General features: G+C 68.0%; 55 protein-coding genes and 1 tRNA gene (1 of these 56 running past the window's edge). 26 read left to right on the top strand and 30 right to left on the bottom strand.

Going from position 1 to position 55,952, the window contains the following annotated elements; genetic code table 11:
• Positions 1-850 carry the 3' portion of a 2-isopropylmalate synthase gene (locus VB777_RS03845; protein WP_323247215.1) on the top strand. Its footprint begins 776 nt before the window's first position, so only the last 850 of its 1,626 coding nucleotides appear in the window; the start codon falls outside the window, past its left edge; it ends in the stop codon at positions 848-850.
• Between the two features lie 185 nt (positions 851-1,035).
• A complete protein-coding gene (locus VB777_RS03840; protein WP_323247213.1) occupies positions 1,036-1,884 on the top strand; it encodes a carbohydrate ABC transporter permease in 849 nt (282 codons plus the stop codon).
• A 5-nt stretch (positions 1,885-1,889) separates the two neighbouring features.
• Here VB777_RS03840 and VB777_RS03835 read toward each other — a convergent pair whose 3' ends face one another.
• On the bottom strand, positions 1,890-2,342 hold the full coding sequence (locus VB777_RS03835) for a hypothetical protein (protein WP_197153949.1): 453 nt from the start codon (positions 2,340-2,342) through the stop codon (positions 1,890-1,892).
• Between the two features lie 95 nt (positions 2,343-2,437).
• On the bottom strand, positions 2,438-3,943 hold the full coding sequence (locus VB777_RS03830; protein WP_322757451.1) for a peptide ligase PGM1-related protein: 1,506 nt from the start codon (positions 3,941-3,943) through the stop codon (positions 2,438-2,440).
• 105 nt (positions 3,944-4,048) lie between these two features.
• Here VB777_RS03830 and VB777_RS03825 point away from each other — a divergent pair, with 105 nt between their 5' ends.
• Complete coding sequence (locus VB777_RS03825; RefSeq protein WP_323247211.1) at positions 4,049-4,615, top strand: hypothetical protein; 567 nt, start codon at positions 4,049-4,051, stop codon at positions 4,613-4,615.
• 17 nt (positions 4,616-4,632) lie between these two features.
• Here VB777_RS03825 and VB777_RS03820 read toward each other — a convergent pair whose 3' ends face one another.
• Positions 4,633-6,720: an HDIG domain-containing metalloprotein gene (locus tag VB777_RS03820; protein ID WP_323247233.1), complete on the bottom strand. Its 2,088-nt coding sequence runs from the start codon at positions 6,718-6,720 to the stop codon at positions 4,633-4,635.
• Positions 6,721-6,796: 76 nt separating this feature from the next.
• On the opposite strand from VB777_RS03820, the gene folD reads away from it, so the two are divergent.
• From folD to VB777_RS03800, 4 genes are all read left to right on the top strand, one after another.
• The gene (gene folD, locus VB777_RS03815; protein WP_197153953.1) at positions 6,797-7,705 is read left to right on the top strand and encodes a bifunctional methylenetetrahydrofolate dehydrogenase/methenyltetrahydrofolate cyclohydrolase FolD; all 909 of its coding nucleotides are present in this window, start codon (positions 6,797-6,799) and stop codon (positions 7,703-7,705) included.
• A 100-nt stretch (positions 7,706-7,805) separates the two neighbouring features.
• On the top strand, positions 7,806-8,708 hold the full coding sequence (crtE, locus tag VB777_RS03810; RefSeq protein WP_197159146.1) for a geranylgeranyl diphosphate synthase CrtE: 903 nt from the start codon (positions 7,806-7,808) through the stop codon (positions 8,706-8,708).
• Complete coding sequence (locus VB777_RS03805; protein WP_323247209.1) at positions 8,705-9,259, top strand: divergent PAP2 family protein; 555 nt, start codon at positions 8,705-8,707, stop codon at positions 9,257-9,259. Before crtE ends, VB777_RS03805 begins: the two co-directional genes overlap by 4 nt.
• Positions 9,256-10,725, top strand: coding sequence for an ATP-dependent helicase (locus tag VB777_RS03800; RefSeq protein WP_322757449.1), 1,470 nt, complete (start codon positions 9,256-9,258; stop codon positions 10,723-10,725). Before VB777_RS03805 ends, VB777_RS03800 begins: the two co-directional genes overlap by 4 nt.
• Before the next feature lie 51 nt (positions 10,726-10,776).
• Here the strand turns inward: VB777_RS03800 and VB777_RS03795 are convergent, their stop codons facing one another.
• The 7 genes from VB777_RS03795 to VB777_RS03765 all read right to left on the bottom strand — a co-directional run bounded on the left by VB777_RS03795 (position 10,777) and on the right by VB777_RS03765 (position 18,347).
• A complete protein-coding gene (locus tag VB777_RS03795; protein ID WP_197153956.1) occupies positions 10,777-11,505 on the bottom strand; it encodes a GAP family protein in 729 nt (242 codons plus the stop codon).
• A gap of 16 nt (positions 11,506-11,521) precedes the next feature.
• Positions 11,522-12,160: a histidine phosphatase family protein gene (locus VB777_RS03790; RefSeq protein ID WP_231597764.1), complete on the bottom strand. Its 639-nt coding sequence runs from the start codon at positions 12,158-12,160 to the stop codon at positions 11,522-11,524.
• Positions 12,161-12,195: 35 nt separating this feature from the next.
• Positions 12,196-12,498 carry an acylphosphatase gene (locus VB777_RS03785; protein WP_231597765.1) on the bottom strand — a complete coding sequence of 101 codons (303 nt, stop codon included), beginning with the start codon at positions 12,496-12,498 and terminating at the stop codon, positions 12,196-12,198.
• Positions 12,495-13,928, bottom strand: coding sequence for a cobyrinate a,c-diamide synthase (locus VB777_RS03780; protein WP_323247206.1), 1,434 nt, complete (start codon positions 13,926-13,928; stop codon positions 12,495-12,497). The genes VB777_RS03785 and VB777_RS03780 overlap by 4 nt, the downstream gene beginning before the upstream one ends.
• A gap of 32 nt (positions 13,929-13,960) precedes the next feature.
• Entirely contained in the window at positions 13,961-15,259 is a 1,299-nt protein-coding gene (locus tag VB777_RS03775; RefSeq protein WP_197153958.1) for a glucose-6-phosphate dehydrogenase assembly protein OpcA, read from the bottom strand.
• Positions 15,260-15,313: 54 nt separating this feature from the next.
• The gene (gene zwf, locus VB777_RS03770; protein WP_197169707.1) at positions 15,314-16,837 is read right to left on the bottom strand and encodes a glucose-6-phosphate dehydrogenase; all 1,524 of its coding nucleotides are present in this window, start codon (positions 16,835-16,837) and stop codon (positions 15,314-15,316) included.
• A gap of 337 nt (positions 16,838-17,174) precedes the next feature.
• Positions 17,175-18,347: a phycobilisome linker polypeptide gene (locus VB777_RS03765; RefSeq protein ID WP_323247202.1), complete on the bottom strand. Its 1,173-nt coding sequence runs from the start codon at positions 18,345-18,347 to the stop codon at positions 17,175-17,177.
• A gap of 244 nt (positions 18,348-18,591) precedes the next feature.
• Between VB777_RS03765 and VB777_RS03760 the strand changes: the two genes are divergently transcribed.
• The gene (locus VB777_RS03760; RefSeq protein ID WP_197159149.1) at positions 18,592-19,065 is read left to right on the top strand and encodes an SRPBCC family protein; all 474 of its coding nucleotides are present in this window, start codon (positions 18,592-18,594) and stop codon (positions 19,063-19,065) included.
• 143 nt (positions 19,066-19,208) lie between these two features.
• Here the strand turns inward: VB777_RS03760 and VB777_RS03755 are convergent.
• A tRNA-Glu gene (locus VB777_RS03755) sits at positions 19,209-19,281 on the bottom strand.
• Between the two features lie 113 nt (positions 19,282-19,394).
• Complete coding sequence (locus VB777_RS03750; RefSeq protein ID WP_231598277.1) at positions 19,395-20,489, bottom strand: histidine kinase; 1,095 nt, start codon at positions 20,487-20,489, stop codon at positions 19,395-19,397.
• A 258-nt stretch (positions 20,490-20,747) separates the two neighbouring features.
• Between VB777_RS03750 and VB777_RS03745 the strand changes: the two genes are divergently transcribed.
• From VB777_RS03745 to pepN, 3 genes are all read left to right on the top strand, one after another.
• A complete protein-coding gene (locus VB777_RS03745; protein WP_323247200.1) occupies positions 20,748-21,329 on the top strand; it encodes a hypothetical protein in 582 nt (193 codons plus the stop codon).
• A gap of 48 nt (positions 21,330-21,377) precedes the next feature.
• Positions 21,378-21,836 (top strand): cAMP phosphodiesterase, encoded by a 459-nt coding sequence (locus tag VB777_RS03740; RefSeq protein WP_323247198.1) that lies wholly within the window; start codon positions 21,378-21,380, stop codon positions 21,834-21,836.
• A 94-nt stretch (positions 21,837-21,930) separates the two neighbouring features.
• A complete protein-coding gene (gene pepN / locus VB777_RS03735; RefSeq protein ID WP_322757446.1) occupies positions 21,931-24,627 on the top strand; it encodes an aminopeptidase N in 2,697 nt (898 codons plus the stop codon).
• Between the two features lie 60 nt (positions 24,628-24,687).
• Here the strand turns inward: pepN and VB777_RS03730 are convergent, their stop codons facing one another.
• A complete protein-coding gene (locus VB777_RS03730) occupies positions 24,688-25,995 on the bottom strand; it encodes a glycoside hydrolase family 10 protein (protein ID WP_322757445.1) in 1,308 nt (435 codons plus the stop codon).
• The gene (locus tag VB777_RS03725; protein ID WP_197153964.1) at positions 25,961-26,968 is read right to left on the bottom strand and encodes a ribose-phosphate pyrophosphokinase; all 1,008 of its coding nucleotides are present in this window, start codon (positions 26,966-26,968) and stop codon (positions 25,961-25,963) included. Before VB777_RS03725 ends, VB777_RS03730 begins: the two co-directional genes overlap by 35 nt.
• A 68-nt stretch (positions 26,969-27,036) precedes the next feature.
• On the opposite strand from VB777_RS03725, the gene VB777_RS03720 reads away from it, so the two are divergent.
• On the top strand, positions 27,037-27,624 hold the full coding sequence (locus VB777_RS03720) for a hypothetical protein (RefSeq protein ID WP_323247194.1): 588 nt from the start codon (positions 27,037-27,039) through the stop codon (positions 27,622-27,624).
• Positions 27,625-27,635: 11 nt separating this feature from the next.
• On the opposite strand, the gene VB777_RS03715 is transcribed toward VB777_RS03720, so the two are convergent.
• Positions 27,636-28,691 (bottom strand): LCP family protein, encoded by a 1,056-nt coding sequence (locus VB777_RS03715; protein WP_197153966.1) that lies wholly within the window; start codon positions 28,689-28,691, stop codon positions 27,636-27,638.
• Between the two features lie 117 nt (positions 28,692-28,808).
• Here VB777_RS03715 and VB777_RS03710 point away from each other — a divergent pair, with 117 nt between their 5' ends.
• Positions 28,809-30,044 carry a Coenzyme F420 hydrogenase/dehydrogenase, beta subunit C-terminal domain gene (locus VB777_RS03710; RefSeq protein ID WP_322757442.1) on the top strand — a complete coding sequence of 412 codons (1,236 nt, stop codon included), beginning with the start codon at positions 28,809-28,811 and terminating at the stop codon, positions 30,042-30,044.
• Positions 30,041-31,624 (top strand): 4-alpha-glucanotransferase, encoded by a 1,584-nt coding sequence (gene malQ / locus VB777_RS03705; protein ID WP_323247192.1) that lies wholly within the window; start codon positions 30,041-30,043, stop codon positions 31,622-31,624. Before VB777_RS03710 ends, malQ begins: the two co-directional genes overlap by 4 nt.
• Here malQ and VB777_RS03700 read toward each other — a convergent pair.
• Complete coding sequence (locus tag VB777_RS03700) at positions 31,582-32,583, bottom strand: helix-turn-helix domain-containing protein (RefSeq protein WP_323247191.1); 1,002 nt, start codon at positions 32,581-32,583, stop codon at positions 31,582-31,584. The two genes, malQ and VB777_RS03700, sit on opposite strands and share 43 nt — an antisense overlap.
• Entirely contained in the window at positions 32,580-33,305 is a 726-nt protein-coding gene (locus VB777_RS03695) for a pseudouridine synthase (protein ID WP_323247189.1), read from the bottom strand. Before VB777_RS03695 ends, VB777_RS03700 begins: the two co-directional genes overlap by 4 nt.
• 109 nt (positions 33,306-33,414) lie before the next feature.
• On the opposite strand from VB777_RS03695, the gene VB777_RS03690 reads away from it, so the two are divergent.
• Positions 33,415-34,404: an RpoD/SigA family RNA polymerase sigma factor gene (locus tag VB777_RS03690; protein WP_197153971.1), complete on the top strand. Its 990-nt coding sequence runs from the start codon at positions 33,415-33,417 to the stop codon at positions 34,402-34,404.
• A gap of 99 nt (positions 34,405-34,503) precedes the next feature.
• Here VB777_RS03690 and VB777_RS03685 read toward each other — a convergent pair whose 3' ends face one another.
• Both VB777_RS03685 and VB777_RS03680 read right to left on the bottom strand, forming a co-directional pair.
• Positions 34,504-35,004 carry a hypothetical protein gene (locus VB777_RS03685; RefSeq protein WP_197159152.1) on the bottom strand — a complete coding sequence of 167 codons (501 nt, stop codon included), beginning with the start codon at positions 35,002-35,004 and terminating at the stop codon, positions 34,504-34,506.
• Between the two features lie 93 nt (positions 35,005-35,097).
• Entirely contained in the window at positions 35,098-36,747 is a 1,650-nt protein-coding gene (locus VB777_RS03680) for an AarF/ABC1/UbiB kinase family protein (RefSeq protein ID WP_322757441.1), read from the bottom strand.
• Between the two features lie 118 nt (positions 36,748-36,865).
• Between VB777_RS03680 and VB777_RS03675 the strand changes: the two genes are divergently transcribed.
• The 7 genes from VB777_RS03675 to VB777_RS03645 all read left to right on the top strand — a co-directional run bounded on the left by VB777_RS03675 (position 36,866) and on the right by VB777_RS03645 (position 43,499).
• The gene (locus VB777_RS03675; protein ID WP_322757440.1) at positions 36,866-38,311 is read left to right on the top strand and encodes a lysine decarboxylase; all 1,446 of its coding nucleotides are present in this window, start codon (positions 36,866-36,868) and stop codon (positions 38,309-38,311) included.
• 8 nt (positions 38,312-38,319) lie between these two features.
• Positions 38,320-38,964: a precorrin-6Y C5,15-methyltransferase subunit CbiT gene (gene cbiT / locus VB777_RS03670; RefSeq protein WP_322757439.1), complete on the top strand. Its 645-nt coding sequence runs from the start codon at positions 38,320-38,322 to the stop codon at positions 38,962-38,964.
• Between the two features lie 57 nt (positions 38,965-39,021).
• Positions 39,022-39,915 (top strand): phosphatidate cytidylyltransferase, encoded by an 894-nt coding sequence (locus VB777_RS03665; RefSeq protein ID WP_197153975.1) that lies wholly within the window; start codon positions 39,022-39,024, stop codon positions 39,913-39,915.
• A gap of 14 nt (positions 39,916-39,929) precedes the next feature.
• Positions 39,930-40,490: a PAP/fibrillin family protein gene (locus tag VB777_RS03660; protein ID WP_197153976.1), complete on the top strand. Its 561-nt coding sequence runs from the start codon at positions 39,930-39,932 to the stop codon at positions 40,488-40,490.
• Between the two features lie 112 nt (positions 40,491-40,602).
• The gene (locus VB777_RS03655) at positions 40,603-41,613 is read left to right on the top strand and encodes an isopenicillin N synthase family dioxygenase (RefSeq protein ID WP_323247184.1); all 1,011 of its coding nucleotides are present in this window, start codon (positions 40,603-40,605) and stop codon (positions 41,611-41,613) included.
• A 127-nt stretch (positions 41,614-41,740) separates the two neighbouring features.
• Positions 41,741-42,886 carry a phosphotransferase enzyme family protein gene (locus VB777_RS03650; RefSeq protein ID WP_323247182.1) on the top strand — a complete coding sequence of 382 codons (1,146 nt, stop codon included), beginning with the start codon at positions 41,741-41,743 and terminating at the stop codon, positions 42,884-42,886.
• A gap of 25 nt (positions 42,887-42,911) precedes the next feature.
• Complete coding sequence (locus tag VB777_RS03645; protein ID WP_197169713.1) at positions 42,912-43,499, top strand: DOMON-like domain-containing protein; 588 nt, start codon at positions 42,912-42,914, stop codon at positions 43,497-43,499.
• Positions 43,500-43,520: 21 nt separating this feature from the next.
• Here the strand turns inward: VB777_RS03645 and VB777_RS03640 are convergent, their stop codons facing one another.
• Positions 43,521-43,763: a hypothetical protein gene (locus VB777_RS03640; protein ID WP_197153980.1), complete on the bottom strand. Its 243-nt coding sequence runs from the start codon at positions 43,761-43,763 to the stop codon at positions 43,521-43,523.
• Between the two features lie 124 nt (positions 43,764-43,887).
• Between VB777_RS03640 and VB777_RS03635 the strand changes: the two genes are divergently transcribed.
• From VB777_RS03635 to VB777_RS03625, 3 genes are all read left to right on the top strand, one after another.
• Positions 43,888-44,802: a S1C family serine protease gene (locus VB777_RS03635; RefSeq protein ID WP_323247178.1), complete on the top strand. Its 915-nt coding sequence runs from the start codon at positions 43,888-43,890 to the stop codon at positions 44,800-44,802.
• Between the two features lie 43 nt (positions 44,803-44,845).
• Positions 44,846-45,361 (top strand): YbjN domain-containing protein, encoded by a 516-nt coding sequence (locus VB777_RS03630; protein WP_197153982.1) that lies wholly within the window; start codon positions 44,846-44,848, stop codon positions 45,359-45,361.
• Between the two features lie 64 nt (positions 45,362-45,425).
• Positions 45,426-45,950, top strand: coding sequence for a TerB family tellurite resistance protein (locus VB777_RS03625; RefSeq protein ID WP_197153983.1), 525 nt, complete (start codon positions 45,426-45,428; stop codon positions 45,948-45,950).
• A gap of 19 nt (positions 45,951-45,969) precedes the next feature.
• Here the strand turns inward: VB777_RS03625 and VB777_RS03620 are convergent, their stop codons facing one another.
• The 7 genes from VB777_RS03620 to VB777_RS03590 form a co-directional block, all read right to left on the bottom strand.
• On the bottom strand, positions 45,970-46,377 hold the full coding sequence (locus VB777_RS03620; RefSeq protein ID WP_197153984.1) for a hydrogenase maturation nickel metallochaperone HypA: 408 nt from the start codon (positions 46,375-46,377) through the stop codon (positions 45,970-45,972).
• A complete protein-coding gene (locus VB777_RS03615; RefSeq protein ID WP_323247175.1) occupies positions 46,365-47,000 on the bottom strand; it encodes a hypothetical protein in 636 nt (211 codons plus the stop codon). Before VB777_RS03615 ends, VB777_RS03620 begins: the two co-directional genes overlap by 13 nt.
• Complete coding sequence (locus tag VB777_RS03610) at positions 46,966-48,426, bottom strand: Ni/Fe hydrogenase subunit alpha (RefSeq protein ID WP_197153986.1); 1,461 nt, start codon at positions 48,424-48,426, stop codon at positions 46,966-46,968. Before VB777_RS03610 ends, VB777_RS03615 begins: the two co-directional genes overlap by 35 nt.
• 67 nt (positions 48,427-48,493) lie before the next feature.
• A complete protein-coding gene (locus tag VB777_RS03605; protein WP_197153987.1) occupies positions 48,494-49,090 on the bottom strand; it encodes a potassium channel family protein in 597 nt (198 codons plus the stop codon).
• 5 nt (positions 49,091-49,095) lie between these two features.
• Positions 49,096-50,202 (bottom strand): FUSC family protein, encoded by a 1,107-nt coding sequence (locus VB777_RS03600; protein WP_197153988.1) that lies wholly within the window; start codon positions 50,200-50,202, stop codon positions 49,096-49,098.
• Positions 50,203-50,379, bottom strand: a complete 177-nt coding sequence (locus VB777_RS03595; RefSeq protein ID WP_197153989.1) for a hypothetical protein — start codon at positions 50,377-50,379, stop codon at positions 50,203-50,205.
• A gap of 30 nt (positions 50,380-50,409) precedes the next feature.
• Positions 50,410-51,570 (bottom strand): HlyD family efflux transporter periplasmic adaptor subunit, encoded by a 1,161-nt coding sequence (locus tag VB777_RS03590; RefSeq protein ID WP_323247171.1) that lies wholly within the window; start codon positions 51,568-51,570, stop codon positions 50,410-50,412.
• 92 nt (positions 51,571-51,662) lie between these two features.
• On the opposite strand from VB777_RS03590, the gene VB777_RS03585 reads away from it, so the two are divergent.
• Positions 51,663-53,123, top strand: a complete 1,461-nt coding sequence (locus tag VB777_RS03585; RefSeq protein ID WP_323247169.1) for a TolC family protein — start codon at positions 51,663-51,665, stop codon at positions 53,121-53,123.
• Positions 53,124-53,146: 23 nt separating this feature from the next.
• Here the strand turns inward: VB777_RS03585 and VB777_RS03580 are convergent, their stop codons facing one another.
• Genes VB777_RS03580 through VB777_RS03570 form a run of 3 tightly spaced genes read right to left on the bottom strand, consistent with a single transcriptional unit; the run spans position 53,147 to position 55,949 of the window.
• Positions 53,147-53,716, bottom strand: coding sequence for an oxidoreductase (locus VB777_RS03580; RefSeq protein ID WP_323247167.1), 570 nt, complete (start codon positions 53,714-53,716; stop codon positions 53,147-53,149).
• Positions 53,713-54,432 carry a bidirectional hydrogenase complex protein HoxU gene (hoxU, locus tag VB777_RS03575; protein ID WP_323247165.1) on the bottom strand — a complete coding sequence of 240 codons (720 nt, stop codon included), beginning with the start codon at positions 54,430-54,432 and terminating at the stop codon, positions 53,713-53,715. The genes VB777_RS03580 and hoxU overlap by 4 nt, the downstream gene beginning before the upstream one ends.
• A complete protein-coding gene (locus VB777_RS03570) occupies positions 54,429-55,949 on the bottom strand; it encodes a complex I 51 kDa subunit family protein (RefSeq protein ID WP_416238303.1) in 1,521 nt (506 codons plus the stop codon). The genes hoxU and VB777_RS03570 overlap by 4 nt, the downstream gene beginning before the upstream one ends.
• Positions 55,950-55,952 lie beyond the last annotated feature (3 nt).

Here is a 55,952-nt window from a genome sequence, read left to right as displayed (position 1 = left end):
CTACTTCAACCCCTTCCTGGGCCGTCCGGCAGACAGCACTGAACCGCTCACGGGCGTCCGCACGGAGGAGATCACCAAGACCTCGCGCTTGGTGAGCAATCTCACCGGTATGGCGGTACAACCCAACAAGGCGATTGTGGGGGCCAATGCCTTCGCCCACGAATCGGGCATCCATCAGGACGGCGTGCTCAAAAATCGCCTCACCTACGAGATCATCGACGCCCGCACCGTGGGGCTCAGCGACAACCGCATCTCGCTGGGCAAGCTCTCCGGCCGCAGTGCTTTTCGCGCGAGACTGGAGGAACTCGGCTACACCCTTGAGCGCGAGGATCTCGACGACGCCTTCGCCCGCTTCAAGGAGCTGGCCGACCGCAAGCGCGAGATCAGCGACCGCGACCTTGAGGCGATCGTCAGCGAGCAGGTGCAGCTGCAGGATGAGGCGCGTTTCACCCTCAAGCGGGTCCAGGTGAGTTGCGGCACGGGGCTGCAGCCCACGGCCACCGTCACCCTGCAGACGGCCGATGGCGCCGAATGCACCGAGGCGACCATCGGCACCGGTCCTGTGGATGCGGTCTGTCAGGCCCTGAACCGGCTGGCCGGGGTGCCCAATGAGCTGGTGGAATTCAGCGTCAAATCGGTCACCGAGGGCATCGATGCCATGGGCGAGGTGACGATTCGCCTGCGGGCCGCCGGGGTGCTCTACTCGGGCCATTCCGCCGACACCGACATCGTGGTGGCAGCGGCCCAGGCCTTCGTGAACGCGCTCAACCGCCTCGTGGCAGGAGCCCAGCGAGCCCCTCTGCATCCCCAGAAAGCGCCCCTGCCGGTGGCCGAGATTCCGAGGCTCTAGATCGATGGGCCGCTCCCTGCCGCTGCTGCAACGCTGGAGCTAATGCGGGCTGCGCCTGCTGCTCTGAGCTGTGGCGCTGGGCGACCTGCTGCTTGAGGCCAGGGAGGTGGCAGGCAGCGCAGCGTTGAGGCGGTGTGGACCCAGCTAGCCTTCAGCCGCTTCAGGGACCCCCGATCCGCCGCGCCATGTCCCGTTCCGCCAGCGGTCGGTCCCGTCCCTCCCTCACCCATGGCGTGCAGCTGGCGGTGCTGTTGCTGGTGGCCCTGTTGATGCTGCTGCCCCTGCTGTGGCTGGTGAGCACGTCGCTCAAGGGACCCGCCGAGGACATCTTCACCAGCCCTCCGGCCCTGCTGCCGGCCCAGCCGAGCCTGCAGGCCTATGGGCGGCTGTTCACCAAGAATCCGCTCGGTCTCTACCTGCGCAACAGCGCCATCGTCAGTGCCCTGGCGGTGCTGGCCAATCTGCTGTTCTGCTCCCTGGCGGCCTATCCCCTGGCCCGGCTGCGTTTCGCCGGTCGCGGCCTCGTGCTGGCCCTGGTGGTGGCCACGATCCTGATTCCCTTCCAGGTGGTGATGATTCCGCTGTATCTGCTGATGGTGCAGATCGGCCTGCGCAACACCCTCTGGGCCCTGATCCTGCCGCAGGCGGCCACCGCCTTCGGCATCTTCCTGTTGCGTCAGAGTTTCCTGGGGGTGCCCGTGGAGCTTGAAGAGGCAGCCCGGATCGACGGCTGCACCCCCCTGGGCGAATGGTGGAACGTGATGATCCCGGCGGCCCGCGCCGATCTGATCACCCTGGCGATGTTCGTGTTCATCGGCACCTGGAGCGATTTTCTCTGGCCCCTGGTGATTCTCGACGACCCTCAGCTCTACACCTTGCCGCTGGGGCTGCAACAACTGGCCAGCAGCTTCTCCCTCGACTGGCGCCTGGTGGCTGCAGGCTCGGTGGTGTCGATTCTGCCGGTCCTGGTGCTGTTCATCGGCCTGCAGCGCTACATCCTTCCCAACGCCAGCGGCGACGCGGTCAAGGGCTGACCGCTTCAGGGATTGGCACCCGGATTGGCTGGCCGGCTCGTCGATGAGGCCGACGGAGCTGGGGCTGGGCTTGACGGGGCCGGTGCCTCCACAGCCGGAGGGATCTCCAGTTCGGGAGCCACCTGGCGCCGGCTGATCTGGCGGACTTCGACGCGCAGGCGATCCTGTTGTCCCTGCAGATTGGCGATCGAACCCTCCAGGGACTCGAGCTTGCGCAGCCGCTCGGAGGTGCTGCGCAGCTGCTGTTCCAGAATCGTGGTGCGCTCCAGGGCACGGGAGTGCTCCAGCCCTTCGACCCGATCGCGCAGCTGGCGCAGGCTGCGGCTCTGCTCGCGGTACTTGCCGAGGATCACCACGAACAGCACCACGAGCATCGTGGAGATGCCCACCAGAAGCCAGGGAACCCACAGGGGTGCCTCGGGCAGGGAGGGGCTTCGACTGCTGGAGGCGGGTGCCATCGCGGCGAAACGGCGTGTCTGGTTCGATCCTGGCCGGTCGCCTCTCCCCTGGCCACCCATGGCTGAGCTCTGCAATGGCTCGGCCCAGCCCAGACTCAGCCCTGCAATCGCCCCGCCCCCCGCAGCAGGGCCTCCTGGGTGCCCTGATACACCGCAGCGGCTTCCTCGGGGCTACGGCCGATGCAGGTCATGCCGAGCTTGCCGTATTGCGACAGGCAACCGAGCAGATGGAAGAGGCTGCCGCGCAGATGGGCTGGATCGAAATGCAGCCCCGCCTCGGCCACCAGATCGATCAGATCCTCCGGCAGCAGCCCCCGCAGGCGGGGATCGCAGAGATTGTCGGTGGCTTCGTAGTAAAGGGCCTGGCCTGAGGGGGAGAGGAAGGCGCCAGTGGCGGGATCGAGCCGGCCGCTGGTGGTGTGGCGCAGGGCCATGAAGGGATGGGTGGTCCCCCCCTGGCGCAGATTCACCTCGATGGCCTGAAGATCCCAATGGCCTGAAAACCTCCGGGCCACCACGTCGACGGCGTAGCGCTCCAGCGCCCCTTCGGCGGCGAGGGCCTCCCCGACAAGCCGGCCCATCTCCATCAACGGCTGGCGGTAGGCGGCATGGGCAGGGAAGGAACAGCCTTCGAAGGTCTGGCCGGAGCTGCCGCCCAGCCGCTGCTCATGGGTGGAGAGCACCTCCACGAAGCCATCGGGATGGATCATGCCCTGCACGCTGGGGGAGCTCTGCTGCTCGCCCCCCTCCAGCCAGGCCTCCACCAGGGCCCCCTGCCGAGCCAGCAGCTCCAGCCAGTGCTGGCTCGGCATCGGCAATCGCTCCAGGGCCTGCCGCATCACGGCCAGACGCTGGCCGGCGCTGTGGCCGGGCAGATCGAGAGGCTTGAGATCGAGCCTGGCATTGCCCTCGCCGCTGAAGCCCTCGTTGAGCTTCACCACCAACCGCCGCAGCCCTGGGTTGTGATCCCAGAGATCCACGGCCGCTGCCGCCAGATCCTCCAGGGTGAACACCACGCCACTGCCCGGAGGATGGGGCACACCACAGCGGGCAAACAACTCACGGCTGCCGGCCTTGGTGCCCCAGTGGGCCAGGGCGGGATCGCAACCCAGCAGCGGAACCTGCAGGCGCTCGGAGAGGCTCCGCTCCAGATCGGTCACCGTGTAGCAGCTCAGAAAGCTGCGCCCTGGCCGCAGCTGCTCGCGGATGCGGGCCAACAGGGCCGGCCGCTCCAGAAGCTTGGCGGTGAGCGGCCGCGGCGAAGCGTCGTTGGTGTCGAACAGGTGCAACCGGCGGCGGGCATGGGAGGCCGGCATGCCGGGCAACAGCTCCAGCACCGCATCCACCACCAGCTCCGGCAGCAGCGTGCTGGTTACGTACACCACCCGCACGCCTGGATGGCGCAGCCGGATCAGATTGAAGAGCTGGCGTTCTTCGTAGTGGTGGACGCCGGTCACCAGCTGGATCTGGTGCTCCTCCATGGTGAGCGACGGCACCACCAATTGATCGAACCGGGCGTCGGCCCGATCGCCGTGATCGCCCCAGTGCCCACCCCAGCCCTGCCGCAACTGGGCCTGGAGCTCCGCGAAGCTGAGCGCCATGGCTGGCCGCCGGACTGTCCCCATGCTGCTGAGCCGAGGCCGCGGCGCCAACCCTCCGAATCGTCATGGGTAGCCTGCGGGGATCGAGCCGGATGGGATGGCCGCTTGAGCAGAGCCCACCATCGCCCGCCGCCCCGCTGGTGGGACTCCCTCTTGATCGGGCTCACCAGCATGGTGATCGGGACTGTCCTGGCGCGGTTCATCCTGGCGATGGCTGAGCAGGCTCGCCAAAGCGGCAATCTCGAGCAGGCCTTCGACAGCACTGTGATGCTGTTCTCCCCGGCCATCTTCCTGCTGGCCGGCGCGGGGCTGATCAGCCGCGGCCTGCTGGGTCTCTCGAGTGCGCTGTTGCAACGTCGGCCGCGCCATCGGTCCCAGTCCGAGCCCCCGCCTTCCTCCGGCCCTCCGACATCCTCCCTCCATGCTGAGGCCGATCCCCAGCGCGCCCAGCCGGGCCATGATCGTTACCGACGAGCCTGCGCCGAACTTGGTGTCCTTCCAGGCAGCTCCTGGCCCGTGATCCGGGCCACCTGGCGCCGCAAGCTGCAGGAGTGGCACCCTGACCAGGGAGGTGACCCTGAGCTCTGGTATCGCCGGCTGGCGGCCTACACGCTGCTGGAGGCCTGGGAACGATTCGAGGAAGACAGCCCAGACCAGATTCCGAAAGTGTGACCGTCGGCGTTTGCTGATCAGGCGCTGTATGCCTTGCGGGCGGGGATCGGGTAAGGGATGCGACGGTGCCGCATCCTTTTCCAGACCCGTACAAAGGCGCGCACCAGCAGCTCCAGATCGGCCTGTCCCAGTCCGCTGCGGGCCAGCTGCCCGTCGTGGCGGCGCGCTTCGATGATCCGCCTCACCATTGCGCCCGCCTCCTGCTCCGAGGTGCCCGGGGGAAGAGATCGCAACGCCGCCTCGCATCCATCAGCGAGCATGAGAATGGCGGTTTCAGGGCTGCGCGGAGCCGGCCCCCGGTAGCGGAAGGCGGATTCCGGAACAGATGGATCCCGCTCTCGCGCCTGGTAGAAAAAATATCCCATCTTTAAGGTGCCCTGGTGCTCGGGAATGAAGTCCGCCAGGGGGCTGGGCAGGCGATAGCGGCGGGCAAGCTTCAGACCTTCATCCACATGGGCCTGAAGGATCTCAGCACTGCGGAAGGGGTCATTGAGGCCGTCGTGGGGATTCTCCCCGTCTCCCTGATTCTCGATGAACCACTGCGGAGCATGCAGTTTGCCCACATCGTGATACAGAGCACCTGTGCGGATCAGGTCCACATCCGCCCGGATGGCCCGAGCACCCTCCTCTGCCAGGCCGGCAATCATCAGGGTGTGTTCGAAGGTGCCGGGTGCCTCACAGGAGAGACGACGCAGCAGGGGCCGCTCCAGATCGGCCAGTTCCAGCAGTCGCGCCCGAGTCAGCAACCCGAAGGAGCTCTCCACCAGCGGAGCCAGGAGCACGCCAGCCATCACCAGGCCACCCATCAGCAATGCTTCACTCAGCAGCTGGGCGGCGTCTGGCAACCGGCCATCCGTGACTCCCGTCAGCCCGGCCAGCTGCACCAGCAGCCATTGCAGCACCAGGGCGGCGGTGGGGAGCAACACCGCCAGCTGCAGCAGCTGCGCACGGTTGCGCTGGCGGCTGGCCACGATCGCCGCCGCCGCCGCGATCGCCGCCGCCAGCAAGACCCGCACGTTCAACAACGCATCAAGTGGAAGCGGCCAGAGCAGGGAGGCCCCCGCAAGCCATGCCAGCCCCGCCACAGTGCCTAAGCCCTCGGCCAGCAGCAGGGTGGGCGGCACCAGCAGGGCCATCGGGCTGGCGGCCGGACCCAGCCACAGCTTGAAGGCCTGAACCCCCAGCAGCATCCCCAGCACCAGCAGCGCATGACGCGGTTCGGCCCGGGCCCGCCATCGGCGCAGAACAAGGAGGATGACCCCACAGGTGGCCATGGCCTCGGTCACGTGCTGCAACCAGGCCAACGGCCTCGGTTGGCGGCTCACCAACCCGAAGTAATCGAGCACGTCGTAAGCCTGCGAGCTGATCGCCTCTCCCTGACGGATGATCAGATCACCACGCTTCACGGCGATCGTGGGAACACCTTGCTGGGTCACCAGATCTTCAATGCGGCGCTGGGTGAGAGCCGCATCGGTGCGAAGATTGCTGTAACCAGCCACAGATTCCGAGACCAGCCGCGCAGCCAGCCGGCGTCCCGTACTCGGCAAACCCTCGAAGTGAAGGCCAGCAGCACTGGCGAGCTGGCTATCGGCCACGCTCGCAACCAGGCCCTGGCTCAGCATGCGGGCCTGCACCTGGCGCACCTGCTTGATCCAGTCAGTCCATTGGGTCGGGGTGAGCGATTCGAGCCACGCCTGCTCGTCTGGACTGAGGGTCTGGGCGCCAAGGCGCTGTTGCGGAGAGGTGATCGAGATCTGAAGGCGACGCAGCTCCTGCTCCAGGCGGGCTTTCAGTTCACGAGTCGCCCGATCATCCACCACCTGCACATGGCTGCGGGGCACCAGCTGACTGCGGCGCAGCTCCAGCTCCTCGCTGTCGACCACGGTGGCATCTCGGGGAGCCTGGGCCGTGAACGGGGCCGGAAATCCAGGCTGAAGACTGGGTTGGGTGAGCCAGGGCCAGCTGGTGATCAGCGCCACCAGAACGCACATCAGCAGGACACCTGCTGTGGCCTGCAGGCTCCAGGTGGCCAGCGGCTGTCGAGGGCATTCCAGGCGCACGAATCGTCGCCACAGAGTCCTGGCACGACGCTGTCGAATCCCCATGGACAACACGCTAGCGAGGGCACTGCTGAGGCGGAACAACCCAGGCAAGCTGGATGGCGAGATGCCTCGGATGTGCATGGCCACCCGTCTGGACGGACGCCTTCTGGCCCAGGAGATCGAGCAGCGCCTGGCCGACGTGATCGCCGAGCGGCTGGAGCGGGCCGGCAGGCCGCCGGGGCTGGCGGTGTTGCGGGTGGGCGACGATCCCGCCAGCGGCGTCTATGTGGCAAACAAGGAGAAGGCCTGCGGCCGTGTGGGCATCCGCAGCTTCCTGACCCACCTGGCGGCCGGCACCCCCGCTGCGGAAGTGCTGGCCGCGATTCGGCAGCTCAACGCCGATTCCTGCGTGGACGGGATCCTGCTGCAGTTGCCCCTGCCGGCCGACATGAGCGAGGGGCCCCTTCTGGCAGCGATCGATCCCGAGAAGGACGCCGACGGCCTGCACACGCTCAATCTCGGCCGGCTTCTCAAGGGCGAGCCTGGTCCGCGCAGCTGCACCCCCGCCGGCGTGATGGCCCTGCTGGCTCGGTCTCAGGTGGAGCTGCGCGGCAAGCGGGCGGTGGTGGTGGGCCGCAGCATCCTGGTGGGTCAACCGATGGCGCTGATGCTCCAGGCGGCAGATGCCACCGTGAGCGTGGCCCACTCCCGCACCAGCGACCTGGCGGCCCTGACCCGCCAGGCGGATGTGCTGGTGGTGGCGGCAGGCCGGCCGCGGATGATCGGGGCGGAGCACGTCAAGCCCGGGGCGGTGGTGGTGGATGTCGGTATCCATCGCCTTGATCCCGATCCGTCGGCTGGTCCTCAGGCCCGTTCCAAGCTCTGCGGAGACGTGCGCTTCGAAGAGGTGGAGCCGATCGCCAGCGCGATCACGCCGGTACCCGGCGGTGTGGGCCCGATGACCGTGACCCTGTTGCTGGTCAACACCGTGACCAGCTGGTGCCAGCGCTGCGGCCTCGATCAGCCCCTGGCCGACCTGCTGCCCTGAGGCGAGGACTGCGCACTGTTGCGATCACACGCGCTGCAGGAGCCCAGACGTGGCGACAGGGCTGTGGCCTGAGAGAATCGCCGCCAGTGCGCAGCAACCCATGGCCGTGGCGGTGAGCACGGAGTTTGATTTCGCCGCCTACCTGGAGGCAGCTCGCCACAGGGTCGAGGCGGCCCTGGATGGGTCGCTGGGGCCGGAGCATCCAGAGAGCCTGCGGGATGCGATGCGGTATTCGCTGCTGGCCGGTGGCAAACGGCTCCGGCCGATCCTCTGCCTGGCGGCCTGCGATCTGGCCGGCGGTACGAGTGATCTGGCCCTGCCCACGGCGGTGGCGCTGGAGATGATCCACACCATGTCGCTGATCCATGACGATCTCCCCGCCATGGACAACGACGACCTGCGGCGGGGCCGCCCCACCAATCACAAGGTCTATGGCGAGGCCAATGCCATCCTCGCCGGTGATGCCCTGCTCACCCGGGCCTTCGAGATGGTGGCCCTGCGCAGCCCCGGTGTTCCTGCCGCCCAGTTGCTGGCGGTGGTGGGCGAGCTGAGCCTGGCGGCCGGGGCCCCGGGCCTGGTGGGCGGCCAGGTGGTGGACCTGGAATGCGAAGGCAAGCAGGTGGATCTCGACACGCTCGAGTACATCCATCTCCACAAGACCGGGGCCCTGCTGCGTGCCTGCGTCCTGACCGGCGCCCTGATCGCTGGCGCTCCGGAACCGTTGCTGGAGGCCCTGCGCACCTACGCCCGCGGCATCGGACTGGCCTTCCAGATCATCGACGACATCCTGGATGTGACGGCCAGCAGCGAGGTGCTCGGCAAGACCGCCGGCAAGGATCTCACCGCCGACAAGACCACCTACCCCAAGCTGCTGGGGCTGGAGGAATCCCGCAAGCGGGCCGATGCCCTGGTCAGCGAGGCCAAGGCCGCCCTCGAGCCCTGGCGTGACAAGGCGGCGCCACTGCTGGCCCTGGCCGACTACATCACCAGTCGCGATCGATGAGTGCAGCCCACGATCCGAACGTGGCGACGGCCTTCTTCTCCAACGGTGTGCTGGCCTGGGGACTGGCTGCCTGCGGCACCGCCCAGCTCTCGAAGCTGGTGATCGAACTGGTGGTCCACCGCCGCTGGCGGCCCGCCGTGCTGGTCGAGACCGGTGGCATGCCCTCCAGTCATTCGGCGCTGATGACCGGCACCACCGCCGCCATCGGTTGGCAGCTCGGCTTTGCCGATCCCCTCTTTGCCCTGGCGTCTGCCCTCTGCTTCGTGGTGCTCTACGACGCCAGCGGCGTGCGCCGCGCCGCCGGGCAGATCGCCAGCCGGGTCAATGGGCTGCCCGATCACCTCTGGCTGGAGCGGGATGGGGGGGGCGTTGATGTCAATGTTGCCATCAAGCCGCTCAAGGAAAACCTCGGCCATACCCGACTCGAGGTGCTGGCCGGCAGCGTCATGGGTCCGGCCGTGGCCCTGCCCGGCCTCAGCCTGGTGGGCTCTCCGCTCGATCTTGCGGCGTGGATCGCTGATGCACTGAGCGGCGGCGCCAGCCTGGGTTGAGCAGAGCCTCCCGCAGCTCGGCCGCAGCAGCACCCGCAGACAACGGCGAGGGGCTCACCGCCGATCAGCACCAGGCCCTGACCGCCTTCGCCACCTGGCTGGAGGCCCCCGCCGACGGCACCCCCTTCGTGCTGCAGGGCTTCGCCGGTACCGGCAAGACCTTCCTGTCGATGCGGTTTCTGGCGCTGGCGGAGGCCGCCTGCCTCTGCTGGACCGTGGTGGCGCCGACCCACAAGGCCGTGGGGGTGCTGCGTCACCATCTGCAGCGGCAGGGCCTGCAGCCCACCTGGTATCCCTCCACGATCCACCGGTTGCTGCGCCTGAAACTGCGGCGGGAGCGGGATCTGGAACGCTGCGAGGAAACGGAGCAGACCGCCGCCGCCCTTGAATCGCTGGGGCTGGTGCTGGTCGACGAGGCCTCGATGGTGGATGGCACCTTGCTGGAGATCACCCTGCGCTGTGCCCATCCGTTCCGCACCCGGTTGGTGTTCGTGGGCGATCCGGCCCAGCTGCCGCCGGTGGGGGAGCCGAGCAGTCCGGTGTTCGCGATCGGGCGGGCCCAGGGAGCGGCCCTGCAGCAGGTGGTGCGCCATCAGGGACCGGTGCTGCGCCTGGCCGAGGGGGTGCGGCTCGGAGCCCTGCCCTGTCGCCAGCCGCCACCCCTGCGGCCCCTGTGCAGCCCCCAGGGACAGGTGGCGTTGCTGGACCGGCGCGCCTGGCTCACGGCCGCCCAGGCGGCGCTGCAAGGCTCCGCCGCAACGGCCGACCCCGATCAGGTCCGGATCCTCTGCTACACCAACCGGCGGCTGGAGCAACTGGTGCCGATCGCCCGCCGAGCCCTGCATGGAAGCATGGCCGATCAGCTGCCGGTGCTCCCCGGTGAGGTGCTGATCAGTCGCACCGCCGTGATGGCACCGGCCTGCCGCGAGGGGGCGGAGGCGGCAGAGGAGCCCGACATGGTGCTGGGCTCCAACCGCGAGCTGGTGGTGCAGGACGTGCAGCCCGAGCGCTGCGATCTGCGCGACTTCGGCGTCGAGGAGGCACCCTTGATCGACACCCTGACGGCTGCGGTGGAAGCGGGTGAAACCCAGCTGCAGCTGCGCCTGCTGCCGCCGATCGGCTCCTCCGGCCGTGGGGCCCTCGAGGCGGTGCTGACCAAGCTGCGCCAGGAGGCGCGCGAGGCCGGCCGCAAGGGCGGCAAGGCGCTCTGGCGGCGGTTCTTTCTGGTGCGCGATGCCTTTGCCTCCCTGGGGCCGGCGGCCGTGCTCACGGTCCATCGCAGCCAGGGCAGCACCTTCGGCGAGGTGTTCGTCGATGGGGATGTCTTCTGGCCCCAGGATGAACGGCTGCGGCGTCAGCTCGTTTATGTCGCGGTGAGTCGGGCCGCTGAGTCGGTCTCCCTGGCTGCGGGTCCAGGCAACCCCGCCGAGCAGGAGCAGTGGCGACGCTGGCTCGAGGGGGGATGACGTCTCCTGCAGACGTCGCAACCCGGAGGGGTTGCAACCTGCAGATATTGCTCAGCTCATCGGCAGCAGCAGGCCGTCAATGCCCTGCCAACCGAGATAGCCAGCCAATAGAAGGCTGACCCCCGCCACGATCAGTTCGCCCCGTTCAAACAGCCAGGTCTTGGCCCGCTTCAGCAGCGGCAGCACACGATCACTGCCCAGCAGCAGCACGGCGGCAAAGGGCACCAGCAGCAGCACGGTGCTGGCAAGGCTGAACAGCACGGTGATCAGCGCTTCCTGGCCCCGGCCCAGGCCAGAAGCCAGCAGGCTGCCGGCCGTCTTGGCATAGAGGAACAGGTCTTCGGGGCTGATCACCTGCAGCACGCCACTCAGTCCCAGCAACAGCGGCAGAGGCATGGCGCAGAAACGGTCCAGCTGGCTGGTCCAGCTGGGGGGCTGATCACCGGCGGCGCTGCGGCCCAGCAGTTCGCGCAGGCCCAGGGCCAGCAGGGCTCCGGCTCCGAGCAGATCGAGGCCGGTTCGATGGACCGAGCCCTTCTCCATGCCCAGCAGCAGGCCGTGCCCGATGGTCACCAGCAGAGTCACGGTGAGCACGGAGGTGAACAGCCAGCCCGCCACGAACCAGCCGCCCCGCCGCAGGGGGTGTGGACCGAGCAGCAGCAGGAACAGCAGCCCGAGATGGACCGGCGAGAACCCCACCGCCAGTGCGAAGGCGCCGAGCTCGCCCAGCAGGGCGGCGGGCAACGAAACGGACGATGCGGCGTTAGCAAGGATGGACATGGGTCGGTCGCTGCCTTCAGGGCCACTGCACCGGGGCATTCCAGCGCAGGATCACCCGTTGCTCCCGTTCCTGACCGAGCACACCGATACAGGCCGTGTCCAGCGCCAGCAGGGAACCGCCGGCCGCGCCCAGCCCCAGCCAGGTGCCGGCAAGGCTGCGCAGGAGATGGCCGTGGGCGAAGAGGGCCACCCGCGTGGGGGCAGCGGCAGGCCCGGGGTTCGCTCCAGCGGAGATCGGCGCTGCCGCCAGAGCAACGGCCTGGGCGATCACCCGCCGGCAACGCTGCTCCACGGCCTCCAGGGTTTCCCCCTCAGGGCAGGGATGGCTCCAGACCGTCCAGCCCGGAACGGAACGGCGGATCTCGGCGGTGGTGATCCCCTCATAGGCGCCGTAATCCCACTCCTGAAGGTCGTCGCAGGGGCTGGCCTGTCCGGCCAGACCGGCCAGCTCGCAGGTGCGCAAGGCCCGCTGCAAGGGGCTCACCAGCACCGCCGTGAAGCGATAGCGAGCCAGAAGCGGTTCCAGGGCACGGGCTTCCTCCTCCCCTTCCGGCAGCAGGGGCAGATCGGTTCGGCCGGTGTGGCGGCCGCTGCGAGCCCAGGCGGTGGCGCCATGACGCAGCAACCACAGTTCCAGAGGCGCAGCAGCGGGCAAGGAGGAGCCTGTGGATGTCGCCTTGGTGGAGTCGATCAGGAGCGCACCTCAAACCAGTCTTCGCCGGTGACCGGGATCTGGCTGGTCACCACCCGGTTGACGCGGGCATGGAGCGGGCCCTTGTCACACCAGAGTCTGAAGTCGTTGAGCTGGCTGAGCTGGCCTTCCGCTTCAATCTCCACCGTGCCATCGGGTCGGTTCCGCACCCAGCCAGCCAGACCCAGGCCCACCGCAGCGCGGCGACAGGCCTCGCGGTAGCCGACCCCCTGCACCACACCCTGGGCAATCAGGCGCCAGCGCATCAGGGGTGAGGCCGTGGGCGGCTCCCGGCGGCTCACGAAACTGGACGAAGTGTCAGGGGCGCGGCGCGGACGGCTGCGGCGGCCAGGCGTCTCGGTATCTTCGGGCAACCAGCCCAGTGGAGATGCAGCCAGGAAGCGTGCATCGTGCCGCTCGTCCATCCCTCCGCCCTCCGCGGATTTCCCCAGCCTTCAAGCTGCCACAGCCGGTCGCAGCTGGCTACGTCGCGCGACATTTCGGGATCATCTGTGAGCTGCCAGCGATGGAATTCATGGCCCACCAGCCGCTCTCCGCGGCGCACCAGCAGCCCGTCCCGTTCCCCCACGGCCTCCCGATAGCCGAGGCTGAGGCTGCCGCGACGGGCCGAGAAGGGCAGCAGCCCCGCCATCCCATGGCGGCGACCCTGCTGGTCTTCCAGAGAGCGGCCCAGCAGCAGCAGTCCGCCGCACTCCGCCACAAGGGGCACACCGGCGGCCGCGGCCTGCCTCAAGGCGCCGAGGCTGCGGTGAGCCGCCGCCAGCGCCGGGGCGTGCAGCTCCGGATAGCCACCGGGCAGCACCACAGCGCGGCAGCCGGCTGGCAGGGGCTCATCCGCCAACGGGCTCCAGGCCCGAGCCTCCAGGCCGAGGGCCCCCAGCAGTTCGGTGGCTTCCGGATAGCGGAAATGGAAGGCGGCATCGCTGGCGATCGCCAGCGGCAGGGGGGCGCCCTTGAGAGCGTCCCCTGCAGAGTCAGTGGCCACCGGCGTGAGGCACCAGCGGATCGGATCCTGCTGCTGGGGCAGGGCAGCCGGCGGTGAAAGCAGCGGCCAGACCCGCTCCAGGTCGAGATGGTGCTCCGCCAGCGCGGCCCAGGCCGCTTCCCGCGCGTCCAGGTCGTTGACTTCCTGCGGTGGCAGCAATCCCAGATGACGGGAGGGAAGCTCCAGGGCGGGCGACACCGGCAGAATCCCCAGCAGGGGCACGGCGATGGCATCGAGGGCCTCCCGCAGCAGGGCACGATGCCGGTCGCTGGCGACGCGGTTCAGCACCACCCCGGCCAGCCGCACCGGCGGTGGCCCGTGATCCCGGAAGCCCCGCACCAGGGCTGCGATCGAACCAGCCTGCCGCGAGGCTTCCACCACCAGCACCACCGGCAGATCCAGCAGGTCGGCCACCTCGGCTGAACTGCCCGCACTGGTGGGGCCGCGGCCATCGAACAGGCCCATGACCCCTTCCACCAGGCAGAGGTCGGCCCGGCTGCCATGCCAGTGGAAACTGCGGCGCACCCACTCGGGGCCACACAGCAGGGTGTCGAGGTTGCGGCAGGGCTGGCCGCTGACACGAGTCAGCAACTGCGGGTCGAGGTAGTCAGGCCCCACCTTGAAGGGCTGAATCCGCAGGCCCCGCCGCCGGGCCAGTGCTGCCAGGGAGAGGCTGAGCAGGGTCTTGCCGCTGCCGCTGGAGGGGGCGGCGATCAGGCAGGCCATGGGGTTGGGATGTCCGGCCCCGGGCCGGTTGCTCAGTCGGGCAGCAGCTTGGCAGCCAGAGGGGCGGCAGCGGCCAGCAGGGGGTTGGTGCTGTCGTGACCGCCGGACAGCAGGCGGGCCACCTCCATCTCCTCGCTTTCCGAGGGCACCGGCACCACCTCCTCAGCCAGCTCCATGCTGGCCACACCGCCGGCCTCGAGCCGCATGCAGCCACCGGATTCCGAGCAGAGAATCACGCACAGAGGTGGTCGGCCGATCGGTTCGCAGATCAGGCGCAGACCCACCAGGCTGCCCGGGTGGGTCTTGGGCACGCCCACCGGTACGGGCATCTGGCGGAAGCGCACCGCCACCCCATCGGTGCGCACAAAGTCAGCGCCGATCCCCTCGCCGAGGTCATCGCCTCCCACCCGGTAGCTGCTTTCGAGGTGCCAGCCGAGTCGATCGGCGATCCAGGCGGCCAGCAGCAACCCCTTCACCGGATGGGTTCCTTCCACGTCGATGTCGAGCTGCACCACATGGTTGAGCGCATCCCGGCGACTGGGGGGATCGAACACCATTGCCAGCGATTCGCGCCAGCTGCGCAGCCGCAGCCAGTTGAGATCATTGAGTGCCTGGCCGGCCTCGATCCGCTCCTCCAACACATCGAGGCAGCGCCGCGGCCGCCCCATGGAGCTGTCCACGATCAGCCGCCGTGCCACCGGTGCCAGGGATTCGAGCATCTCGGGGGCTTCGTCGAGGTAGCCGTTCCACCACACCCAGCAGGGCAGATCACTTCCCACCAGCGGGTTGACCAGATCCAGGCCCTGCTGCAGGGCGGCCATGCCACCGCGCAACACCACCACATCGCCGCAGGCCGGTCGGGTGCCGCCATCTTCAGGCAAGGGGCAGTAGGCCGCCACCAGGGTCTCCAGGGCTTCGGCCGGCTCCAGGGTGGGAGCCAGGGTGATCAGTCGACGGGGCATGTGGGCGCTGATCGCCCCATCCACATGGCGGCCGCGCAGATCGTTGGCCTTGCGATCGCCGGGCTGCTGGCCGAGGGACCAGGCCAGATCCGGCGCCAGCGGGGCCGTGCTGGGCGGCAGGCCGCAGTCGGGTACGGCGGCGACGGCCTCACGCACCAGGTCGTCACTGAGCAGGCCGGTGATCGGGCCATCGAGGCGGCCGGTGCGGATCAGGTGCTGCTCCAGCCAGGCCGGATCCCAGACCAGCAGGGTGAAGGTGGCGGCGCCGCTGGAGCCCTCGAGGTTGTGGGTCCAGAGGCGTTCCAGGTAAGGAGTCACCTCGGAGGGAGGTAGTTCCAGGGGCGCCTGAAGGGTGAGCTGGGTGGACATGGTGAACAGACGGAGGGCGCGGGATCTGAAGCGTTGGGGGTTGGTCTGGAGACTTCAGGGACGGCGCCAGGCCAGCTCGTCGTCGGCCAGCAGGCTGTCGGCTGCGGCGGGTCCCCAGGTGCGGGCTTCGTAGGGATGCACCGGCAACTGCCAGGGGGCTTCTTCGATCAGCTCCAGCAGGGGTGTGTAGAGGCGCCAGGCGGCCTCCACCTCGTCGCTGCGGGTGAACAGGGTGGCGTCGCCCAGCATGGCGTCGGCCAGCAGGCGCACATAGCCCTCGTCGGAGGGTTCTCCGAATGACTCGTCGTAAGAGAAGCCCATATCCACCGGACGGCTGCGCATGCCTGAGCCCGGTGCCTTCACCTCGAAGCGGAACTCGGCCCCCTCATCGGGCTGAATGCGCAGGATCAGCTGGTTGGGGGTGGGGGCACCCCCAGCCGCATCGAAGAGGTGAACCGGTGCCTGGCGGAAGGTGAGCACCACTTCCGAGAGGCGTTTGGGCAGCCGTTTGCCGGTGCGGAGGTAAAAAGGGACCCCCTGCCAGCGCCAGTTGTTGATGAACAGCTTCATGGCCACATAGGTCTCGGTGGTGCTGTTCGGATTCACTCCCGGTTCCTGGCGATAGCCGCTCAGGGGCCTGGTGGCGCTGCCACCAGCGGCGTACTGGCCGCGGACGCAACACTTCCAGGGTTCTGCCTCATTGGCCAGCTGGGCGGCCTGAAGCACCTTGGCCTTCTCGTTGCGCATCGCCTCGGGATCGAAGCGACCCGGCGGCTCCATGGTGGTGAGCGCCAGCATCTGGGTGAGGTGGTTCTGCACCATGTCCCGCAGGGCACCCGAGGTTTCGTAGTAACCGGCCCGTTCTTCCACGCCCACGGTTTCGGCGGCGGTGATCTGGACGTTGTCGATGTAGTTGCGGTTCCAGATCGGCTCGAAGATCGTGTTGGCGAAGCGCAGAACAAGGATGTTCTGGACCGTTTCCTTACCGAGGTAGTGGTCGATCCGGAAGACCTGGCGCTCCTTGGCACAGGCCTGCACGATGCGGTTGAGCTCCTGGGCGCTGCCGTAATCACGGCCGAAGGGCTTCTCGATCACCACCCGGCTGCGCTGCGGATCCTCGAGCAGGCCAGCCGCCGCCAGGGCACGGCAGCCACTGCCGTAGTGGGCAGGCGAGACCGAGAGGTAGAAGGTGCGGTTGCCACGGGTGGCCCGTTGCCGATCGATCTGATCGAGACGCTGGCCAAGGCGCACCACGTCGGCGGGCTGCTCCAGATCCACAGGCTCGTAGAACAGGCCGGAGGCGAACTGGGCCCAGGCCTGCTGGTGCTGTTCCACTTCCTCGGCCAGGGCCTCCGCCATGCGGCTGCGGAATTCCTCGTCGCTCCAGGGACGGCGGGCACAACCCAGCACGGCAAATTCGCTGGGCAGGCGGCGCTGGCGGAACAGCTCGAACAGAGCCGGGATCAGCTTGCGGTGGGTGAGATCCCCGCTCGCCCCGAAGATCACCAGACATTGCGGCGGGATCACCCGCTCCTGACGGAGCCCGACCCGGAGCGGATTGGTGAGGGTGACGGTCATCGCGTGGGATCCAGGCGCCTGTTCCCTCCTGTTTAACGAGGGCGGGGCTCCATCGCTGGAGCGCATCGGTTTTCGGCGGCTTCTGTCGGGAATCCCTGATCATGGCCGCGCCTGTCGCTTCACAATCCGCGCAGGTTCCGGCCGCTCAGGCATGACCCGTGCTCACAACACGCATGGGCCGCAAACAACAACCACAAAGAATGGCCTCAAACAGAGATAAAATGCTGGCCATAAAAAAGTCCGCCAAAGGCGGACTTGTCTGTTCTGAAGGCCTGATTGATTTGGGTCAAACGATTGTTGACGTTCGAAGCAGATCTGCGGATCAATCCGGTCTCGTTCAGTAGGTCTCGACGTGCCAGCGCTCGGCCTTCTTGAGCTGGGGACGCAGCTCAGACCAGTTGATTCCCTTGGCCGAGGCAGCGGCGGTCATGGCCTCGTCGATGCCGGGTTCCATGCCGCGCAGACCGCACATGTAGACGTGCGTCTTGGGATGTTCGATCATGGTGAAGATCTCATCGGCATGCTCGAGCACCCGATCCTGGATGTACATCCGGCCGCCCTTGGCATTCTGCTGCTCACGGCTGATCGCCTTGGTGTAGCGGAAGTTGTCGGGATACTGGCTCAGATAGTGCTCGAAGTCGGCGTCATACAGCAGGTTGGGGGTCTTGGGGACTCCCATGAACAACCAGGCCTTGCCCCGGAAGTTCCAGCCGTTCTTCTCGCGCTCGGTCGGTTCGAACATGCGACGCAGATAGGCCCGCATCGGAGCGATGCCGGTTCCGGTGGCCAACATGATCACGTTCGCCTCTTCATCCTCGGGAAGAAGCATCTCCTTACCCACCGGGCCGGTGATCTTCACCTTGGCGCCCGGTTCGATATCGCAGAGGAAGGTGGAGCAGACGCCGTTGATGGTCTCACCGTCCTTTTCGTACTGAAGCTGACGCACGCACAGCGACACGGTGTGGCCCGCCATGTTGTCGCCATGGCGGGTGCTGGCGATCGAATAGAGGCGCAGCTTGTGGGGCTTGCCGTTGGCGTCGCTGCCGTCGGGAATGATGCCGATGCTCTGGCCTTCCACGTAGTGGAGCTGGGGATCACCGCCGGCCAGATCAAACGTGATGTGGTTCACCCGGCCGATGGCGCCTTCCGCCAGGAGGCTGTAGTTCTCGGTGACAGTGCCGACGAAAGGGGATTTCGGCTTGTAGAGGTTGACCGGCACGGCGGCGTGGCTCGGAGCTGCTTTCACGGATTTGGGTGCTGGGGATGGGGCCTCGGGGGCAGGAGCGGCAGCCGGAGCCGGCTCAGCCTGGGTGGCTCCCTGGTCGGCGGGAACAACGGCCGTGATGCGTCCACCCTGCTGGGCGATGGTCTGGACCAGGGCCTGCATCCGGTTGTAGGGGACGGTGAAACGACGCTCCCCCTGGCGCTGCCGGCCCACCCCAAAGCCTTGGACCACAACGGTGAACATCCGCCCATCGGACTGAGTGGCAGCGCTGGTGGAGACACGCATTCGAGCTCAGTCCTCTCAAAAATCGGTTTGATCATAGAGAATCTGTGCCTGCCACTCCCAATCGCGGTTAGGGTTGCAGCTTCCAGGCCGATCCCACTCCAGAGTGCTCGGCTGGCGCCAACCCTCCCCACGAACCGTTCTGGTGCAGCCCTTGGCCACCGTTTCCGTTCCCGTCTCCCTCTCCCGCGCCCTGCAACTCCCCTCCAGCGAACCCAGTTGCAGACTCGACACCATCCAGCAGGAGATGGAGCGTCTTCCCCAAGGGACCAGGCGGCTCGCGGTCCAGTTGCGTCTTGATCTGGATCCTGGCTGGCTCTGGACCGTTCTCACCGATTACGAAGGGCTCTGCCGCTTCATCCCCAACCTGGCAGTCTCGCGGCTGCTCTGGCGCCGAGGCTGCACTGTGGGTCTGGAGCAGATCGGGACCCAGCAGTTCTGCGGTCTGCGTTTCAGCGCGGCGGTGGAGCTGGAGCTTCAGGAGCGTCAGCCTGAGGGGCGTCTGGATTTTCGAATGGTGCGTGGCGATTTCCGTCGCTTCGAGGGGGCATGGATCGTGGACCGGGATTCCTCCGGCACCTCCCTGCTGTACGAATTGCTGGTGCAAGGCAAACCCGGCATGCCGATCGGCCTGATCGAGCAGCGTCTGCGCGACGATCTCGCCGCCAATCTGCGTGGAGTCCAGCAGGAGGCCCTCAGGCGAGCAGCCCTGCAGGCCTGAGTCAACGGTTCTGCCCCTGAATCCGCGCCACTGCAGAAAGCCTGCAACGTGGCAAACCAAATCTGGCTCAGAAGGAAGATGCCAGATTGGAATGCAGAACGTCTGAGCACAAAAAAAGCGGCTTTCATGCCGCTGATCTTGCATACCCCCAAGGGGATTCGAACCCCTGTCGCCTCCGTGAAAGGGAGGTGTCCTAGGCCTCTAGACGATGGGGGCATGGACTCGGTGGGAACGGTTAGATGCCGCCTCGCCGATGGAGAGAACCTACGGTTCGGACGGACCCTTCGTCAAGCTGAAACGCCGGGCCGCAATCCCTTTGCCGAGGGTGTCTAGCTGGAAGGGTTAGGCGAACGCACCTGGCCATTCCAGACAGGAACGGTGACATGGAAACAGGCTCCACGCTCGGGCTCCGAGACCACCCAGATGCGGCCACCATGCACTTCAGCGATGCGGCGGCACACCGCCAGCCCAACCCCATAGCCGGATGTGCTGCCGGAGGTCTGGGGTAGGCGCACCCTGTCCTGGAAGATCCGTTCCTGCTCGTCGTCGGGGATGCCAGGGCCGCTGTCGCAGACGATCACCTCCACCCACTGGCTGGTGCGGTGCCAGAGGCGAAAACTGACGCGGCCTCCACCGGGTGTGTACTTGAAGGCGTTCTCCAGCAGGTTGAGGAACACCTGGCGCATGCGGCGTGGATCGGCAAACACATCCGGCAAGTCACCGGGGATGTCGGTGACCAGTTCCACTTCCCGGCCCACCCAGAGCTTCTCGAGTTCAAGGATGGCCTCCGCTGCCACATGACCCAGGGCGAGGCGCTGGGGATTGAACAGGGCTTCCCAGCGGGTGGTGCCCACCTCGAGTAATTCCTTGGAGAGAGACTCCATGTCGTCGAAACGTCGACGCAAGACGTCCCGAAAGCGGATCTCATCGATCTGGCCGAGGCAGTGGCTCTGCAGCGCCAGTTTGGCCACCGTGAGCGGGGTTCGCAGCTCGTGGGCCACCATCCGCAGCAGCTTTTCCTGGCCTTCCAGGCGTTCAATCAGGGTCTCGTTCTCCTGCCTCATCACCAGGAGCTGATCTTCCAGAAGCTGCTCGCGCGGTGTACGGCCACTGTCGACCAGGGGGGTCTCAAGCCCGACGGCCAGGGTGGCCGCGACCTCAGCCTGTTGCCAGCGCGGCACCCAGTTGCGCAGCTGCTGGGTGAGGGTGTTGCCAGCAAACACCTGCTTCGGAGCAGGCTCAAGTTTCACCAGGGCGGGTGTGGCCACCAGACGGTGCAGCTCCAGCAGCTCCGGATGCAGCACCGGATCCACGACCTCCAATCGCAGGTCCGCGGTGCAGTCCTCGCTTTTGAGATAGCGCATCAGGCTGCGCAGATCGGGTCCGGCCAGGTGCTGACGCGTGGCCACCAGCAGGAGTCTCAGCCCCCTGACAGGCGCTTCGGGGCCGTGATCTTCCGCAGCGGAGGGTGGCCACTGGTGGGGTGGCGAACCGGCATGGTCAGCAGTGTCGCGCAAGCGTTCGCCGCTTACGGGGGCATTCAGCACAGGTTCCGCCGCCACAGCCGCGCCTCCCAGGCAGCAGAGTCCACCCTATGCCGGGTGGCCAATCTGGCAGAACCCGTCTAGACCGTGGCGAGGGGAGGGCAGGCCCGATCCAGACCTCCAAACCGAGCTCCATTCATGCATCCTCTGATCGGCAGAAGGATTCCCGTCTCGGAGGGGGGCATGCCCGCACCGATTCACCGCAGCCGCATCCAGCTCGACAGCAGCCTGCGGCGCTGGTTCCACCGCAACCTGGGGCTGTGGCGGTCGCGGCGCACGCTCTACTTTCCCGACGACGAGATCCTGCAGCTCGATATCCAGCTGCGCATCGAGGAGATCAGCCCCTCGATCGAGGGCGAGACCGCCTACCGCTTCACCTGGTGGTCGGAGCACGCCGAGGGCCTGATCGAGCGCAAGCCTGGCTACCAGCGTGCGGGCTCAATCACCGCCCACCTCTGTGGGCACCAGTTGCAAGGGTCCTGCGGCTACCCGTTCAGGTCTCCCACTGAATCCCAGCTCCGCCAGGTCGACGAGCATGAACTCATCCTGAAATCCATCGACGAGGGCTGGCAGATCCTCGATCACATCCGCCTGGTGGATCAGGATCGTTTCCGGGCCCGCTCGATCTATGCCTGGTTGGACGGCAGCCTCCACCTGGTGGAGACCCATCACGATTCCCGTCTGCCAAGCGACACGCTTGCGGCTGTCCCGTCCGACTGACGGCCCAGGAACGATGCAGCAGCATGGAGGCTCACCATGGCCAGAGTCTTGACCTCCCTGCTAAGCCGTCGTTTTTCCCTGCTGGTTACTCCTCTTCTGGCCGCCCCTCTTCTGACACTCCCCCTGGTGCTGGATCCTTTGGCCGCCCTGGCGGCTCCTGCCACCGAGGAGGAGATGTCGCTCTACACCCGCATCGCGGCGGTGAATGTCTGCATCGCCCGCTCAGCCGGGGTGGAATTCGACAAGGCCGTGAGCATCGCTGGTGAGACCATCGCCCAGCTGATCCAGGGCCAGCACGATGGCGCCATCCAGCAGGTCGGCAGCAAGCCCCTCTCGATCGAGGAGCTGCGGCGCGGTTCGATCAATTCGGCCGTGCTTGGGGCTTCCGAGGTGTGCCCCAAGGATGTGCCACCCGAGGTGATGAAAAAGGTGCAGGAGGCTCTCAAGCAGAGCGAGGCAGCTCCAGCGCCTCGGGGCGCGGCCGCCCCGGGGCCCACGGCCCAATAGGTCGAGTTGTCTCAACCGTCGCAAGGCTCAGCCCCGCGCGGTTTCTGTTCTTTCGCTGGCCATCCAGGCCGATTCCCCCCGCTCTGCCAACTCCATGGCCGTTGTGCGCCTCGCGGACTACCGTCCCGCGCCCTTCCTTCTGGATCGCGTCGACCTGACGGTGCGGCTGTTCCCTGACCACACGGAGGTGGAGGCAGCGCTGGCGTTCCGGCCCAATCCGGCGGCCGTGCCGACGGAAGACGGCCATCCCGAGTCCCTGCTGCTGCAGGGGCTCGATCTTGAGCTGCTCGATCTCAGCCTCGATGGCGAGCCCGTCGCCGCGGCGGCGATCCAGCACATGCAAGGGCAGTTGCGGATCCTGGAGCCACCAGCGCGGCCGTTCCTGTTGCACAGCCGCGTTCGCCTGCACCCCGAGACCAACACAACCCTGGAAGGCCTGTACGTGAGTGGCGGGCTCTACACCACCCAGTGCGAAGCCGAGGGGTTCCGGCGCATCACCTTCCACCCCGACCGCCCGGATCTGCTCAGCCGCTTCCGGGTGCGGATCGAAGCAAATCGCTCCGCCTGCCCGGTGCTGCTCTCCAATGGCAACTGTGTCGAAACCGGAAGTCTCGAGGCCGAAGCGGGCAGCGAAGCCGAACGCCACTACGCCATCTGGGACGATCCCTTCCCCAAACCCTCCTATCTGTTCGCCCTGGTGGCCGGACGCCTTGAGGAGGTGCGCGATCAGTTCACCACAGCCTCGGGTCGTTCCGTGCTGCTGCGGATCCACGTGGAACCGGGCGACAGCCCCTACACCGGCCATGCCATGGCTTCGCTCAAACGGGCGATGGCCTGGGATGAACAGGTGTACGGCCTGGAGTACGACCTCGATGAGTTCAACATCGTCGCGGTGCGCCACTTCAACATGGGCGCGATGGAAAACAAGAGCCTGAATATCTTCAATTCCAAGCTGGTGCTGGCCGATGCCGAAACCGCCACCGATGCGGAACTGGAGCGGATCGAGAGTGTGATCGCACACGAATACTTTCATAATTGGACCGGCAATCGCATCACCTGTCGCGACTGGTTCCAGCTCTCGCTCAAGGAGGGGCTGACCGTCTTTCGCGATCAGTGCTTCAGCGCGGACCTGCATGGAGCGGCCCTGAAGCGAATCGAGAATGTCTCGCTGCTGCGCAATACCCAGTTCCGCGAAGATGCCGGCCCCACGGCCCATCCGGTGCAGCCGGATCACTACCAGGCGATCGATAACTTCTATACCACCACGATCTACGAAAAGGGATCGGAACTGATTCGCGCTCTGCACACGCTGCTTGGTGCCGAGACCTTCCAGCGCGGCATGGCCCTCTATGTGGAGCGCCATGACGGCACCGCGGCCACCTGCCAGGACTTCGTGCAGGCGATGGAAGACGCAGCGGCCGGCTCTGCCAGCTTCGATTTCGCCCAGTTCCGGCGTTGGTACCACCAGGCCGGCACGCCGGTGCTGCAGGTGAACCGCCGCTGGGATGGTGCGGCGGGGGTGCTGGAGCTCACCCTGCGGCAGCACACCCCGCCCACGCCGGGCCAGCCCGACAAGCAGCCCCTGGTGATTCCGCTGGTGCTGGGCCTGGTGGATCGGGCGGGCCAGCCCCTGCCCCTGCGCCTGGCCGGGGAGTCGCCCTCGCAGGCGGCCGCCGCCGAGCTTCAGGGCGCCTGGGGCAAGGAGAGCCGCCTGCTGGTGATCGATCAGGCGGAACAGCAGCTGCGCTTCGAGGGCTTGCCGCCGGAGGGCCATCCGCCGGCCCTGTCGTTGCTGCGGGGTTTCTCGGCTCCGGTTCGGCTGGAGATCGGCCGTTCCACCGCCGAGCTGGTGCATCTGCTGGCCAGCGACAGCGACCCTTTCGCTCGCTGGGATGCGAGCCAGGTGTTGCTGCGCAAGGCCCTGGTCGCCCGAGCCAGCGGGCAGCCCCATGACCAGCTGGAGGAGGAACTGATCGATGCCTTCGGCCGCATCCTCAGCGATCCCTCCCTCGCGGAGGCGAGCCGCAGCATCCTGTTGGTCGCTCCTGGGATGGCGGAGCTGGAGGAGGCCATGGTGGAACCTGATCCTCCGGCTCTGGTCGCTGCCGGGCTGGCCCTCCAGCGCCGCTTCGGTGAGGCCCATGCGGAGCTGCTGGCCCACACCCTGGAACGCTGCCGGGCCTATTGGGGGATGGAATGGCCGCAGGGCAGCGGCGCCCGCATGCTCACCGGCCGGATCTGGGCCTGGCGGATCGCCGCCGGCGACGGGGCGATGGCAGCAATGGCCCGGGATGCGGTGCACGGGCCATCGATGACCCTGTCCCGTTGCGGACTGCAGGCGCTGCAGGCCCATGCCATCCCGGAGCGGCAGGAGGCGATGGCGGCCTTCTTTGAGCGCTGGCAGGACCGGCCCGTGATCCTCGATGCCTGGTTCGCCCTGGAGGCCGGGGCGCCCTTCGCCGATGGCCTGGAACGGGTGGCGCGTCTGCTGGAGCACCCGCGCTTCGATCCCATGGCTCCCAATTCCGTCCGGGCGGTGCTGGGCGGCCTGGCAGGCAACGCGGTGGTCTTTCATGCCGCCGATGGCCGTGGCTACCGCTTCCTGACGGAGCAGATCGCCGCCCTCGACGGCCGCAACCCGATCACGGCCTCACGCCTGGCGAAGGTGTTCAGCCGCTGGCGGAGTTATGGCCCCGAGCGGCGCGAGCGAATGGCCGAGGCCCTGAACCTGTTGGCGGCCGCACCGTTGTCCTCCAACACCCGCGAGGTGGTGGAGCAGTGCCTGGGCTGAGGGCGCTTCAGCGGGCACAGCACGATGGCCGAGGCGAGCCGCGGCTCAGCGAAACAGCCTTCAGCGAAAGATCTGCCCATGCAGTCGGCGGAAAGCGGCCTTCCTCTGGGCGCCCCCCTCCGGTCCGGCGTGCTGGCCCCAGAGCCCTTCCCAGTAGAAGTAAATGACGCCGTGGCCCCGCTGGGCCGCCAGGCGCGCCTTCTCCTCCAGCTGGCTCATCGGCGGCGTGCGGCCCCCGAAGCCGGCCAGGATGCCGATCTCCACCGGCATGCCCCACTGCCGCGCCTTCACCAGGGCCGGCTGATTGAGATCCTTGGCGAAACCGGCCACGGAATAGGCGTAGTTCTGCACCACCAGGTCGTCGATCAGTTCCCCCAGCGCCCACAGCTCCCAGTCCTGCAGCCAGTGGTTGTAGGCGAAACGGAACGGGCCGGGCGAGAGGCTCACCACCGTGCGCCGATCCCGATCCAGCTTGCCGAGGGAGCTGCGCAGATCCCGCAGCAGCCCGGTGAGTTGCTGCCGCCGCCAGCGCATCCAGTCCCGGTCGGTGGCGTTGTCGGGTGGTTCGCGGCCGGTCTCGGCGCGGTAGAGCGCCCGGGTGTAGGGGTCGTAGCCCAGATCCACGGGCCAGGCGAAGTGGTCGTCGAGCTGGATGCCGTCCACTCCGCAGCGCTGCACGATCTCGCTGACCAGACCGATGAAGCGGCTGCGCACTCCCGGATGGGCCGGATTGAGCCACACTCGCAGGTCCTTCAGCGGCGATGTGCGCAGATCGGCGCCATGCATCGCATAGAGGCTGCTGCCATCGCGCCGCTGGAGCAGCCACTCAGGATGGCGGCGTACCACCTCCGCATCGGCCGGCTCCATCAGGCCGTATTCGAACCAGGGAATCACCTGCAGGCCGCGGCGCTGGGCGGCTTGGGTGAGCCGGCAGATCGGATCGAGGTCGGCACCGGCCCGCAGCAGGGCCGGCTCCATGGGCGCCCAGCGGCTGCGGTGGAAAGTGGTGCCTCGGCTCCAGACGTTGGGGTAGAGGGTGTTGAAGCCGGCATCGGCGAGCTCCTGAACCGCCCGCTCGATCCTGCCGGCGTCGTAGTACAGCGGGCTCGGACTGTTCGTGAGCCACACCCCGACACGCCGGCCACCACTGGCCTGCAGCAGATCCTGCAGGCGCGGGCGGGGTTGGGACTGCGGCGCGGAGCGATTGGGGGCCGGAGCTCGCCGATCGCGCTCCCCCGCACCGGTTGGGACGGCCGCAGGGCCGCAGACGAAGGCTGCTGCCAGCGCCAGGGCGCCGCCCAGTCTCAGCAGCCTGTAGAGGGGATGCTGCGACTCAGCGGAACATCGAGCTGACGGAGCTCTCTTCATGAATACGCCAGATCGCTTCTCCAAGCATGTTGGCCACCGAGAGAACCTGGAGCTGCGGGAACGAGCGCTCCGGGACCAACGGGATGCTGTTGGTCACCACCACTTCTTCGAACAGGCCAGGGGTGGAGAGGCGCTCCACCGCCGGCGGCGAGAACACGGCATGGGTGGCGCAGGCGAGCACCCGGGCAGCACCCCGTTCCCGCAGCAGCTTGGCGCCCTGGTAGATGGTGCCGCCGGTGTCGATCATGTCGTCGATCAACACGGCGGTTTTGTCGGCCACATCCCCGATCACGGTGAGGCTCTCGGCCACGTTGTGACCACTGCGCCGTTTGTCGATGATCGCCAGGGGGGCATCGTTCATCTGCTTGGCGAAGGCGCGGGCCCGGGCCACCCCACCCACATCCGGCGACACCACGACCACCTCCCCGAGGTTGCGGGTGCGGAGATAGTCGACCAGCACCGGTGAGCCGTAGATGTGATCGCAGGGGATATCGAAATACCCCTGGATCTGGGAGGAATGCAGGTCCATCGCCAGCACCCGATCCACACCGGACTTGACCAGCAGATTGGCCACCAGTTTGGCCGTGATCGATTCGCGGCCGGCGGTCTTGCGGTCGGCGCGGGCGTAGCCGTAATAAGGGATCACCGCGGTGATCTGCCGGGCCGAGGCGCGGCGGCAGGCATCCACCATGATCAGCAGCTCCATCAGGTGATCATTCACCGGAGCGCAGGTGGGCTGGATCAGGAAGACATCGCAGCCGCGGATCGACTCCTGAATCTGGATGTACAGCTCGCCGTCGGCGAAGCGCTTGATCACGCACGGGCCATCCGGAACCCCCAGGTAGGCGGCGATCTCGCGGGCCAGATGGGGGTTGGAGGAGCCGCTGAACAGCCGCAGCCGCCGCGTGTCCTGGGCTGACTGGGTGGGACTGGACTGCTGCTCCACCCGATCAGCGGTCAAGAAACTGGTCACGGCGGACGCAAGCGCGACGGCGGAGTTTCGATGGTAGAAGCGACCCGTCCCAGCCAGTGCGAACAAGCGTGAAGTTTTCCGGCCTGGCCACGCCCCTGAGAGTGGTGCTGGCCTCAAGCGGCCGAGCCGACCAGGTGGCGGCCCTCCTGAGCGACCAGGCTCCACGGCTGGCGGCGGCCCTGGGCCTGCCGCTGCACACCCTGACGCCGGCCGCTTGCCCCCACCAGGCCCTGCATCAGCTGGAGGCCATCGTCGGCCCCTGGCTGGCCGCGCTCCCCCGCGATCCGGGCCTGCTGCTGGAGGATCCGGCCAGCGCTGCAACGCATCACTGGGCCGAGGCGCTGGGGGCCTGGCGCCAACCCAGCCTGCTGCTGCTGCCGGCCGACAGCCTCGCCACGGGCGCTCCCGCGGCCACCACAGCCCTGCTGCGGCAGTGGCAGGTGCCCCTGCTCGGCCTGATCCAGGGCGGTGGCCCCTGGGAGCCAGCCCGGCGCCGGAGTGACGGACTGCCCTGGATCGGCTGGCTACCGGAGGCTGGGCGGCCTGAAGCGGTCTTGTCGGAGGCCGCCGAGCAGGAGTGGACCGAACAGGGCATGGACGCCATGCGGCTCAGCCTGGAGGCTCGCTGGCTGCAGCTACAGGCTGAGCTGGACTGAGCCTGGACCGCTCAGGTCTTCGTCTTCCAGGGCGGCAGGGGGGCTTTGGTCTCGAGCTGCCGCAGGCCGCCGTATGTCGCTTTGGCCGGCCCCAGCGGCAGCGACAGGAAGCGCACCTCCCCAGGGCGGGCCAGACCAGCGGCCAGCAGGCTGAGGGTCTCGCTGGGCTCGAGGTTCGTGTCCACCTCGCTGCGCAGCTTCTGCACCAGGTCCGGCAGATTGGCCAAGCGGGCCGGCTGAGCCAGGCTCTCAATCAGGGCGAGCACCACCAGCTCCTGCTGCTGGCGGCGACTGAGCTCGCCGAGGCTGGGATCGCGGTAGCGCAGCAACTGCTCCACCTGGGCACCGTCGAGTTGCTGCAGACCGCTCTGCAGATCAATGCGGTAGCCCTGCGCCTTGTCTTCGTAGAGCATCTTGCGGGGTGGATTGACCTCCAGCCGGCCCAGGGCATCCACCAGGCTGCGCAGTCCGGCGCGGGAGAGCACCAGATAGCGGTCCGGCTCGCCGGGCTCCAGCTTCAGCAGTTCGCGCACCGCATCGCCGGTCAGGGCGACCCCGCCCGTGCGGTAGAGGCTGCCCAGAGCCTGGGGACGTTTCTGACCAGGCAGATTCACGGCCAGTTCAGTGGGCAGGCCGAGCACCTGCAGAGGACCTTCCGGATCGACCCGCACCAGCAGCAGCGCGTCGCTGTTGGGGCTCGGGGCAGGCTTGGCGGCGGTGGCGTTGTCCTTCGCGGCGGTGTCCTGAGCGGGCGACGCGCTGGTGGCTGGCGGGGTCTGGGGTGAGCCAGGCAGGCGATCGGAATCCAGCCCCACCACCAGCAACGTGATCGGCCGGCGTGGTGGCTCGGCCAGATCGCTTGCTGTGCTGGGGCGGTCGTCGGGGCTGCGGGAGTCCTGAACGGGCCAGATCCAGCCCAGCACGGAGATGCCGAGACCAGCGCCGGCGAGGGCGATGACGACACGGCCCAGGGCTCGCCAGCGATGGCCCTTGCCGACGGGGCGGACCCGCGGCGCGGCGGAATGTTCCGCTGAGGAGCTGGAGGTGGAAGGGTCGGTGTCCCGCATGGGGGGCATGGTGCCCGCAGGGCTGGTGGCCCCCACTCTGGCTCAGCCCGGGGATTTGCCCCGCTGGGCCGGGTGGCCGATAGGTTGTGGGCCGTGGAGTCAGCCCACCCCCCTTCCTTGACCGCAGCCTCCAGCACGCCGTCCGGCGCCACCGCGGGCTCCGCCACGCCACCGCACGAGCGGTCCCGCCCCCTGGCCAAGGGCAGCGTCTATCCAGCCAAGGACCTCTGCAGTCAGTGCGGCCTCTGCGACACCCGCTGGGTGTCCTACGTGCGCCGCGCCTGCGCCTTTCTGAGCCAGAACTTCGAGACCATGGAGGCGTCCGCCCACGGTCGCAGCCGCCGGCTCGATGACGAGGACGAGCTCTACTTCGGCGTGCAGCAGCGGATGCTTTCGGCCCGGCTGCAGCAGCCGATCGCCGGAGCCCAGTGGACCGGCATCGTCAGCCGGATCGGCGTGCGAGCCCTGGAGACCGGTCTTGTCGATGCCGTGCTCTGCGTGGGCCAGAGCCCTGACGATCGCTTCACCCCCGTGCCGGTACTGGCCCGCACCGCCGAGCAGGTGCTGGCGGCCCGGGTCAACAAGCCCACCCTCTCGCCCAACCTTGAAGTGCTGGAGCAGCTGCCCGGCAGCGGCATCCAGAGGTTGCTGGCCATCGGCGTGGGCTGTCAGATCCAGGCCCTGCGGGCCGTGCAGTCGACCTTGCCTCTCGACGAGCTCTACGTGCTGGGGCTGCCCTGCGTCGACAACGTCAGTCGCGAAGGCCTGCAGACCTTCCTCGAAAGCGCCAGCCGCTCTCCCGCGACGGTGGTGCACTACGAGTTCATGCAGGACTTCCGCATCCACTTCCGCCACAGCGACGGCAGCGAGGAGACCGTTCCGTTCTTCGGGCTGGACACCCCGAAGCTCAAGGATGTCTTCGCCCCCAGTTGTCTGAGTTGCTTCGACTACACCAATGCCGGTGCCGATCTGGTGGTGGGGTACATGGGGGCCAGCTTCGGCCGCCAGTGGATCACGGTGCGCAACCCCAGGGGGCAGGTGCTGTTGGATCTGGTGGAGCCCGAGCTGGACACCGCTCCCGTCACCAGCCGCGGTGATCGGCGTGCCGCCGTGCAGCAGGGCATCGACGCCTACGACAAGGCCCTGAAACTGCCTCGTTGGCTGGCCGAACTGGTCGGTTTTCTGGTGCAGCGGGTGGGCCCGCAGGGTCTGGAGTACGGCCGCTTCTCGATTGATTCCCACTTCACCCGCAATGCCCTGTGGCTGCGGCGCCATCACCCGGAGATGGCGGAGCGTCATATCCCCGCCTTCGCCCGTCGGATCGTTGAGCGCTACCGCATCCCCTCTCCATGAGTGACCGCCTCTGCGGGGTGCTGCTGCATCCCACTGCCCTGCCGGGCACGCCGGTGTGCGGCACCTTCGGTTTGCACGCCCATGCCCTGATCGACCTCCTGGCCGATCAGGGCATTGCTGCCTGGCAACTGCTGCCCCTGGCCCCCACCGACGGCACCGGCTCCCCCTACAGCTCCCCCAGCGGGTCGGCCCTCAATCCCTGGCTGCTGGATGCAGACGATCTGGTGACCCAGGGCTTTCTCGAGCCTGGCGATCTGGAGGCCCTGCCGAGTGATGGCTCCGAGCCGATGGCTGAGAGCTCCGCTGGAGCTCCCGGGCCGGCACCGCTCGACCTGAGCCTGGCCCCAGCCCGGGCCGCGGCCCTGGGTCGTCTGCTGGTCCAGCGCTGGGCCAGCCAGCCGCTGGACCAGAAACAGAGCTTTGGCCGCTGGCGCCGGCAGCAGCGTTCCTGGCTGCGGGACCACTGCCGTTTCATGGTGCTGCGGCGGCTGCAGGAGGGCCAGCCCTGGTGGAACTGGCCCGGCCCCCTGGCCCGCCGCCACAGCCGTGCCCTGCGGACCCTCGATCAACAACACGGCCCAGCCCTGCTGGAAGAGGGGTTGCTGCAGTGGCATCTGCAGCGTCAGTGGGATGGGCTGCAGCGCCATGCCCACCGCCGCGGCGTGCAGCTGATCGGTGATCTGCCCTTCTATGTGGCCCACGACAGCGCCGATGTCTGGCGTCACCGCTCCCTGTTCTCCCTCCAGTTCGACGGCAGCCTCGCCCAGCAGAGCGGTGTTCCGCCCGACTACTTCTCCGCCACCGGCCAGCTCTGGGGCACCCCGGTGTACCGCTGGAGCGCCCACTGGCTGGGGGGGTTCCGCTGGTGGCTGCGGCGCCTGGGTCGCCAGCTTCAGCTGTTCGACCGACTGAGGCTGGATCACTTCCGGGCCCTGCAGGCCTACTGGAGCATCCCCGGCAGCGACACCACCGCCCAGAACGGCACCTGGCAGCCCTCCCCAGGCTGGCCCCTGCTGGCGCTGCTCTGGCTCGACTGCTGGCGGCGCAGCGGGTTGCTCCCCGATGGCCGGTTGCCCCTGATCGCCGAGGACCTGGGGGTGATCACGCCAGCGGTGGAGGCGCTGCGCGACAGCTTCGCCCTGCCCGGCATGAAGATCCTCCAGTTCGCCTTCGATGGCAACGCGGACAATCCCTACCTGCCGGCCAACTACCGCGGCAACCGCTGGGTGGTGTACACCGGCACCCACGACAACGCCACCAGCCGCAGCTGGTGGGATGGGCTCGATCAGGGCGGCCGCGACCGGGTCCGCGCGGTTGTCGGCGCTGACGTGACGGCGCCGGGCTGGCAATTGCTGGAGGCAGCCCTGGCCACCGAGGCCGAACTGGTGGTGGTTCCCTTGCAGGACCTGCTGGAACTGGACGACCGGGCCCGCTTCAACACCCCTGGAACAACGGGTGGGAACTGGTGCTGGCGCCTGAATCGATCGAGCAGCGACCTGGAAGGTCCGCTGCTCGGTTTCGGCCGGTTGGCGGATCGCTACGGACGCTCCTCGCCGGTGGGTCCGGGAGGAGCGGGCTGAGCGACGGGAGTCTCCGGTCGTTTCGGCGCCGGGGGGGCGGCGATCACGGCCGGGTAGCGGAAGCGGCCAGCGGGATTGCCAGCCAGGGGGGGCAGCGGCGCCCCGTTCCAGCGCACCGCCCGTGCCGCCGCGGCCGGTTCGATCCGCAGCGCGAACGGCGGCAGGATCGGCAGGCTGAGCGTGCCGTTCACGCCTTCCAGACGCGTGTTTCCTCCCTGGGAGGGGGTGATCTCCACCTGGCTGGGGGCGGCCAGCTCCAGGCTCAGCACCCCGAGCGTCTCCGGGCTTCCCTTGGCCAGCTCCCGCCGCAGCTGGGGGAGCCCCTGACCTCTGGCCGTGAGCGTCAGGGGACGCAACTCCGGATGAATCGCCAGCAGCTGCGCGGCTGGATCCTGGGTCCGCACCTGTTCGGAACGGGGCAGGGGGGAAATCGGCCTCGAGCTCAGCAACCCCTCGGCGGCGAGGCGCTGCTGCTGCAGGTTCACCGCGTACACCAGGCCCAGGGTGAGCAGGCCGTAGAGCACCGTGCCCTGCCAGGTGGTGAAGACATCGATCGAGCCGGGGGTGAAGCGCTGCAGCAGCATCCGGCGACTGGATGGCCGGGCCTCGTTCACCGGCGCAGGCAGGGCCGCATCGAGACTCCCGGGGGGGAGTGCCAGGTATCGCTCAATCAACGGCAGCATGGTGCGCAGGTAGGTCACCTCCGGCAGGCGGTCACGCCAGCCGCGCTCGAGCGCCTCCAGCACAGGGGTGCTGATGCGGGTTTCCTGGGCGAGTTCCCGCAGGTTGAGGCCGCGGGCCTCGCGCTGCTCCCGCAGCTGCCGTCCGGCCAGCAGCAGCGGATCCTGTTCGACCCCGCTGGGACCGCCGGTCGGGGATTCGGGCCGGGAACGCCGGAGCCAGCCCAACAGGCGCCGCGGCACGGAGCGCGTCGAGGGCTTACCGGGGCGGAGGTTCACGCAGACGCGACCAGAGCCTCCCATTCTTGTGGGTCGAGCTCGCGCCACTGGCCTTCCGCCAGATCACCGAGTGTGAGATCACCGATCTCCGTGCGTTGGAGATCCAGCACGGGATGGCCGAGGCGTTCGCCGGTCCGGCGGATCTGGCGGTTGCGCCCCTCACGCATCTCGAGCTCCAGAAGGCAGCTCTCGCGGCCCTGGCGCAGCACCCGCAGCCCCACCGGCGCGCTGGGCCGTCCGTCGAGCTGAACCCCGGCCTGCCAGCGGCGCAGGGTCGCGGCATCCGGGCGTCCGGCCACCCGCACCCGATAGGTCTTGCGGTGGCCATAACGGGGGTGGGTGAGCCGCAGGGTGAAGCTGCCGTCGTTGCTGAGCAGCAGGGCGCCGCGGCTGTCGGCATCGAGACGGCCCACCGGATGCAGGCCATCGCCTTGACGCCAGGCCAGGGGCAGCAGGTCCATCACGGTGGTGCGCCCGTGGGGATCGTGACAACTGCAGAGCACCCCCACGGGTTTGTTGAGCAGCAGAACCCGCGCCGGCAGCCGCTCGCCAAGACGATGGCCATCCAGCTCGACCCGGTCCAGCTGCGGGTCAGCCCGCTCGCCCAGCTCCGCCACGACGCCATTGACCCGCACCCGCCCCTGGCGCAGCCAGTCTTCGGCCCGGCGGCGCGACCCCAGACCAGCGGCGGCGATCAGTTTCTGCAACCGTTCGGCGGCCATGGCAAGGGGTGAGCGGCCCTGCGCCCATTGTCCTGCGCGCAAGGCGGAACGATTCCGGAATTTGATGGTAGGTTTACGAAACAGGCAAGTTTCCTAACTCCGCCACCCCATGCCTTCCCTCTCCCTGGTTGCCACCGCCGGCTCCGCCACGGGGCCCCACGGCGATCTGGTGCGCTCCTACCTGCGCGACATCGGCCGGGTACCACTGCTCACCCACGAGCAGGAGATCACCCTCGGCCGTCAGGTCCAGGAGCTGATGGCCCTCGAAGAACTCCGCGAGGAACTCACTCTGCGTTGCGGCGGCCAGCCGCCCAGTGAGGAGCAGCTGGCCGTTGAAGCCAGTCTCACGGTGGCCCTGCTCAAGCGCCGGCTCGCCAACGGCCGCCGCGCCAAGGAGCGGATGGTGGCCGCCAACCTGCGGCTGGTGGTGAGTGTGGCGAAGAAGTACACCAAGCGGAACATGGAACTGCTGGATCTGATCCAGGAGGGCACGATCGGGCTGGTGCGGGGCGTGGAGAAATTCGATCCCACCCGCGGCTACAAGTTCTCCACCTACGCCTACTGGTGGATCCGCCAGGGGATCACCCGGGCGATCGCCGAAAAGAGCCGCACGATCCGCCTGCCGATCCACATCACCGAGACACTCAACAAGCTTAAGAAGGGGCAACGGGAGCTCAGCCAGGAGCTGGGCCGCACCCCCACCGTCACCGAGCTGGCGGTGTTTGTCGAACTGCCGGAAGACGAGGTCAAGGAGCTGCTCTGCCGGGCCCGCCAGCCGGTCAGCCTGGAAACCAAGGTGGGCGACAGTGAGGACACCGAACTGCTCGACCTGCTGGCCGGCGATGGCGTGCTGCCCGAGGAGCTGGTCGATGGCGAGTGCCTGCGGGGCGATCTGAGCTCCCTGCTGGAGCAGTTGCCGGAACTGCAGGGACGGGTGTTGAAGATGCGGTTCGGCATCGACGGTAACGAGCCGATGAGCCTCACCCTGATCGCCAAGACCCTCGGCATGAGCCGCGACAAAACCCGCAACATCGAGCGGCGAGCTTTGGAGGGAATCCGTTCCCGCTCCGAGCTGCTGCAGGGATACCTGGTGGCCTGATCGATTCCTCAGAACAGCTGGATGCCGAAGCACTGGACTTCGAAGAACAGATCTTCGAAGAACTGGACTTCAGAAAAGTGAATGGAGAACAATCCCGCCTCAGAAAAACTGGTCGAAGTTGTCGAAGTCCACGGCTTTGAAGCTGCCATTCTCCACCTGTTCCATCAGGCGCTCCAACTGCACCCACAGGGCTCCCGCTGTCAGCATCGACAGCACGAACGACACCAACAGGGCGGCACCGGCGGAGAATCCGAACACCTGCAGGCTGCCGCCGATGAACAGGGTCACGCCGATCACCAGGCCAGTATAGGGCAGGGTGGTTTCCCATTGGCCCAGCGGCAGGAGTTTGAGGCGGTCCTGCTTCCAGCCATCGAGGCGATTCTGCACCAGCCGGGCGAAGGTGAGCCCGCACAGCACCGCGATCGCCAGACCGGCACCGGCCAGCAGGTACGGAGGCTGCACCAGGGTGGCGTACTCCAGAAAGATGTCATCGGCATCGAGGTCGCCGAACAGGCCACTGGCGGCATCCAGAGCCGCTTCCGACAGATTCACCGGGGCCGGATCGGGGGCGCCACTCGGCGAACCGAAGCTGCCGCCCAGCACCGCAACGGCAGAACAGAGAGAGGATGGGCCGCTGGCGAGGAAGCTCACGGAATCGGTCGGACGGTGCCGCGACCCTAGAACTGGGTCTGATCAGGCTGCGGCGGCCAGGGGATTGAGCCGGGCGAGCACCCCGCTGGCCAGCTTGCGGGCTGAGAAGGTGCGGCGCATCAGACCCAGCAGGGCCCGCAGATCTTCGGTGTGGAGCCGGTCGTTCCGCACCAGGGTGAGCAGCAGACGCTGACGCAGGCTGCTGCCGCCAGGGCCAAGCAGGAGCCGCAGGCCATCGGTGGCCACCGGCAGCAGATCCGGACTGGTCTGGTCGCCTTCCACCACCTGCAGCAGATTTTCGAGCCGCTCGATGCGCAGGCGGCCATCGCGGTCGAAGATCACCTCCAGCAGCTTCTCGCGCATCTCGGCGGTGTCCCCCGCCAGCAGGCGCCGAGCAACATAGGGATAGGCGACCCGGATGATCTTGAAGCTGGGATCCAGCCGCAGCGCCAGCCCTTCCTGGCTCACCACGGCACGGATGATCAGGGCGAAGCGGGCCGGCACGCGGAAGGGGTAGTCGAACATCAGCTCCGAGAAGCGATCCGTGATCGCCTTGAAGTTGAAGCTGCCCACATTTTCGCCAAGCGCCCCGCCCAGCACCTCCTCCAGTGCCGGCAGGATCGGGGTCAGGTCGGCATTGGGATTGAGGAAGCCGAGATCGATGAAGTCCTGGGCCAGGGCGGCGAAGTCACGGTTGATCAGGTGCACCACCGCACCGGTGAGGGTGAGGCGATCGGCATCACTGATCGAGTCCATCATGCCGAAATCCACATAGGCCATATGGCCCATGGCTCCGGTCTTGCCAGGCAGCGCAAACAGATTGCCCGGATGGGGATCGGCGTGGAAATAGCCGAACTCGAGCAGTTGCTGCAGGCCGGAAATCACGCCGGTGCGGATCAGGGCGGCGGGATCGAGATGGCGCGCCTCCAGCTCCTGCCGGTTCTGAAGCTTCACCCCATTGATCCACTGGGTCGTGAGCACATGACGGCTGGAGAGCTGCCGGTACACCCGCGGAACGATCACCTCCGGGTGGTCAGCGAACAGAGCAGCGAATCGCTCGGCATTATCAGCCTCGCAGTGGTAGTCGATCTCTTCAAACAGGGTGCGGCCGAATTCATCGATGATCTCAGCCAATCCGAAACCGAGGTTGAGCGGCAGGATCGGGGCTGCCGCCACGCCAAGCAGTCGGATGATCGCCAGATCGCGGCGCAGGATGTAAGGAAGGTTGGGTCGCTGCACCTTCACAGCCACCCAGTGGCCATCGGCCAGCCGGGCCCTGTACACCTGGCCGAGGCTGGCCGCGGCCATGGGGTAATGGGGGAACTCCTCGAACAGCTGTTCCACCGGAGCGCCCAGCTCGGCCTCGATCAGCGCCAGGGCGGTCTCGTGATCGAAGGGGGGAAGGTTGTCCTGCAGCTGGGTGAGCTGCTCCAGCCAGTCGCGCCGCACCAGGTCGGGACGGGTGGAGAGCGCCTGGCCCACCTTGATGAAGCAGGGGCCCAGGTTGGTGAGGGTGGTGAGAATGCGCCGGGCCAGACGCTGCTGCACAGCCCGATCGCGGCTGTTGCCCTGCACGACCAGCACCAGGGCCAGGCCGCCCAGCTGGCTCAGCACCACCACCAGCCGGGCGATCAGCAGCCAGGGGCGACGCAGCAGCCAGCGGCGGTCAGCGCTGGCGTCGTAAGAGGGCACCAGCTCCTCGACGGGAGCCTGGGTCTGGGCAAAGGACGCAGTGATGGCGGCGGCTCCTGGGTCTTGGCCCTTGGGAAGAGGAAACTCTAGGAATGTCTGCCCAGGGACCTGCGATCCAGTGACCCTGCTTCCCGACCTGCCCTGGTTCCGACCGCAGTCCAGTCCGGCGGCACCGCTGCTGGCGGCCCTGCGGGCGGGTCGCGGCGAACTGGCCTTGCATCTGCCGGCCCATGGCCGCGGCCGGGGCCTGGCTCCGGAGCTGCGCCAGTTGCTGCGCCAGCCGCCCGGCTGCTGGGATCTGCCCGAATTGCCCCGCTTCGGCGGACCACTGGAGGCCACAGGGGCGGTGGCTGAGGCGCAGGCCCTCGCCGCTGAGCTGCTCGGGGCGCAGCGCTGCTGGTTCGGGGTCAACGGGGCCAGCGGCCTGCTGCAGGCGGCCCTGCTGGCCCTCGGCCAGCCCGGCGATCGGGTGCTGCTGCCCCGCAACCTGCACCGCAGCCTGCTGCATGGCTGCGTGCTGGGCGGACTCGAACCCCTGCTCTACGAGGTGCCCTTCGATCCGGCCACCGGCCTGTGGCATCCACCAACACCGGAGCTGCTGGAGCGGCTGCTGCAGGCCGCCTCTGCTCCGGGCTTGCCGGGAACCCAGGCCCGGCTGCCAGGTAGCCGGATCGCGGCACTGGTGCTGGTCAGCCCCACCTATCACGGGTTTCGGGCCGATCTGCCGCCGCTGCTGGCCCAGGCCCACGCCGCGGGGCTGCCGGTGCTGGTGGATGGCGCCCATGGCTGGGGTGAGGCCCTGGCTGCCGGGGCCGATCTGGAGGTGCTCTCCCTGCAGAAGAGCGGCGGGGGCCTTGCCCAGAGCGCTGCGCTGCTGAGCCGGGGCGAGCGGGTCGCGGTGGCGGCGATCGAGCGGGCCCTGCTCTGGCTGCAGACCTCCAGCCCCAGTGCCCTGCTGCTCACCTCCGCGGCCGCAGCGCTGGGCCACCGGAGCAGCCGGGCGGGCCAGCGTCAGCATCAGCGGGCTCTGGCGCTGGCCGCACGGCTGCAGCAGGCCCTGCGGCAGAGGCAACTGCCGCTGGTGGAGACGGAGGATCCCCTGCGACTCGTGCTCAACACCGCCGCCCTGGGGATCAACGGTCTCGAGGCCGACGACTGGCTGATGGAGCGCGGCGTGGTGGCCGAACTGCCGGAACCCGGCACGCTCACCTTCTGCCTCGGCACCTGCCCGCCGGCTGGCCTGCGCCGGCTGCCGCAGCACCTGGCCGCCCTGCGCACGGCGCTCGGCGCCGATCCTGCCCCACCCTTCGAGCCACCGCCGCTGCCGCCGCTGGCCTGCCTGGAGCTTCCCCTGGCCGCGGCCTGGAGATCCCCCCGCGAGTTCGTGCCGCTGGAGCGGGCCTGCGGACGCATCGCCGCCGAGCCGCTCTGCCCTTATCCGCCCGGCATTCCACTGCTGATCCCCGGAGAACGGATCGACGCCAGCCGCGCCAGCTGGTTGCAGAGGCAGCGGCGGCTCTGGCCCGGCCAGATCGCTGATACGGTGGCGGTTGTGGCCGGATGAGACGGCAGATGGCGGAACCCGGCCACGATTCTCCGGGCTCGCACGCTGACCAGGACGGCAGCCGCTACCTCTGGGATTTCGTGACTCCGGGGCTGCCGGACAACGCCTTTGAAGATGCCCCGGGCTTCAGCCCCACCCCCCTGGAACTGCGGGTGATGCTGCTGGCACACCTGCGGCCGCGCGCCGATTCGCTGGTCTGGGACATCGGCGGCGGCACCGGTGCCCTGGCCCTGGAGATCGCCCGGCTGATGCCCGCGGGCGAAGTGCACACCCTGGAGCGGGATCCGGAGGCGATCGCCCTGCTGGAGCGCAACCGCCGACGCTTCGGGATCCCCAACCTCCACATCCACCCCGGCCAGGCCCCCACCGACCTCCACACCCTGCCGCCCCGTCCTGATCGGGTGGTGCTGGAGGTGGGGCGTCCCCTCGGTGAGGTGCTGCAGGCGGTGTGGCCATCACTCACCCCCAGCGGCCGGCTGGTGATCAGCACCACCAGCCTCGAGGGTCTGGTGGATGCCACCGACACCCTCACCCAGCTGCAGGCCCGCGACGTGCATGTGGTGCAGGCCACCGTGCACCGCATGCAGCGGCGCGGCAGCCAGGCGAAGCTGGCCGCGGCCGAGCCGCTGTTTCTGATCGCGGCCGAGCGCTGAAGGTCGGCCCCGACAATCGGCCGCCGCCCTCCTGCCTGTCCCTGCCATTCCCCCGTCTTGCTGCCGTCCCCCCGCACTGCCACCTCCCTGTCCCGGCTGCTGAGCGGTTGGGCGGCGGGGGGGTTCGGGCTGGTGGTGGTGCTGCTGGGCGGCTGGTGGTTCACCGTGGCCCTGGGCGTGATCGTGCATCTGGGGCTGCTGGAGTTCTTCCGCATGGCCCAGTTCAAGGGGATCCGGCCTGCCACCAAAACCACCCTGGTGGCCTGTCAGATCCTGCTGTTCACCACCATGGCCGCCACTGATGGCGGCGGCTGGCTGGCGGTCGACCTGTCAGCGGCGGTGCTGCCAGTGTCGGGGGCGGTGATCTGCGGCTGGTTGCTGTTGCAGCCGGTCACCGGCACGATCGCCGACATCGCCGCCTCGATCTTCGGGCTCTTTTATCTGGGCTTTCTGCCGAGCTACTGGATCAAGCTGCGCGAGCTCGCCGATCCGATGCTGGCCCCGAATCTGGCCTCAGCCCCGCCGCTGTTCACCCCCGGCATGGCGCTGATGCTGCTGGCCTGCCTGCTGATCGTGGCCACGGACATCGGCTCTTACATGATCGGTCGCCGCCTGGGCCGGCACCCCCTCTCGCCGATTTCCCCCGGCAAGACGGTGGAGGGAGCCCTGGGCGGAGTGGGCTGTGCCGTGCTGGTGGGTGTGCTCGGAGGCGTGCTGCTGGGCTGGCGCTGGGGCTGGCTGGTGGGGGGCGTGCTCGGCGGGGTCGTCGCTCTGTTCGCCCTGGTGGGCGATCTCACCGAATCGATGATGAAGCGGGATGCCGGTCTGAAAGATTCCGGTGATGCCATCCCCGGCCACGGCGGCATTCTGGATCGGATCGACAGTTACTTGTTCACCCCGGCGGTGGTGTATTCGCTGGTGAGCCTGGTGCTGCCGCTGCTCGACCGCTGAACCTCGCCCCGCTCATGACCGCACCACCCGACACCGCCGAAGCCTGCCGCCGGGCCCTGCTCGAGGCCCAGGCCCATCCACCGCCGCAGCGCCGGGATCTGCGGCCCGTGGTGGAGCAGCTGGAGCGGCTGCAGCCGGCGGATCTGGAACGGGACCGGGCCCTGCTGCGCGGGGTCTGGGAGCTGTTCTGGAGCAGCAGCTCCCAGCCCTGGCTGCGGGAGGCCCCCTGGCTGGAGAATCTGCAGGTGCTCGATCCGGAGGCCGGCCGGGCCATGAATCTGCTGCGGCTGCGGGGACCCCTGGGGGGAGTGGCGGCGATCAGCGTGGTGGCGGCCATCGCCGTCGAAGGCCGCCAGCGTGTGAGCGTGCGCTTCGAGCGGGGCGGCTGGATCGGCCCCACCCTGGGGGCCTGGCGCCCCGAGCTGCTGGCCCGGGTGCGGCAGGCCACGCCGGCCTGGCTCGACATCACCGTGCTCGACCAGGAGCTGCGCCTCTGTCGCGGCAACGCCGGCACCCTCTTCGCCCTGCGGCGCCGGCCGGATCTACGGCCGGAAGACCTGCTGCCGGCCGCCTGAGAGCCTTCCAGCGCTGGGGTCAGGCCAGGCGGGGATGGGCGAAGTTCTGGGTGAAGTCCATGGCGGGCAGGGGCGGGATACTTCCGCTCTAGCCAGTCCGGGGAACCCCGCCATGGTCCAGGAGCCAGAGATTCTCGATGTCGATCTGCTCCGGTTCGAACGCGGCGATGGAGCTGCCCGGCGGGCGGTGGTGGATGGGGTGCGCCGCAGCCTGGCCACGGGCTTCGTCTACACCAGCAGCGATCTGCCCGAGGACCTGCTCGATACCGCCTACGGAATGCTGGCGCGGTTCTTCGCCCTGGAGCCAGAGGTCAAGCAGCGCTTCCGGGCACCCGGCAGCCATGGCCAGACCGGCTACACGGGGCTTCTGGTGGAAACGGCCGCCGGCAGCGAGCAGGCGGACTGGAAGGAAATGCTCAACTGGGCCGCTCCGCTGGCGGCGGCTCATCCCCTGCGGCGGCGCTATCCCCATCTCTATCCCGAACCGGTGCTACCCGAGCAGGTGGTGCCCGGCATCACGGCCGTACTGGGCCACTTTCATGCTGCCGTGGCTGATCTGCAACGGCGCGTTCTGCGGGTGATCGCTCTGGGGCTCGGCTGCGCCGAGACGCTGTTTGAGGAGATGGTGCAGGACGCCCCCACCCTCACCCGCGCGATCCGCTACCCACCAATGGCGCAGGCCCCCAGCAGATCGCACCTGTGGGCGGCTGCCCACGGCGACATCAACCTGATCACGGCCCTGCCGCGGGCCACGGGGCCGGGCCTGCAGGTGGAGGTGCAGGGCCAGTGGCGGGATGCCCTGCCGCCGCCTGGGCGGGTGATCCTCAACAGCGGCCTGATGCTGGAGCGGCTCAGCAATGGCCTGATCCCGGCCGGCTGGCACCGGGTGGTGGCACCTCCAGGCAGCAGCGAGCAGCGGCTCAGTGTGGTGCAGTTCTGCCACGCCCGCCCCTGGACGGTCCTGGCGCCCCTGCCCAGTTGCTGCACAACGGAGAACCCACCGCGCCATGCCGGCATCAGCGCGGCCGATGCGCTGGAGGATGTGCTGTTTCAGATTCAGCTGCTGGAGACACCAAGCCCTGCGGAATCGTCGCCGCCCCTGGATCAGAGACAGCCGTCGTGAGGCGCTTGCCGGAGTTGGCCGTAAAGGTTTCGTTCACCCATGGCAGTCTGTCGGCGCGCTGTCACCACGGCTGAACCCAGGCTGGCGGAAGCGTGTCAGGCTGCGGCCCGGTTTGCGGCCGAGACCCATGATCCAGGCTTCGGTCGCCCATGGGCACGAGCTCCGTGAGATCGCCGCCCAGTTTCATCCCGGCGCGGGCATCATCGCCATTGAGCCCCTGGGGCAGGGCAATGTCAACGACACCTTTCTGGTGTCGCTGGCTGGACAGACCCAACCACCCCTCGTGTTGCAACGCCTTAACAGGGAGGTCTTCCGCCAGCCGAAGCTGGTGATGCGCAACATGCAGATCGTGACCCGGCATGTCGCCGCCCGTCTGCAGGAGCTTCCGGATGATCCCGCCCACAACGGCTCCTGCCGGCGCTCCTGGGAGATGCCGCACATCCTTACCCCAACCGATTCTGCCGATCCCTGGGTGGAGCGCGATGGCCAGATCTGGCGGGCCATGACCTATGTACCGGCCGCCCGCAGCCTGGAGATGGCCCGGGATCCGGCGCAGGCGCGTGAAGTGGGCTATGGCCTTGGCATGTTTCATCACCTGATCAGTGATCTCCCGGTCGATCAGCTGGCGGACACGTTGGAGGGATTTCACATCACCCCCACCTACCTGGCCCAGTACCACCAGCTGCTGGGTCGTTGTTCAGCGCCGCCCTCGCCGCAGGAGCACTGGTGTCAGCAGTTCATCGAGAGCCGCCAGTCGCTGGCGCCGGTGCTGGAGGAGGCCAAGGCCCGCGGTGAGCTGCAGCTGCGCCCGATTCACGGCGATCCGAAGATCAATAACGTGATGCTGGATGCCGCCACCGGCGAGGCCATCGCCCTGATAGATCTCGATACCGTCAAACCGGGATTGGTTCATTACGACATCGGCGATTGCCTGCGTTCCTGCTGCAACACCCTCGGTGAGGAAAGCCGTAATCCTGAGGCGGTGCAGTTCGATCTGGGGCTATGCGAAGCGCTGCTGGAGGGTTATCTGTCCGTGGCCCGGCAGTTCCTCACCACCGCCGATCACCAGTATCTCTATGCGGCGATCCGGCTGATCGCTTTTGAACTGGGTCTGCGCTTCTTCAGCGATCATCTGGCTGGCAACGTGTATTTCAAGACCAGCGATCCCCTCCAGAACCTCCGGCGCGCCCAGGTGCAGCTCCGGCTTGTCGAAAGCATCGAAGCGCAGGAAGGACCGATTCGGGCGCTGCTGAAGCGGCTGGGGGGAGCCTGAGATGGGAGTCCAGTCGGAGCCTGAGATGGAACCCCAGCTGCAGCCGGAGGCCCAGAGCTTCACCCTGGTGCCGTTCCGCAGCGCCCCCGCCACACCCGACCATCCCACCGCCGACCCATGTCTGCCGGGACTCTCCCTGACGGGCTTCATCCAGCGCCTGGGCCCGGAGCTGCGGATCCACTACTGCCTGCGGGCCCCTCTTGCCGAGTTGCTGGTGCCTCCACCGGCACAACAGCCGCAGCGCTGTGATGGCCTCTGGATGCACACCTGCCTGGAGGCCTTCCTGGCGGTGGAAGGGGACGATCGCTACTGGGAGATCAATCTCTCGCCTTCGGGCGATTGGAACGTCTATCGCCTCGAGGGCTATCGCCTCGGCCTCACCCCCGAAGCCAGCGTCAGGGCGCTGCCCTTTCTCAGCCAGCAAAGCCCCCAGCAGCTGGAACTCGCGTTTCACTGCCACCTGCCGCCACCTCTGGCGGCAGCCGCTTCCGTGCAGGTCGGCATCAGCGCCGTGATCGAGCACCGCGGCGGCGCCCTAAGCACCTGGGCCCTGGACCACCCTGGCCCCGAAGCCGATTTCCATCGCCGCGAGGGTTTTCTGCTGCGGATCTGATTGGTCGGATCTGTCGCCAATTCAGAGCCCCAGCTGCCGACGACCCACGACCATGCCAAGCCAGTAGCCCCCTGCCAGCACCAGCAAGCCCGGGGCGGTGAGCGCCTTCAGCAGCAGCAGCGCCCCCACCAGCCACGGCACCATCAGCAACAGGCCCATGCCGAGTTGGTTCTGGCGGCGGGCCAGCCGGCCACCGCCCTGGACCAGGGCAGGCACGCCACGACCGAGGCCGAAGCCGAGCAGACCTCCCAGAAGACCTCCCATCAGAATGGAGACGATCGCAAACACGAGGAACGAACAACGGATTGGAGCAGTCTGATCCTGGCCCGTTACGCCAGCGGCCGCTGGCGCTGATCCTGCTGCGGCCCAGCCGGCTGCGGGCCCTCGGATGAGCAGACACGCTCAGGTCCTGAGTGCCCGGCAGGTCTTCCTCCGCAGGGCCGATGCCGTCGTGGCCGTCGAGGTGGCCGACGGGATGGGCGCCGGTGTGGTGCTGAGTCGATCCGGGTTGATCGCCACCAGTCACCACCTGATCGAAGGCTGGAGCCATGCGAAGGTCCGCTGCCGGGATGGGCGTTGCAGTGCGGCGCCGATCGTGCGCTCCTTCCGCGACTGCGACCTGGCCTTCCTGCAGCTGGATGCCGCCACCGCCGCGGACACCTGCCGGGGGATTCATGGGGCCCTGATCGCTGATCGCGCCCCAGCGGGGCGGCTGCCTGCCATCGGGGAAACGGTCTATGCGATCGGCCATCCGCTCGGACTCGACTACACGCTCACCCAGGGAATCGTGAGCGGCGTGGACCGGGAGATCGAGGGGCGCCGCTTTCTCCAGATCGATGCGGCGATCAACCCAGGCAACAGCGGCGGCCCCCTCTACGATGTCCATGCCGAGCTGGTGGGCATCATTGCCTGCACGCGGCTGGAATCGGAGGGGCTCAACTTCGCTGTTCCGGCCGTTCGGCTCTACCAGCTGTTCAACCTGTACCGGCAGGAACGCCAGCAGGATGTCCTGCAGTACTGCAGCGTCTGCGGAGCGGCCAGCCGCGACCTTCACTACTGCGATCACTGCGGCGCCCTGCTGGCCCGGATTGATCCCAGCGTGGAGCCTGCTGAGGAGGAGTCGGCAGAGGAGCCTGCAGACCCGCAGCCCTCAGGGCTGGAAGCAGATGGTGTCGTGGATCCGGGTATCGATCCAGCTGCCGATCCCGTTGCCGATTCAGCGGCGAGCAGCGCCTGTCCGGTCTGCGGGAGCCTCTGCCAGCCGCAGCAGCGGTACTGTGCGATCTGCGGTGCCACGCTGTAGCGGCCGGCTCCCCTGACGGGATCGATTCCCTGCCTGTGTCCCCTTGGCAACACTGCCGCGATTCCTGGCGGAGCTGGTGGCGAGATTGTCGCTGCCGCCACAACCGGTCAGCCCGGTGGAAGAAGCGGTGGATCTGGTGGATGAGGTGCTCGAGAGCCTGGGAGTGAGCGGTCAGCGGCAGGATGGCGAGGAGGGATTCGACTGGAGCTTTCAGGTGGGCAGCGCCCCGATCGAGGTGGCGATCCATCCCAACCCTGTGCTGGGCGAGCTGACTCTGGAGGTCCGCTCGCCGATGCTGAAACTTCCCTGCGGCAATCTGCTGGCCCTGTACCGCCGCTGCCTTGAGCTGAACCGGATCGTGGTGGGCTGCTCGATCGGTGTCGATCAGGACGTGCTCGTGGTGGCCGAGGAACGCCGCCTGCCTGGTCTGGATCCACCGGTCTTTCTGCAGATGCTGCTCAACGTGGCCAGCGCCGCCGATCAGTTCGATGACGAGCTGGCCATGGAATTCGGCGCCATCAAGCTCGGACAGGAATCGGCAGACCCCGATCCGGAGTAGCAGCCCCGATCCCAAGGATGGGGCCAGGATCAGAATGCCGCCATCCGATCCTGCCGCGACGGTCATGCCGACTCCCTCGCAACTCCTGCCGGAAGCCGACCGCGATCTGCTGCGGATCCTCTGCTGCGTGGCCTGGTCGGATGGGGATTTCGCTGCCGAGGAGAAGCAACTGCTGCAGCGGCTGGTGGCGACCTACTTCCTGCCCGAGGTGGATCCGCTCAGCGCTGCTGATACTGCCGAGGCCCTGGCCGATGAGGCCATGCAGATGGAGGGGATCGAGGAGCTGGTGCAACGCCTGCAGACCGAAGCGGATCGCCAGCTGGCCCTGAAACTGGCGTTCATGATGATTCGTGTCAGCACCAGCCCTGGCGACGCCTCCAGCATCAATCCGATGGAGCGGGTGGCGTACCGGCGGCTGGTGGAGGCCCTGGGGCTGGGCGAAGCCAAGGTGCAGGAATGCGAGTGGGCGGCGGAGCAGGAGCTGCGTCAGCACTCCGGCCTGCGGGGCATCCTGGCGAGCCGCTTTGAGTGGCTGGGGGCCTGGCCGTCGCAGGAGCTGCTGGAGACTCCCGGCATGCAGTGGCTCTGAGGTCCAACTGTGAGCGGCGTCACGGATCCCGAAAGGAATCCGCCGCCGAATCCAGAGACTCAATGTCTGAAACAGCTTGCTCTGGAACCTCCAGTTCCAGAGAGATCAGCTCCAGCTCCCGTCCATGCCGCAGCTGCCGGCTGATGGCGCCGCAACCGGGGCAGGTGGGGTCGCCACCGGCGCCGCTGAACTCCAAGGCGCAGACCTGACAGAACCAGCTGGCGGCCACGGGCTCGATCCGCAGGGTGGAGCCCTCCGCCAGGCTGCCTTCCATCACCACGGCATGGGCGAAGTGGAGGGCCTCGGCCTCCACGCCGGCCAGGCTGCCGATCCGCAGGGTGATCGCCACGATCCGACCGCCGCCGTGGGCCAGGGCCTGCTCCACCGCCAGATCCCGCAGCTGCTCCAGCAGGCTCAGTTCGTGCATGCGTCCTCCGGCCCGGCCAGCCAGCGCCATAGCAGGGCACGGGCCTCGGGCACCTGGCGTTGCAGGCGTGGCGACCAGTGGGTGCCATGGCCGAAAGACTCGCCCGGCACCAGCAGCACCCAGGCCGCCGGTCTATGGCCGTAGACCCGGGCACAGAGCTGGAGCAACTGCTCGGCCCCGCAGCGATGCGCACCCAGACCGCCATCCCTTGAGCAGTCCGCCGCCGCGCCATCGGCACCGCCCTCCACGCTGTCATCCGCGTCGCCCTCAGGGCAGCGCTCCCCTTGGCAAGACACGGATGCCAACCGCTCCAGACGCGGCTGATTAGCTCCTCGATCGCCGGCGTCAGCGAGCCAGGCATCCACGAACAGCACCCGCTCGCTGCGGGCCAGATCCGCGGCCAGTTCCGGCAACAACTGGTGGCAAGGACGCAGCTCAAGCTGCACAAGGAACTCCTGCGCCCGGCTGTCCTGCTCCAGGTCCTCCACCAGCCACCGGCCCACCCCGTCGTCCTGGCGGAGGGGGTTGCCGATGCCGATCACCAGAACCGTCGGCTCCGCTGCCATCAGTACCGCCGGCGAGCCGCCATCACTGCCGTTGCCGCGCCGCCAGCAGCGCTCCATCGGCAGCGCGCAGCTCGATCCGCAGGGGCATCTGGCCTGCCGCGTGGGTGGAGCAGGACAGGCAGGGATCAAAACAGCGAATGCCGGCTTCGACCCGGTTGAGCAGGGGCTCGGGGATCTCGGCCTCGGCTGCCACCGGCTCGGCGATGAACTCCCGGGCGATCTGGACCACGGTGCGGTTCATGGCCAGGTTGTTCTGGCCGGTGGCGATGATCAGATTCACCCGGGTGATCAGGCCGTCATCGTTGACCCGGTAGTGGTGAAACAGGGTGCCGCGCGGGGCCTCGCTCACCCCCACCGCCTCCTGGGCGTTCAGGGAGGCACGGGCGCGGATGCGGCCCTCCATGAGGCTGTCATCGGCCACCAGCTGCTCGATCCCCTCCAGGCAGGCGACGATCTCCACCAGCCGGGCGTGGTGATACGCGAAGGAGGAGGTGACAACGCGACCGCCGCTGGCCGCCGTGCCGCTGCGCTGGCGGAACTCGATCAGCTCGGCATCGGCCCAGGGGGTACCGATCGCCTCACACACATTCAGCCGTGCCAGGGGACCCACCCGGTAGAGGCCATCGGGGTAGCCCCGCGGCTTGTAGTAGGGGAATTTCAGGTAGCTCCAGCTCTCCACCGCCTCGCCCAGAAACGAGACGTAGTCGTCTTCCGAGAGGTCGTCGGCCACGATCCGGCCGTCGCTGTCGATGAAGCGGATCAGGCCGTCGATGCACTCCCAACGGCCGCCTGGCCCCACCAGGCCCATGAACAGGGAGGGAAAGTCGCCGAAGCAGCGCTGCTCGTGCTGCAACGGCCCATCCAGCAGCGTTTTGTACATCTCCAGGGCCAGGGCCACCGTGGCCCTGGCCTCCGGCAGCCGCTCCAGGATCCACTGCCGCGCCTCGGCGCTCAGGGGCGTGCGCACGCCGCCGGGCACAGCCCAGGCCGAGTGAATCTTGCGGCCGCCCAGCAGCTCCAGCACCTGCTGGCCGAACTGACGCAGGCGGATCCCGGCACGCGCCAGGTCGGGATCGGCCGCCATCAGGCCGAACACATTGCGGTGGGCCGGATCGCTCTCCCAGCCCAGCAGGAAATCAGGACTGCTGAGGTGGAAAAAGGAGAGGGCGTGGCTCTGACAGATCTGGGCGAGGTTGAGCATCCGCCGCAGCTTGCGCGCCGCCGGCGGTGGCTGCACCGCCAGCAGCTTGTCGCCGGTCTTCGCAGCGGCCAGCAGGTGGCTCACCGGGCAGATGCCGCAGATCCGCGCCGTGATGCCGGCCATCTCGGTGAAGGGCCGTCCCTCGCAGAAGGTCTCGAAGCCGCGGTATTCCACCACGTGGAAGCGGGCATCGGCGATGCGCCCGTCGTCGTCGAGGTGGAGGGTGATCTTGGCGTGACCCTCGATGCGGGTGACGGGATCGATCGTGATCGTGCGGGTCATGCGATCTCCTCAGCCGAAGCCCAGCCACCACCTTCAGCATGGCCCGAATCCAGCTGCCTGGCTGGCCTCAGCCGGGATCGCCGTTCCGGGCGATGGGGTGGCTTGTGAGTCGGCCTTCGGCCTCGAGGCGCAACGACATGGTGCGCTGCACCACGTACACCAGCTGGGCAGTGCTCCAGCCGGCCATCAGCACACCGTTGACGGCTTCCGCCACGCTGAGCAGACGCCAGCAGGCCGGCAGGGTCACATCGCCATAACCCAACGTGGTGTAGGTGATCCCCGAGAAATAGAGGCTTCCTCCCAGGCCAGGGAATAACCCCAGACCCCGATACACCAGGGCCCAAAGCAGGATTTCCACCAACAGGGCCAGGGCCGTGAGCAAGGCCATCACCAGAATCACCAGCAGCCGGCGCCAGCTGCGGCGGGCGCACCAGGCGTTCAGTCGTGGCCGGTGGGTGAGTTCTGCCTGAATCACGGTGACCAGGGCGTGAACCATGGCGGTGACGATCAGCATCCCCAAGCCAAGGCCCAACTGACCCGCCAGGCCCATGCAGCGGTTGGATGTCTCAAGGGGGCGGGCCTGGGCAACGGCTGGGAGCGCTGCTGCGAAGAAACCAAGGACCACGGCAGGCCTGAGCCTGGTCTGACCGAGACAGGGGGACATGAGCGTCATCGGGTGGGCGCCGGACTGGGCAGCTCCGGCATCGGCAACCCGAGCCAGCTGGCCTCCTCTCGAGCAGCGGGCAAGCAACGCTCCAGCTCCTGGGGACAGGCACTTGGGTCGCCCCTGAGCTGGTTGTAACGGCGCAGGGCGGAGTTTGGGAAGAGCAACAGGCCAACAGCCAGGGCCAGGCCGCAACCCATCAGGTAATCGATCCATCGATTCGGGATGTACCAGGCCACCAGGGGGCCATAGCCGATGAAGGCCACACCGCTGGAGATCAGCGCGGTGCGCAGGTAAGCGGTGCCGTTGAGCGCGATCAGCAAGGCCGCCGTCCCGCCCATCACCAGTCCCGTCTGCAGGCTCCCCATCCCCAGGGTGTTGAACACCAGCAGGGGCATGAGGATGCCGAGGCTGACCCCCACCATGCGGTCCCGAACCCGGGCGAGAGTGTCGCCGATGCTGTCGTTCAGCAGCAGCACCACCCCGAAGTAGAGGTATTTCGGCGTCACCGCGCCCACACCCTCGCCGATGGCCAGGGCGAGGCTGGCGAACACCAGCTTTCGCCAGAAGAACGGCGATGCCAGACCCTGGCGCATGCTCTGGGCCAGGGGAGGATCCATCTGTTTCTCCGGGGCCGCCGCGACGGGTTGGGGCGTCACTGCCGGTGCAAAGGCGACCTGTATCACGGTGCCGGTGACCAGGCCGAGGGTGATGGCGATCAACTCCTGACCCCAGGCACTCCAGCTGGGCGAGCTGCTCAGCAGGGGCAGCACCCCCGCCACGGCGATCACCCCGGACAGCAGCCGCAGTTTTGCCGGCAGCATCAAGGTGAGGACCTGCATCAACGCCGCCACCAGTCCGAACACGAACACCTGCGGCACGGAGGCCAGGGCCAGACCCACGCTCACCCCGATCGCCATGCAGACCCCGACCAACACCAGCAGCACCGGATAGATCGCCAGGGGCCAGCGGCTGAAATCAGGTCGCACCACCAGGGCCGCGATCACCGAGCCATAGGCGATGGCATCGCCGCTCAGGCCGATCCCGCCGCAGACGGCACCGGCAAAGGCGGCCGCCAGGCCGATCACCAGGGCTGCGCGCAGCTGGGTCATTCAGGAGGGGGGTGGACGCAGGGCCTGCGCCCAGCCCACCAGCAGCACCACCAGCAGCAAGGCCACCCAGAACCACAACCGCGGTGGCGAGCTGATGATGGCAATCACCAGCAGCACCAGGGCAATCCAGGGGGCGGGTTGGCGCCAGGGCGCCAACCATCGATCACGGTGGTTCATCGGTTGGCACGCTTCATCGGTAGACCCCTCTCATCGCTCCGCCCCCCCCAGCCAGCGGAGGAACGGCAACACGAAACTCACCAGAGAACGGCGCTCCACCTCCACCTTGGCCTTGGCGGGCGTGCCGTTCTCCAGGGGCAGATCGGGGCCCTGACCGCTGCTCCAGCGCAGGCCACTGGGGGTGGCGGCGGCTTCCAGCGCCACGGTGACCAGTTGCACCGGAGCGGTGATCTTGTCGGTTGCGGTGGCCAGGGGATCGCCACCTTCGCCGACGGCGGCCTGACGGCTGCGGGCGATCAGGCTCTCGGCCAGCTCGGGATCACCCACGGCCCGGCTCACCTCCGCCAGGTCGGCCGTGGCGGGTGAAATGGCCAGGATGCGCCCCTCCAGTGAGCCGAAGCGCTGGGAGGTTCCTCCGTAACGATCGCGCGTCTGCAGGAGGGGATCGAGCTGAATCGCCGCTCCCGGGCGCAGCCTCACGGCGTCGGCATCACTGAACAGGGCCGTGGCCAGGCGAGGCCGGCTTTCCTCCCGGGGGCCGGGCCCGAGGGTGCCCAGCCGCTGTCCCGGCAGAACCGCCTGGCCCGGACTCACCGACAGACTCAGCAGCCGGCCGGAGCGGGGTGCCAGCACATCCTGGCCCTCCCGCTGGGCCTCCAGTTCGGCGCGACTGGCATCGATCTGGGCCAATTGCGCCTCCAGGGCCTTGATCTGGCTCTGGTTGCGGAGATAGAGGTCCTGCGCTCCCACCCACAGGGGGCTGTAACGGGGGATGACCTCCTCGCGGCGCAGGTTCTCCAGGGCCTGCAGTTGCTTCAGCACCGGCTGATTCGACGTGCGAAGGGCCGCGATCTGGGCACGAATCGCCTCCTGCTGGCGGGTGAGCGCCTCTCCCTGGCGGACCAGGGCATTGGGATTGGGTCCTACCGCACCCGCACCCGCCGCCGCCTGGTCCAACCGACTCAGACTGGCCAGCAGATCACCCCGCTGCACCACATCACCGATGCGCCGATGCAGTTGCTGCACCTGGCCCGGTGACCGTGCATAAAATCCCGATCGGCTTTCGGGTTGGAGCAGCACGGCACTGCCCTCGACCTTCACCGCTACAGCCGGTGACAGAGCCCAAGCACCCGTCAATCCGGTCACCAGGGCCATCGGCAACAGACGTGGGGCCCAATCCAAGCTGGCCATCACGCCTGGCGTTACTGCAATCGATCAACCTTATCTACTTTAGGCTCTGCCAAATTTCCTTGGTTCAGGGTTTGGGTCGCCGGTTCGGTTGGTTGGGCACGTTCGCGATCCTGACCCAGGGCCTTGCCTCCGGTCTTCTTCCCTGCTGGGCTGCCGCCCCGATCGACACGTCTGCAACGGATTCCCTCCTGACCCTCAGCCGGCAGCAGGCCCTGGAGCTGGGGCTGGGACGGTCGTTGAGCCTGCGCAGTCAGGTGATCACGGTGGAGGAAAATCAGGCCCTGGTTGGGCTGGCCCGCTCCCGTTTTCTGCCCAAGCTCGACCTGGTCGCCCTCGGGACCTTTGCCCAGGTCAACACCAACATCGGCTTCATTTCCAACCTGCCCACCATCGGTGATCTGAATCTCAACCTCGGCACCGACAGTTCAGCGCTGATCAACAACACATTTGTGAATCTGGGGCTGATCCTGCGGGTGCCCCTGCTCGATTTCAGCCGCAGCCCGATCCAGCAGGCCGCCAGGGCCGATCTGGAGGCCGCCCGGTCCGAGCAGGCGGAACAGCAACGTGTCGCTCGCTTCGAGATCCTCAGCCGCTACCTCTCGGCCCAGGTAACCGCTGCCCAGATTCCCGTGTGGGAAAGCTCCCTGACCGTGTCCCAGAGGTTGCTGCGCGACGTGAACGCGATCCGGCGCGAAGGTCTGGCGCCCCGCATCGACACGTTTCAGGCCGAAGCCCTGATCCAGTCCGACCTGCAGGGGCTTGCGGAAGCCCAGGCCCAGCACACGATTGCCCTGAGCGCCCTGGCCCGGCTTCTGAATCTGCCGGCCGCAACCCGGATTCAGCCCAGCGACCCGCTGCAGCCCGACCCAGCCTGGCAACCCACCCTGGACGAGAGCCTGCGGCAAGCCCTGGCCCAGCGGCCGGCCCTGGAAAGCCTGGAACACCGGCGTCAGGCGCAGGAGGCCAAGGTGCAGCTGGCCCGGGCCGGCCGATTGCCGACCGTGGGACTGCTTCTGGGTGGAGGCATCAGCGGAGATTGGCTGGACATCCCCGGCGCGAGCGCCACCTCCAGCCTCAACAGTGGCCGTGGCAGTAGCAGTAGCAATGGCCGTGGCCTTGGGGTCAACCTGCCGACCGCCACCACCAGCGGCAGCGCCTCGGGCAGCTTCACCGACTGGGGCGCCGCCATCACCGTGCGCCAGCCCCTCTACGACGGCGGCCAGAGCCGCGACACGATCGCCCTGGCCCGCCGCCAGCTCGCCCAGGCCGAGATCGCCATCGAGCAGGCCCAGCAGGCGATCATCCAGAGCGTGGAAACCTGGTACGCCACCCACCAGGCCGCCGCTGCCCAGTCCGTTGCGGCCCGAGCAGCGATCACCGCTGGCCAGCGGTCCGTGGATGATGCACGGCTGCGCTACCGGGCCGGTCTGGCCCCGATCACGGAGGTGTTGATCGCGCAGCGGAACCTGCAGCTGGCCCGCTCCGCCGAGGCGACCGCCATCTACCGGTGGAATCTGAGCCGGGCTGCCCTGGAACTGGAGACCGGCCTCTGAGGCAGGCTGATCAGGGCCTGTCCCTAACCGAACCGCAGCAGGTCGGGCCCCGCCAGCTCTGGACGTTCCCCCCGCAGCAGCGGCTCGAGACAGGCGCGGATCCGCTCGGCGGAGGGCGGGCAGCCGGGCAGGAAGACATCCACCGGGATCACCTCGTGCAGCGGCAGCACCCGCTCCAGCAGCTCCGGCACGATGCCGGGAGCATGGGGATGCTGAGCTCCCTGGTCGGCCAGCTCCAGGTAACCGCGATCCAGCACGCTCTGGCGGCTGCCGCCATCCACCTCGGCCCAGAGGTTGCGCAACGCCGGCACGTTGCCGGTCACCGCGCAGTCGCCGAAGGAGATCACCAGGCGGGTGCGCTGGCGCAGCTGCAGGGCCAGCTCGAGATTGTCGGCATTGGCCACGGCCCCCTCCACCAGACAGACATCCACCTGCTCGGGATAGGTCTTGATGTCGCTGGCCACCGGCGAGAACACGATGTCCACGTGCCTGGCGAGCTCGAACAGCCACTCGTCAAGATCGAGAAACGACATGTGGCAGCCGCTGCAGCCGGCCAGCCACACGGTGGCGAATCGCAACTTGGGGGCGGTCACTGGTTCTGCCACTGGCGCTTCTCCCTGGCATCGCGCAGCAGCTGGGGCCGCTCCCGGTGCGTCTGCTTCTCGGCGGTGGTGTCGTCCTTCCGGAAGATGGCGCCGGTGGGACAGGCATCCACGCACTTGCCGCAGGAGGTGCAGGCCTGCACCTCACCCCAGGGCTCATCCAGGGCGGCGATGATCGTGCACTCGCGGCCCCGGTTGGCCACGTCCCACACGTGGGCGCCCTCGATCTCATCGCACACCCGCACGCAGCGGGTGCAGAGAATGCAGCGGTGGTGGTCGATCGCGAAGTGGGGATGGGAGGCGTCCACCCGGCGCTGGGGGTACTGATAGGGGAAGCGGGAGTGCTCCATGCCCACGGCCACTGCCACGTCCTGCAGTTCGCAGTTGCCGTTGGCCACGCAGAAGGCGCAAACGTGGGTACCTTCTGCGAAGAACAGCTCCACTGCCATGCGCCGGTAGGCCTGCAGCTGGGGCGTCTGGGTGAGCACCGCCATGCCTTCGCCGGCGGCGGTGGCACAGGCCGGCTGCAGCTTGCCGCTGCCCTCCAGCTCCACCAGGCAGAGGCGGCAGGCGCCCACCGGGGTGAGGCCATCGAGATGGCAGAGGGTTGGGAGCTCGGCGCCAGCGGCGCGCACCGCATCGAGCAGCGTGGCCCCAGCGGGTACGGCCACCTCTTCGCCATCCACCGTGAGGGTGTGCACGCTCATCGGGTCCCCTCCTTGAGTAGGCAGGCATCGAAGGGTTCGCACTGGTCCGGATCCCGGCAGGCCGCCTGATACTCCTGGCGGAAGTAGCGCAGGGTGCTGAGCACCGGGTTGGGCGCCGCCTGGCCGAGACCGCAGAGGCTGGTGGCGCCCACCATCCTGCAGAGCTCCTCGAGGCGCTCCAGGTCGACCAGGGACGCCCGCCGCTCCACGAAGAGATCCAGCATCTGGGCCAGCTGCACGGTGCCGGCACGGCAGGGCACGCACTTGCCGCAGCTCTCGTTGACGCTGAAGCGCATGAAGTGGCGGGCCACCTCCGGCATCGAGGTGCTTTCGCCCATCACCACCAGGCCGCCCGAGCCCATCATCGAGCCCAGGGCCCGCAGGCTCTCGTAATCCACCGGCGTGTCGAGGAGGTGGGCAGGAATGCAGCCACCGGAAGGACCGCCGGTCTGCACCGCTTTGACCCCCTTGTCTGGACCTTCCCCACCGGGCACGCCGCCGCCGATGGTCTGCACCACCGTGCGCAGCGTGGTGCCCATCGGCACTTCCACCAGGCCTGTGCGCTGCACGGCACCGGAGAGGGCGAACACCTTCGTGCCCTTGCTCCCCTCGGTGCCGATGGCCGCGTACCAGTCGCCCCCCTCCCGCAGGATCACCGGAATCGAGGCCAGGGTCTCCACGTTGTTGATCAGGGTCGGGGCACCCCACAGGCCCGACTGGGCGGGGAAGGGGGGGCGCGGCCGGGGCGTGCCGCGCTGACCCTGGATCGAGGCCAGCAGTGCCGTTTCCTCCCCGCACACGTAGGCGCCGGCACCGACCCGTACCTCCAGCCGCAGATGGAAGCCGCTGCCAGCGATGCCAGCCCCCAGCAGCCCCTTGGCGCGGGCCTGCCTGAGGGCCAGGCGCAGGCGCTCGACCGCCAGCGGATATTCAGCTCGCACATACACATAGCCCTGCTCGGCGCCCACGGCGTAGGCGGCGATCGCCAGCCCCTCGATCAGCCGATGGGGATCGCTCTCCAGCACGCTGCGATCCATGAAGGCGCCGGGGTCGCCCTCATCGGCGTTGCACACCACATAGCGGGGGCCAGGCGGCTGCAGGGCCACGGTGTCCCACTTCAGGCCGGTGGGATAGCCGGCACCGCCGCGGCCGCGCAGACCGCTGCGCTTCACCTGCTCGCGCACCTGCTCGGGGCTGAAGTCCAGCAGCACCCGTCGCAGCTGGGCGTAGGTGCCGTAGTTGAGGGCATCGTCGATCGATTCGGGATCGACCACACCGCAGCCCTCCAGCACCACCGCCTTCTGCAGGGCGAAGAAGGGATGGTCGGAGTCGAGGCGCTGGGCTGCCAGGGCATCACCCCTGCCGGTGGCCCGGGCCAGCAGGTCGAAGGCCTGCTCGGGCCTGAGCTCGGCATAGAGCTCGGTGCGGCAGGCCGGTTCCGCGCCGCTCGGCTCGGGACGGTCCAGGGCCACCAGCGGACCGCGGCCGCAGAGTCGCAAGCAGCCCACCGGCTTGATCGA

The organism is Synechococcus sp. CCY9202, assembly GCF_034931685.1.
In the GTDB taxonomy this organism is placed as follows: Bacteria; Cyanobacteriota; Cyanobacteriia; order PCC-6307; family Cyanobiaceae; genus CBW1002.
The sequence above is the reverse complement of the archived record's forward strand: the minus strand, read 5'-3'. Positions and strand labels throughout refer to the sequence as shown.

Coding starts and splice junctions, on each gene's coding strand:
- VB777_RS03840 (WP_323247213.1), top strand. CDS start 1,036: ATGTCCCGTTCCGCCAGCGGTCGGTCCCGTCCCTCCCTCACCCATGGC.
- VB777_RS03835 (WP_197153949.1), bottom strand. CDS start 2,342: ATGGCACCCGCCTCCAGCAGTCGAAGCCCCTCCCTGCCCGAGGCACCC.
- VB777_RS03830 (WP_322757451.1), bottom strand. CDS start 3,943: ATGGCGCTCAGCTTCGCGGAGCTCCAGGCCCAGTTGCGGCAGGGCTGG.
- VB777_RS03820 (WP_323247233.1), bottom strand. CDS start 6,720: ATGGGGATTCGACAGCGTCGTGCCAGGACTCTGTGGCGACGATTCGTG.
- folD (WP_197153953.1), top strand. CDS start 6,797: ATGGCCACCCGTCTGGACGGACGCCTTCTGGCCCAGGAGATCGAGCAG.
- crtE (WP_197159146.1), top strand. CDS start 7,806: ATGGCCGTGGCGGTGAGCACGGAGTTTGATTTCGCCGCCTACCTGGAG.
- VB777_RS03805 (WP_323247209.1), top strand. CDS start 8,705: ATGAGTGCAGCCCACGATCCGAACGTGGCGACGGCCTTCTTCTCCAAC.
- VB777_RS03795 (WP_197153956.1), bottom strand. CDS start 11,505: ATGTCCATCCTTGCTAACGCCGCATCGTCCGTTTCGTTGCCCGCCGCC.
- VB777_RS03780 (WP_323247206.1), bottom strand. CDS start 13,928: ATGGCCTGCCTGATCGCCGCCCCCTCCAGCGGCAGCGGCAAGACCCTG.
- VB777_RS03775 (WP_197153958.1), bottom strand. CDS start 15,259: ATGTCCACCCAGCTCACCCTTCAGGCGCCCCTGGAACTACCTCCCTCC.
- zwf (WP_197169707.1), bottom strand. CDS start 16,837: ATGACCGTCACCCTCACCAATCCGCTCCGGGTCGGGCTCCGTCAGGAG.
- VB777_RS03765 (WP_323247202.1), bottom strand. CDS start 18,347: ATGCGTGTCTCCACCAGCGCTGCCACTCAGTCCGATGGGCGGATGTTC.
- VB777_RS03760 (WP_197159149.1), top strand. CDS start 18,592: ATGGAGCGTCTTCCCCAAGGGACCAGGCGGCTCGCGGTCCAGTTGCGT.
- VB777_RS03745 (WP_323247200.1), top strand. CDS start 20,748: ATGCATCCTCTGATCGGCAGAAGGATTCCCGTCTCGGAGGGGGGCATG.
- pepN (WP_322757446.1), top strand. CDS start 21,931: ATGGCCGTTGTGCGCCTCGCGGACTACCGTCCCGCGCCCTTCCTTCTG.
- VB777_RS03730 (WP_322757445.1), bottom strand. CDS start 25,995: ATGAAGAGAGCTCCGTCAGCTCGATGTTCCGCTGAGTCGCAGCATCCC.
- VB777_RS03715 (WP_197153966.1), bottom strand. CDS start 28,691: ATGCGGGACACCGACCCTTCCACCTCCAGCTCCTCAGCGGAACATTCC.
- malQ (WP_323247192.1), top strand. CDS start 30,041: ATGAGTGACCGCCTCTGCGGGGTGCTGCTGCATCCCACTGCCCTGCCG.
- VB777_RS03695 (WP_323247189.1), bottom strand. CDS start 33,305: ATGGCCGCCGAACGGTTGCAGAAACTGATCGCCGCCGCTGGTCTGGGG.
- VB777_RS03690 (WP_197153971.1), top strand. CDS start 33,415: ATGCCTTCCCTCTCCCTGGTTGCCACCGCCGGCTCCGCCACGGGGCCC.
- cbiT (WP_322757439.1), top strand. CDS start 38,320: ATGGCGGAACCCGGCCACGATTCTCCGGGCTCGCACGCTGACCAGGAC.
- VB777_RS03660 (WP_197153976.1), top strand. CDS start 39,930: ATGACCGCACCACCCGACACCGCCGAAGCCTGCCGCCGGGCCCTGCTC.
- VB777_RS03655 (WP_323247184.1), top strand. CDS start 40,603: ATGGTCCAGGAGCCAGAGATTCTCGATGTCGATCTGCTCCGGTTCGAA.
- VB777_RS03650 (WP_323247182.1), top strand. CDS start 41,741: ATGATCCAGGCTTCGGTCGCCCATGGGCACGAGCTCCGTGAGATCGCC.
- VB777_RS03645 (WP_197169713.1), top strand. CDS start 42,912: ATGGAACCCCAGCTGCAGCCGGAGGCCCAGAGCTTCACCCTGGTGCCG.
- VB777_RS03640 (WP_197153980.1), bottom strand. CDS start 43,763: ATGGGAGGTCTTCTGGGAGGTCTGCTCGGCTTCGGCCTCGGTCGTGGC.
- VB777_RS03635 (WP_323247178.1), top strand. CDS start 43,888: ATGAGCAGACACGCTCAGGTCCTGAGTGCCCGGCAGGTCTTCCTCCGC.
- VB777_RS03625 (WP_197153983.1), top strand. CDS start 45,426: ATGCCGACTCCCTCGCAACTCCTGCCGGAAGCCGACCGCGATCTGCTG.
- VB777_RS03620 (WP_197153984.1), bottom strand. CDS start 46,377: ATGCACGAACTGAGCCTGCTGGAGCAGCTGCGGGATCTGGCGGTGGAG.
- VB777_RS03615 (WP_323247175.1), bottom strand. CDS start 47,000: ATGGAGCGCTGCTGGCGGCGCGGCAACGGCAGTGATGGCGGCTCGCCG.
- VB777_RS03610 (WP_197153986.1), bottom strand. CDS start 48,426: ATGACCCGCACGATCACGATCGATCCCGTCACCCGCATCGAGGGTCAC.
- VB777_RS03605 (WP_197153987.1), bottom strand. CDS start 49,090: ATGTCCCCCTGTCTCGGTCAGACCAGGCTCAGGCCTGCCGTGGTCCTT.
- VB777_RS03600 (WP_197153988.1), bottom strand. CDS start 50,202: ATGACCCAGCTGCGCGCAGCCCTGGTGATCGGCCTGGCGGCCGCCTTT.
- VB777_RS03595 (WP_197153989.1), bottom strand. CDS start 50,379: ATGAACCACCGTGATCGATGGTTGGCGCCCTGGCGCCAACCCGCCCCC.
- VB777_RS03590 (WP_323247171.1), bottom strand. CDS start 51,570: ATGGCCAGCTTGGATTGGGCCCCACGTCTGTTGCCGATGGCCCTGGTG.
- hoxU (WP_323247165.1), bottom strand. CDS start 54,432: ATGAGCGTGCACACCCTCACGGTGGATGGCGAAGAGGTGGCCGTACCC.